This is a genomic window from Pseudomonas sp. E1BtOHC1 (assembly GCF_058744285.1).
This window is the reverse complement of sequence record NZ_CP196023.1, coordinates 6,356,191-6,411,940: the sequence shown is the minus strand read 5'-3', so window position 1 is coordinate 6,411,940 and position 55,750 is coordinate 6,356,191. Positions and strand designations below refer to the sequence as shown.

Below are 55,750 nucleotides of genomic sequence, written 5' to 3'. Positions count from 1 at the left end.
ACCGAAAAGGTCATGAAAGGCATGCTCACAGGACCGGTCACCATGCTCATGTGGTCCTTCCCGCGCGAAGACGTATCGCGCAAGGTTCAGGCCCAGCAACTGGCGCTGGCCCTGCGCGATGAAGTGCAGGACCTGGAACAGGCCGGGATCAAGATTGTGCAGATCGACGAAGCCGCGTTCCGCGAAGGCCTGCCTCTGCGCCGCGCGCAATGGCAGGAATACCTGGACTGGGCGGTGCAGGCCTTCCGCCTGAGCGCCTCCGGTGTGCGGGACGAAACCCAGATCCATACCCACATGTGCTACAGCGAGTTCAACGATGTGATCCAGTCCATCGCCGCCATGGATGCCGACGTGATCACCATCGAGACTTCCCGTTCGGACATGGAGTTGCTGCAAGCCTTCGAAGCCTTCGACTACCCCAATGACATCGGCCCGGGTGTGTATGACATCCACTCGCCTCGGGTGCCGGACACTACCGAGATGGTCAAGCTGATGAGCAAGGCGGTCAAACGCATTCCCGCCGAGCGACTGTGGATCAACCCCGACTGTGGCCTGAAGACCCGCGCCTGGCCGGAAACCGAAGCGGCCCTGGTGAACATGGTGGCCGCGGCCCGCCAACTGCGCAGCCAACTGGCCTGAGCCCCTGTAGTCGGCTTGCCGGCGAAGGCGATCATCAGCTCCTCTTCGTCGGCAAACGAAGCGCCGCCCGGCCGTCCCCCAACTGGTGACCGCTGGGCGGGCTTCATCAAACTGTCACGCAACTGTGGCAGCGCGAAACATCGAAGTTCATCAGACTCGCGCTCTACTGGGGTTCTGCGTTTCGGTGTTTTCCATGCGGGCAAGATTGTTTTCCACTGTCATCCTGCTGGCCGGGCTTTTGCTCGGCCAGTTGTCTTTTGCGGCCGCGCGCTGCGATGTCAACGTACCTACACAACGGGTCGACCTGGCGCAGGTGAGCCTGGCCTACCAAAGCATCGGTCGAAGTTCCGATCCGGCATTGCTGTTGATCATGGGCCTGGGTGGACAATTGATCCACTGGCCGGACGAAGTGGTGGAGGCCCTGTGTCAGCAAGGGTTTCGGGTGATCCGTTATGACAATCGCGACGTGGGCCTGTCCACCTGGCGTCAGGCCCCGGCCAGCGCCAACCTGACCTTCGAAGTGCTGCGTTACAAGCTCGGTCTACCCGTGGCCGCGCCTTATACCCTGAGCGACATGGCCGATGATGCCCTGGGGCTGATGGATGCCCTGCACATCGAGCAGTTCCATGTGCTGGGGGCGAGCATGGGCGGCATGATTGCCCAGCATCTGGCGGCCATGGCGCCACAGCGAATCGAGAGCCTGACACTGATCATGACCAGTTCCGGGGCCGAAGGCCTGCCGGCGCCGAACGAGGCTCTGGTGCAGTTGCTGTCCCGGCGCAATGCGCCGAACCGCGAGGCGGCCCTGGAGCAGCAGGCGGACTTGCTGGCGGCTCTGGGCAGCCCGAAGGTCGCGGATGACCGCCAGGTCCTGCTGCATCAGGCTGCGCTGTCCTATGACCGGGCGTTCAACCCGGAAGGCGTCAAGCGCCAGATCATGGCGATCCTCGCGGAGCCGAGTCGGGTGGCCTTGCTCAAGCAACTGCGGGTGCCGGCGCTGGTGGTGCACGGCACCGCCGATCCGCTGTTGCCGGTGATGCATGGGGTGCATCTGGCGGCGCAGATCCAGGGCAGCCAACTGAAACTGATTCCGGGATTGGCCCATCGTTTTCAGGAAGCCTTCAAGGCGCCGTTGCTGGCGGCGGTGCTGCCGTATCTGCAGACCCACCGTGCCGACACTTCCCATTGGGCGCAGATCGAGCCGGTGGATAGCGCAAATGTGCTGTAAGGCGATGGGCCTGTAGGAGCCGGCTTGCCGGCGAATGAGGCAACACCGTCTCAACGAACGATCTTGTCCACCTGAATGCCCAGCTTTTTCAGGCGGTACCAGAAGCTGCGTTCGGAAATACCGATCATCTGCGCCGCTGCCGCCTGGACGCCGTTGCTTTGGTGGAGGGCCGCGAGGATGTAGGCCCGCTCCACTTCGGCCAGGGCCGCGTCCAGGTCGCTGGGCACTTGCGGGCCGACGCTGAGGGCAACGCTGCCCTCGGCTCCGGTCGGCGGGGTGTCGAACAGATAGCCCGGCAGGTCACTCTCTTCGATGACCGGGGCGCGGGCGACGATGGTGGCCCGCTCCACGCAGTTCTGCAGTTCGCGGATGTTCCCTGGCCAGCTGTAGCAAGCCATGGCCTGCAGGGCTTGTGGGCTGAAGCCGGTGATGCGCTTGCCGGCGGTGGCCCCCAGGCTGTGGGCGAAGTGGCGGGCCAGTGGGGCGATGTCCTCGACCCGCTCGCGCAGCGCCGGCAAGGGAATGGGAAAGACGTTGAGGCGGTAGTACAGATCCTCGCGGAACTCCTTGTTGGCCACGGCTTCCAGCAGGTTCTTGTTGGTCGCGGCGATCACCCGCACATCGACCTTGCGCTCCCGGGGATCGCCCACCGGCTCGATCACGCGCTCCTGCAGGGCGCGGAGGATCTTGGCCTGCAAGGCCAGGGGCATGTCGCCCACTTCATCGAGAAACAGGGTGCCCTTGTCGGCCTGCTGGAAGCGTCCGACCCGGTCCGCCACGGCGCCGGTGAAGGCGCCCTTGCGGTGGCCGAACATCTCGCTTTCCAGCAAGCCTTCGGGAATGGCCGCGCAATTGACGGCGACAAAGGGTTTGTCCGCGCGATTGCCGTGCTTGTGGATGGCCCGGGCGACCATCTCCTTGCCAGTGCCGCTTTCTCCGGTCAGGAGAATGGTGGCGCTGCTCTCGCGTACCGAGTCCACCGCCTGCAGTACCTGGCGAAAGGCCGGGCTGTCGCCCACCAGGCTGTCGAACTGCTGGTGCTCGTCGAGTTCGGCGCGCATGCGCTGGTTGTCTTTGAGGATGTCGCGAAACTGCAGGGCCTTGCTGACGGTGATGTCTAGCTCGTCGATATCGAAGGGCTTGGCAATGTAGTCGTAAGCGCCGTTGCGCATGGACTGCACGGCGTTCTTCACCGTGCTGTAGGCGGTCATCACGATCACCGGCAGGTTCGGGTAGCGCTGCTTGATTTCCCCCAGCAGTTGGGGCCCGTCCATCCCCGGCATGCGCCAGTCGCTGATCACCAGGTCGATGTCTTCCTGCTCCAGCACCTTGAGGGCATGCAGGCCATTGCCCGCCGTGAACACCTGGATGCCGTTCTGGCTCAGGGCCGAGGACAGCAGGTCGCAGAGTTTGGGTTCGTCATCGACCACCAGCAGGTTATGCGTCATCAGTGTCCTCGTCGTCCTCTTCACCGTTGGCCGGAATGTACAGGCTGAAGGTGGCGCCGGCATCTTTTTCGCTGACGCACTCGATGTGGCCGTCATGGCTTTCCATGATCGAATAGACTTTCGCCAGGCCCAGGCCGGTGCCCGAGGCCTTGGTGGTGACGAATGGGGTGAAAATGCGCTCCAGCATGTCCGGCTCGATGCCCTGGCCGGTATCGCTGACGCTGATGATGGTTTCGTCTTCCTGCTGGGCGATGCCCAGGGTCAGGCGGCCGCCTTCGGGCATGGCGTCGATGGCGTTGAGGATCAGGTTCAGGCAGGCCTGCTTGAGCTGCCGGGCATCGGCGTGGATGGTCGCCCCCGGTGCCTGGTCGTCGATCCGCGCGTCGATATTGTGGGTCGCCAGTTCCGGGGTGCAAAAGCCCAGCAGATCCTCCACCAACGGGCGTACCAGCTGTGTGGCGCGGATCGGGGCGCTGGGCTTGGCGAAGTCGAGGAACTCGGTGATCAGGTCGTTGATCCGGCTGACTTCGCTGATCACGTATTCCAGGTGGCGCTTGTCGTTTTCCGGCAGGTTGGCCCGACGGTGCAGCAACTGCGTCGCGGTCTTGATGATGCCCAACGGATTGCGGATCTCGTGGGCCAGGCCCATGGCCACTTCACCCAGTGCGTGCAGGCGGTCGCGACGGCGCAACTGGCCCTCCAGGTGCTGCAGTTCCCCCAGGCGCTCGCTCATGTGGTTGAAGGTGCTGCTCAGCTCCGCCAGTTCGTCGCCACCGATCACCGGCACCCGTTGCCGGTAGTCGCCGGCGATTACCGCCTGGACACCCTTGGACAGGCCACGCAGCGGCCGCGTCAGGCGTTGCGAGACCAGCCAGCCGACGCACAGCGAGGCTGCCGAGCTGAGGAGGAAGATCAGGATGAACAGGTTGCTCTGGTTGACCAGGCCCACCAGGCTGCTGTGGCGCAGCAGACCGCTGAAAATCACCCCCACCAGGTCGCCGCTGTCGTTGAAGATCGGCCGGTACAGGCCACTGTAGCGGCTGGTGAACTGCTCGGTCGGCTGACGGGTGGCGCGCAGGATGTCTTCAATCTTGTGCGGCACTCGGGGCGGGTGGTCCTCGAAGCGCTGGGTGGCGAAGATCTCCGAGAAGTCATCGGCCTTGGCCAGGTACAGGCGCAGGTCCAGCGAATGCACATCGGCCACGCTGGTGAGGAAGCTGGCGTCCAGGTAGGTGGCGATCAACAGCTGATAGTCGACCCCGTCGAGCTGGGTCTGGAAGGTCGAGACCACCGCCCCGGTGGCCACGCCGCCGACCTGGATGGTCTGCAGCACGGCGTTGGAAGCGGTGCTGATCTGCCCCACCACGTCGTCGGCGGCGGTGGTGAACATCACCTTGTGGTCGCTCTTGCGGATCAGTGCCACCACGTCGATGCCCATGGAGTCGGCAATGTCGGCTGTGAGCTTGTCGTGCTTGGCCGCGTTGCGATCGGTGGGGGGACGGGTATAGCGCAGGAACAACTGGGCGATCCGCGCGTTGTCATGGAGGATCTCGGTGATCTCGTCCTCGACGATCTTGGTGGATTCCTGCAGCCAGATGCGCACGTTGCTGTCGAAGATTTCCGACAGGGTGGTGGCTGCCAGTTCCGCGGCAATCATGGTGGGAATCACACTGACCAGCCAGAACGCCAACACCAGCTTGCGCTGCAGGCTCCAGCGGGAGATGGCGAAGGGGCGGGGCGGGCGACGATCTTTTCTGGTCATGTACTTTCGCTTATTGCAGCAGCCATGGCGGGGTCGGAGCGATCCGGGCGGACAAAGCGTTTTATCACCTTGAGCAGGGCATTGAGCAAGGGATTGCGATGTCGGAAAAACAACATGTTACCGGTGAAACGACAACCCAGGCGCAACTTGCTGGCGTAACCGGCCTGACCACACTCGTACAAGGGAATGCGCTGCTGGATACAGTAGTCGACATTGGCCAGCCAACTGCGCGAGTAGAGGTTGTGTTCGCGACTGAGATTGAGGTCGTGGGCAAAGAACTTGTCGATCAGCCGATGCTGGTCGACGAGCACCAGGTTGAATGCCACCAGTTGGTCGTTGACCCAGTACAGGACGCAGGCGGCGCGATCTCCCAGTTGCTCGAGGGTGCCGGTGAAATAGTCCGCCGGCAGGCGTTCGAACTGCAGGTCGCTGCGATTCAGGGTCGCCTCGTACAGGCGCATGATGTCCGGCAGCACGTCGTCGATCCGCTGGCGCCATTCGATGCGCGGTCCTGGGGCGCGCAGCTTGCGCCGCAGGTCCTTGCGGGTGGATTTGCCCAGGGTGCCCAGATACGCATCGATCGAGGCGAAGGGCACCGGGAGTATTGCGCTGGGCAGGCTCGGCATGGCCTGCAGGCCGGCGGCCAGGCAACTGGCGGCCCATTGCGGGTCGTTGCTGGGCGCGTCCTTGACCGCCATCAGGCCGATGCCGAAGCTGTCGGCATCGCGCCGTGCCAGCTGCAGCAATTGTTCCAGCAGGGCCTGCCGGCGCTGGGGTGGAACATGGCTGGCGGTGCCGGCATGGCACTGTTCGGCCACCGGCGAGCCGATGGCGTAAAGGCGCAGTTGCAGGACCCCGGGCCACTGGCGTTCCAGGCGTTCGGTGAAGCGTTTGGCCAGGCCCGAAACCGTGGTGTCGAGCCGATACTGAGTGGTGAAGGCCGGGGCCACCGCGACCAGGGTCGAGCCTTCGTAAAGTGCCAGGTAGCGCCACTGAAAGTCGGCGATGGCGGCTTTTTCCACGGCCAGGTAGTAGTCCCAATCCTCCAGGGCCTCTGGGAAACAGTCATTCCAGGCGCTGCGTTCAATGGCCTGGATGGTGGAATAGGCTTGGGCGGTAATCACGTCTCTTCCTTAAGTCATGCCAGCTGTCGGTAGTCTTCGCGCACCGCAGGTGCAACCACTCGCTGCTGGATGAAGTCCGCGCTCAACTCGATCACCCGCTGGTATTGCAGGTCCACGGTGATCATGTGATAGCAGTTGTCGAGGAGAATCTTGGTCACCGGGCCGCCGAGCTTGCGCTCCACGTAGTCGGCGTTCCAGGGACTGGTGATGTCGTCCTCGCTGGAGTGCAGCACCAGGGCCGGGGTCATGATCGAAGGCATGCGTTTCTTGACCACGGCGTTCATCCGATGCAACTCGCGCACCGTCACGCCCTCCATGGTCAGGAGTCCGGCATTGCTGCTTTCGCCGGCCTTCATCTGTTTCTCGACAATGGCCCGCAGGCGTTCGTTCTTGATGCCGTAGGGCGGTTTTTCCTCGAAGCGGCAGATGTGCACGCCGAAGGGGATCTTCATCAGCAACGGGGTGAGGAACGCCAGCTTGTTGATGCTCCAACCGTCGTACTTGAGGGTTGTGGAATACATCAGCAGGCCGCTGATCTGCCCCGGATGTTCGGACGCCAGGTACATGGACATCACTGCGCCCATGGACAGGCCGCCGACGAACACTTGCTCGTGACGCTGCTGCACGCCGACAAAGGTCTTGCGCACGCCCTCGTACCAGTCCTGCCAGCCGGTGGCCTGCAGGTCGCTGTTGTCCCCGCAGTGCCCGGGCAGGGTCGGTACGTACACCGTGCACGTACCGTCCTTGACCAGGCCCTGGGCCACCCGACGGAGTTCCGTCGGGGTGCCGGTCAGGCCGTGGATCAACAAGACCCCGACCGGACCCGTGCCGAGAACGAAGCCGGCGTCGCCTTCGCCCAGATCGATCTCAGCGGCGCTCATCGCTTCATGGCCCGATCCAGCAGGCGGTCCAGCAGCGCGATGCCCAGGTCGATTTCCGCGTAGCTGATTTCCAGCGACGGGGCCAGGGTGATGACGTTCTTGTAGTAGCCGCCCACATCGAGGATCAGGCCCAGGCGCTGGCCGTCGATTTCGATGTCGCCCTTCATGCCTTCCTCGACCATGAAGTCCAGGGTCGCCTTGTCCGGAGTGAAGCCGTCAGTGGTGCAGATTTCGCAGCGCAGGGCCAGGCCCAGGCCGTCGACGTCGCCGATGATCGGGTAGCGCTTCTGCAGGTCTTGCAGGCCGGCCAGGAAGTATTTGCCCTTTTCCATGACCATCGCGCCGTAGTCGATCTCGCTGGTCATCTTGAACATTTCCAGGCCCACCGCAGTACCCAGCGGGTTGGAGGCGAAGGTGGAGTGAGTCGATCCCGGTGGGAACACGCCCGGGTTGATCAGCTCTTCACGGGCCCAGATACCGCCCAGCGGGTTGAGGCCGTTGGTCAGTGCCTTGCCGAACACGATCACGTCGGGTTTGACGTCGAAGTGCTCGATGGACCACAGCTTGCCGGTGCGGTAGAAGCCCATCTGGATTTCGTCCACCACCATCAGGATGCCGTGCTGGTCCAGCACATGCTTGAGCTCGCTGTAGAAGTTCATGGGCGGGATCACGTAGCCACCGGTGCCCTGGATCGGCTCGACGTAGAAGGCCGCGTATTCGCTTTGGCCGACTTTCGGGTCCCAGACGCCGTTGTATTCAGTCTCGAACAGGCGGGCGAACTGCTGCACGCAGTGGCTGCCGTATTCTTCCTTGGTCATGCCCTTGGGGCCGCGGAAGTGGTACGGGAACGGAATGAACTGCGCGCGCTCGCCGAAGTGGCCGTAGCGGCGACGGTAGCGGTAGCTGGAGGTGATCGACGAAGCGCCCAGGGTGCGACCGTGGTAGCCGCCTTCGAAGGCGAACATCAGGCTCTTGCCGTTGGTGGCGTTACGCACCACTTTCAGCGAGTCTTCCACCGACTGCGAACCGCCGACGTTGAAGTGCACGCGACCGTCGAGGCCGAACTTCTTCTTGGCGTCCACGGCAATCATTTCCGACAGTTCGATCTTGCCTTTGTGCAGGTACTGGCTGGCAATCTGCGGCAGGGTATCGATCTGTTGCTTGAGGGCATTGTTCAGGCGCGGGTTGGCGTAGCCGAAGTTCACCGCCGAGTACCACATCTGCAGGTCGAGGTAGGCCTGGTCGCTGGTGTCCCAGACGTAGGAACCTTCGCAGCGGCTGAAGATACGAGGGGGTTCGATGTAGTGAACGGTATCGCCGTAGGAGCAGTACTTGGCTTCTTTTTCCAGAAGGATCTGGTCTTCTGGGGTAGCGATGCGGATATCAGACATGGTGGAAGAGTTCCTGGGTTTCAAGGGAGAAATTGGTCGCGTTGGCCGCGTTGTTCGGCAGTTTTGCCAACAGCGCCGGCAGTTCGGCGAAGGAGTCGAACCGAGCGTGAGGAATCTTGTTGCGTTCGCAGTAGTCGGCCAGGCGATCCTTGGCGAAGACGAAGTCGGCGGTGGAGGCCACGCACATGTCCGACTGGCCATCACCGATCACCAGCACGCGTTTGCCCCGTGGGGTGGATTTGCACTTGCAGTTGCCGGAGGCGGCGCGGCAGGCGTCGCTGGCGTAGGGAAAGTCGATGCGCCAGCTGTTGTGGTCGACCTGGCGCAGGCGGTTGGCGAGGATCGGCAGCAGGGTCACGTAGTTGCGTGCCAGGATGCGGGCGATGCCTTGCTCGATGCCGTCACTGACCACTTCAATGGAAGCGCCCAGGCCGATCACGTGATCGACGAAGTCGGGGAAGTCCGGGTCGATTTCGACACTGTCGAAGTAGCCCAGCAGTTCGGCGGGCGAAGCCTTGACCAGGGCCAGTTGGCGGCTGAGGCATTCTCGGGAGCCGATGTGACCGTCCAGCCATTCCTGCTCTATGCCTTCCCAGCTCGGGTCGGCGAAGCGTTGGAGAACGTTATCGATCACGTCGGCGCGGGAGATGGTCCCGTCGAAGTCACATACGATATGCCAGTGCATCATCTGCTGTTACCTGTTGAATAAGAGCGCTGTTTGCGCTTGCGGCAGGGGTACAGCAGGGACTGTGCCAAGTTGCAAAAACCCAGCAGGGCTGGGGCTCTGGCGAGGGTGGCGGGAGATTTGTAGGGTTCTTGCTACAATTTTTGTAGGTTGCTACAAACAACATCAGTGCTTGCGCCCGAGGGGCGCTCTGATGATTGATGCGCGCATGTTCAGACAAGGAAACTCATTCATGCCCCGGCTTTCTTCCCCCGCTTTACTCGCCGGCTTGCTGTCGCTGACCGTTGCCTGTGGTGCCTTTGCCGATTCCGACATCACTGGCGAACTGGGCCTGGGCGTCGGCTATCAACCCCATGACCCCACGGGCAGCAGCTATGACACCGTGCCGTTGCCATACCTGGACCTGGACTGGGGCGACGTCAGCCTGAGTACCGACGACGGCCTGACCTGGGATGCGTTCAAGGGCAATGGTTTCAGCGCCGGCCCCTATATCAACTACCTGCAGGGACGTAACGCCGACGGCGACCTGCGCGGCTTGCGGGACGTGCGCGACATGGCCGATGTCGGGGCTTTCGTGCAATACGCCCCTGACGACTTCTGGCGGGTGTTCGCCGCCGTGGGCCAGGCCGTCGGCGGTGCCGGTGGCCAGGGCGGCATGCTGGGCAAGGTCGGAGGCGAGATCGGCTACCCCTTGGGCATGGGCATCATCGGCAGCAATAACCTGACCCTGCACTTTGCCGACGCCCGTCAGAGTCAGACCTTCTATGGCGTCAACGCCAAGGAAGCCCTGGCTTCGGGTATCGATCGCTACAGTGCCGGCGGCGGCCTGCAGAACTTCAGCCTGAGCCAGAACATCCAGGTGCCACTGGGCAACAACTGGTCGCTGGTGGCCAGCGCCAGTTGGATCCGCCTGGTCAACTCCGCGGCGGACAGCTCCATCGTTCGCCAGCGGGGCGAGGTCAACCAGGGCCAGGTGCAGACCGCCATCAGCTACAAGTTCTGAGGCACACTGCCGCAGGCCGCAACCCGGCCTGCGGCGCTTCCAGGGAAAACTGGTCTGGCCTTTGCAATGACGGCCATGTACTCAATTTCTCAGGAAGTTTTTCATGGCTCGACCTGCCTACCGTCTACTGGCCTATTCCCTTTGGGACCTGATTCCGATTGTCATGGCCGTGGCGCATTTCGCCTTCGTCCTGTGGCTGGTGCTGGATTTCCACGCCCTGTCCTGGTGGTTCATCGCCCCGGCAGCCCTGCTGTATTCAGTCAGCCTGTCGTGGAGCATCAACAGCATTTCCCACAACCAGATCCACAACGCCTATTTCACCCCCGGGTGGATGAACCGTGCCTTCGATCTGCTGCTGTCGGTGACCATAGGTTTCTCCCAGACCCTGTACCGCGACATTCACAACCGTCATCACCGGGGCAACTCCGATCTGCCAGACGCCCACGGCAAGACCGTGGACCCGCTATCGATCTACCTGCATGGCAAGAATGGCCAGCCGGACAATCCCTGGGCCTACACTTTTTTGAGCTTTTTTCGCGACGATCCCAAGGAGATCTATCAGGAAATGCAGCGCAAACGGCCTGACGATGCACGTTGGGTAAAAGTGGAGATCGGCGTCACAGTGGCGTTCTACCTGGCCCTGGCCCTGTATGACTGGCATGCGGTGCTGGTACTGCTGCCGTTCTGGTACCTGGGGCAGTCGCTGTCGTCGCTCAATGGCTACTACGAGCATCTGGGGGGCAATCCGGACCTGCCGATTGCCTGGGGCGTGAGTTCCTATAGCCCGCTGTACAACCTGATCTGGATGAACAACGGTTATCACGCCGAGCACCATTACCGGCCGAAAATGCATTGGACCAAGGTCAAGGCCTTCCACCGCGAGATCCGCGAACAGCAGCGGGCGGCGGGGGTGAAAGTGATATCCGTATCCCACGGCCTGGGATTCCTGGTTGCCCACCGCAAGGCCTAAACCCCGTGGCTGTAGGAGCTGGCTTGCCAGCGAAGGGGCCGGCAAGATCGCCTTCGCCGGCTAGCTGGCTCCTACACAACATCCCTTCGCTTTAGCAAAGAGGCCCTCAGGCCTCTTCTCCCTCCGCCAAGAGGGCAATCCCGCCAATGATCACCAAGACCCCGACCCAGTGCAGCAGGCTGATCTGTTCGCCCAGGCCCAGCCAGGAGCCCAGCAGCACCACGACAAAGACCAGGGAACTCAAGGGGAAGGCCAGGGACAGGCTGCTACGACGCAATATCAGCATCCACACGAAAAATGCGCCGATATAGCAGGCAATTGCCAGCAAAACGCCAGGATTGACCGCTACCGCCGCCAGCCATTGCAGGTTGAAATCCATCTGCCCCAATTGGTCGCCGCCGACCTTGGTGGCGATCTGGCCGGCGCTCTCGAAGCCGATCAGCAGGGCCCAGAGCACGATGGTGCCCAGACGCTCGTGCAGCCAGCCGTGGGAGGTGTTCGAACTCATGAAACGTTTCCTTCTATTCGTTGAATAAGGCTCAGGTACTGGCCACGCAAACCAGCATCACCCCGGCGGTGATCACCAGCGTACCCATCCAGCGCCGCCGGCTGACGGTCTCGCCCAGCACCACCTTGCCCGCCAGTACCACGCCGCAATAGGCCAGGGCCGCAGCCGGAAACAGCAGGCTCAGAGGGGCCCGGGACAGGGCTTCGAGCCAGACGAAAAACTCGATCACATAGGCCCCGATACCGCACCACAGCAGAGGGGCATTGAACACCTGGCCCCAGAAGGCATTCAGGCGAAAGCCGCCTTCCAGCTCCGGCAGGCGGTCCAGACCGAGCTTGAAACAAAGCTGGCCGATGACGTCCAGGACAATGGAAAAGGCGACTAACAGAACAACGGTCAAGGTCACGGGAACAGCTCCTCGAACAGCGAGATCAGGGCTTCATTGGTTACTGAGTTGCGCAGCAGGTCGTCCTGGCTCCAGCGTTCGGCCGGAGGTTGATCGGACTTGGCTTCCCAGCGCTTGAAGGCATTGCTGAAGGCCGGCTTGGCGAACTCGCCGCAGACATCGATGCCCAGGACCCGCTTGCGCGCCGCCAGCTCGCGCAGCGCCTGCAGCAAGTGGGTCAGGCGCATGCCGCCCTGGTCCCAGTTGGTGGCGGCGTCCTCGCTGGCCAGCACGTCCTTGTCGATGGTGATCCATATCGCCTCGGTGGGCAGGCTATCAATCATCTGGGTCAGGAAGGCTTGCCAGTCCAGGTCCGCCAGGTTGCGCCAGTGCAGGTGGTTTTCCTGTTGCTGGTGCCCGGCACCGTCACCGACCCGGCCCCAGACCTTGGACGGCGCATGTTGCCAGGGAAACAGCTGCAGCTTGCCGTGCTTCAGGGCGCCGAGGTTGCCGCCCCGCAGTTGCGGGTTGTGCAGGTCTTCACTGCAGGGGCCCAGGGTGACGATGCGCTGGATATTCGGCAGCTTCAGTGCCCGGTTGACCCAGGAACCGCAGTGTCGGCGGGGGGCGAAGCGTACCCAGTCCGGGTGATTGTCGAAGTGGATCAGGCTGACCGGCTCGGGCAGATCGCTGAGAAAGGCCGGGGTCAGGTGGTGATAGTCGCCGGAGCCGACAAAGAAGATTTCCGGTTGCGGGCCGCTGTGCCGGGGGCGTTGGCCCAGGCGCTCGCGGAAATGACGGTAGGTGCGTTCGGTGGACCAGAGTCGCAGCTTGGGGCCCAGGTCCAGCAGGTCCAGGCGTCGCGCCTGGCCGCTTTTCAGGCGCCGCACTATGGGCTCCTGGGCGGTCAGGCTGTGGTCGAGATCTAAGATGTTCAAGGTGTTCTTTACCCATGGCAGCGCCCTCCATAAAACTGCGTGATCAGGCTGAAACGCAGGCTGGGCGGGCTTTACAGGGTAAATGCAAGGGTCGGGCCAGCCCCGCTCCCGCAGGCGCCGGCTTGCCGGCGAAGAAGACGTCGGCCGGTTCGCGAGCAAGCTCGCTCCTACGGGAGTGGAGGGGACTCAGGCGTGGAGGCGCACCCAGACGCTGACCAGGATCGTCGCGGCTATCAGCCAAGCCACGGCAGCCACTGCCAGGGACGCTTCCAGGCGCAGGCGGTCGACCATCACATAGAGTGTCGCCAGGTAGACGAAGTAGGGAATGATCGACCACATGCCGAACAGGATGGTGGTCTTCAGGTCATCGAGGGAACGGCCCTTGCCGACGATGTAGTGGGCAATCAGGGCAAAGGTCGGGAACAGCGGCACCAGGCCGGCGATGTAGTAGTTCCGGGTCTTGGCCAGGGCCGCCAGAATCACCACCACCGCCGCGCCCAGGGCGGCCTTCAACAATAGATCCATAACGGGTGCGCCTCGGGTCAGTGGCTCAGGCCGTACTTCTTGACCTTGTCGAACAGCGTGGTCTTGGCCATGCCCAGTTCCTGGCTGGCCTGGGTCAGGTTGCCGCCGCTGCGCTGCAAGGCATCGTTCAACAGGTTGCGTTCAAAGGCTTCCACCGCTTCGGCGAAACCCAGGCCCTGGGCACTGCTGCTGCCGGACTTCTTGAACGCCGGCAGGCCGAGGGCAAAGCGTTCGGCGACGTTGCGCAGCTCGCGCACGTTGCCCGGCCAGTCGTGGCTCATGAGGGTCGACAGGGTCTGGTTGTCCAGCTCTGGTACGGCGCGGTCGAAACGCAGGGACGACTGCTGCAGGAAGTGCTCGAACAGTTGCAGGATGTCCTCGCGGCGCTCGCGCAGGGGCGGGAGTTCCAGGGTCACTACGTTGAGGCGGTAATACAGGTCGCTGCGAAATTCCTTGGCCCGGCTCAGTTCGTCCAGGTCCGATTTGGTGGCCGCGATCACCCGGCAATCCACGGCCACGCTCTGGTTCGAACCGAGGCGCTCCAGGGTCCGCTCCTGCAGTACTCGCAGCAGTTTGATCTGCAGATTGATCGGCATGCTTTCTACTTCATCGAGGAACAGCGTGCCCTGGTGGGCGTGCTCGATCTTGCCGATACGACGTTTGCCGGCCCCGGTGAAGGCGTTGGCCTCATGGCCGAAGATTTCGCTTTCGAACAGATTTTCCGGCAGGCCGCCGCAGTTCAGGGCGACGAACTGTTGCTGGTGGCGGCGGCTGAAGTCGTGCAGGCAACGGGCAACCAGTTCCTTGCCGGTACCGGTTTCGCCCTCGATCAGCACGTTGGCCGAAGTGTCGGCGACATTGGCGATCAACTCCCGCAGATTTTGCATGGCCGGCGAGCGGCCGATGATCCGCCCTTCCAGGGAGCTGCGTTCGGCCAACTGGCGGCGCAGGGAAGTCACTTCCCGGGCCAGTCCCCGTTGTTCCAGGGCGCGGCGGGCCACGTCCACCAGACGTTCGGGAGAGAAGGGTTTCTCCATGAAGTCGTAGGCGCCTTTCTGCATCGCCCCCACGGCCATGGAAATATCACCGTGACCGGTGATCAGCACCACCGGCAGGCTGCGATCCCGGGCCTTGAGTTGGGTCAGCAGTTCCAGGCCATCGATGCCCGGCAGGCGGATATCACTGACCACGATGCCGGGAAAGTTCTCCCCGACCTGGGCCAGGGCTTCTTCGGCGCTGCCCACGCCAATGCAGGGAATGTCTTCCAGGGCCAGGGCCTGTTGGCAACCCAGCAGGACATGGGGGTCGTCTTCGACGATCAGCACGGTCAGCTCGTTGTTCATATCGGCTCGGCTTGATTGGGGCTTGCCAGGGGCAAGCTGAGGACAAAGGCGGTGCCGCCGCTTGCCGGATGTTCCACCCCCAGGTTGCCGCCGGTGGCGGCGGCGAGGCTGGCGGACAGGGTCAGGCCCAGGCCCAGGCCCTGTTCGCCGGGTTTGGTGGTGAAGAAGGGTTCGAACAGATGCTTGCGCGCTTCGGCATCAATGCCGTGGCCGTTGTCGCGTACCCGCAGACGATACTTGCCGTCGCCGGGCTCGCCTTCCAGCCACAGTTCCGGCGCCGGTTGTGCCTGCATGGCGTCCAGGGCGTTGCCGATCAGGTTGACCAGAATCTGTTCCAGGCGGGTCTGGTCGATCTGCAGGGTCTGCTCGGTGAAGGCCCGGTGCAATAGCAGGGGCAAGGGTTCGATGCGTGCGTTGAGGAGTTGCAGGGCGGCGTCCACGGCCTTGTCGAGGCTGGCCTGGCCCTGGTCGTCGCCGCGGCGGGCGAAAGAGCGCAGGCTGGCGGTGATGCGGCCCATGCGATCAATCAATTCGTTGATGGTCTTGAGGTTGGCGCTGGCAGTGTCCAGGGCGCCGCGCTCAAGGAAACGCACGGTGTTGCCGGAGAGGGTACGCAACGCTGCCAGGGGCTGGTTGAGTTCGTGGGCGATGCTGGTGGACATCTGGCCGATGGCCGCCAGCTTGCCGGCCTGGACCAGTTCGTCCTGGGCTCGGCGCAGGGTTTCTTCGGCCTGGCGGCGTTCGCGGATCTGCCCCTTGAGACGCTCGTTGCTGGCCCGCAGGTCGGCGGTGCGTTCGGTGATCCGTCGTTCCAGCTGGCTGTTGGCTTCCTGCAGGGCTTCTCGGGCGGCCAGGCGGGTGGCGATGACCTTGCGCCGTTCATTCCAGGCGATCAGCAGGAAGGCCACCAAGGCAAAGGCCACGGCCACCAGGATGCCTTGGTTGATGGCTTCCCGGCGCAGGTCCTGCAGGGGCGTAAGCAGGGTGAAGTTCCACGGGGTGTCGCTCAGCGGCCGGGTCTGGGACAGGTAGCTGATGGCCTTGTCGTCGGACACCAGTTCGGTGTTGGCGGGAAAAGTCAGCTTCTCCACACCTTCGGCCAGGCGTTCTCGGGCCAGGGGTTCCAGTTCGTTGAGGGGGAACCAGTAGTACTGCAGGCTGCGGGCCAGGCGTTCCTTGGTGTCGTCGCTCAGGGGACGAACCGACTTCAGGCGCCGCGCCGGGTCGCTGGAGAGGATGATGATGCCGTTCTCGTCACTGACGAAGGCTTCCAGGCGGGCCCGCTGCCAGCGTTCCTCCAGGGCCTCCAGGCGCACTTTGACGACCGCCACGCCGATGATCTTGCCTTGTTCTTCCAGGCCGTGGGCCAGGTAGTAGCCGGGCTCGCCGTTGGTGCTGCCGATGCCGTAGAAACGTCCGGGCTGGCCACGTACGGCGTTCTGGTAGTAGGCGCGGAAGGACAGGTCTTCACCCAGGTAGCTGTCGACATCGCGCCAGTTGCTGGTGGCCAGTACCCGGCCGGTGGTGTCCATGACATAGATGGCCCGGCTGCGGCTGCGGCGATTAAGGCCTTCGAGGTATTGGTTGACGGTTTGCCGGTGCTCCGGCGAGGGATCGGCCAGCAGTCTGGAGACACTGGATTCCAGCTCCAAGAGGCTGGGCAGATAGGTGTATTTGCTGATCTCGCTTTCTACGGCGCGGGCGTGCAGTTCCAGCTGGCGTTCGCCATTTTCACTGAGGCTGCGAATGCCGTTGTGCTCGCTGATCCAGAAGCCGACGTAGCCCAGGCCGATCATCAGCAAGATGACCAGGGGCGGTAGAAACAGGTGACGGATCAGACGGGGTTTCACGGCGAGTGATGGCGGCGCGGCGCGATAGAGAGTGGGGTCGCATTTCATCACAGATGCCTTGGGTCAACCACTGCGCAGTGTCTGTAGGAGCCGGCTTGCCGGCGATAAGGGCGGCGCTGACGATAGGGGAGTCAGATGCCGTCCCATCGCAGGCACGCCGGCGCCTACAGGAACGCGGGTTTTAGTGCTGCAGGATCTTCTCGAGGAAGTGCTGGGCACGTTCGGAGCGGGCGCTGATATCGCCGAAGAACTCTTCTTTCTGGCAGTCTTCGATGATCTGGCCCTTGTCCATGAAGATCACCCGGTTCGCCACTTTGCGGGCAAAGCCCATTTCGTGGGTCACGCACATCATGGTCATGCCTTCCTGGGCCAGTTGCACCATCACGTCCAGCACCTCGTTGACCATTTCCGGGTCCAGGGCCGAAGTGGGTTCGTCAAACAGCATGACGATCGGGTCCATGGCCAGGGCGCGGGCAATGGCCACACGCTGTTGCTGGCCGCCGGAAAGCTGGCCCGGGTGCTTGTGGGCATGGGCGGCGAGGCCGACGCGATCCAGCAGTTGCAGGCCTTTCTTGGTGGCCTCTTCCTTGCTGCGGCCCAGGACCTTGATCTGCGCGATGGTCAGGTTTTCGGTGATGGTCAGGTGCGGGAACAGCTCGAAATGCTGGAACACCATGCCCACGCGAGAACGCAGTTTCGGCAGGTTGGTCTTCGGGTCGGCGATGGAGGTGCCATCGACCACGATGTCGCCTTTCTGGAAGGGTTCCAGGGCGTTGACGCATTTGATCAGGGTGGACTTGCCCGAGCCGGACGGCCCGCAGACCACCACCACTTCACCTTTCTTGACCTCGGTGCTGCAATCAGTCAGCACCTGGAAGTCCCCATACCACTTGTTGATGTTCTTGATAGAGATCATACGGCGAACCTTTTTTGCAGACGCTTGACCAGCAGCGAGGCGGCAAAGCTGATTGTGAAATACACCAGACCGGCAACGATCAGGAATTCATTGGAGCGGCCGATGATGTCGCCGCTGGAGCGCGAGGCGTTGAGGAAGTCCACCAGGCCCACGGTGTACACCAGGGAGGTGTCCTGGAACAGGATGATGCTCTGCTGCAGCAGCAGCGGGGTCATCTTGCGGAACGCCTGGGGCAGGATGATCAGGCGCATGGTCTGGCCGTAGCTCATGCCCAGTGCCTGGGCAGCGCCCATCTGGCCCTTGGGAATGGACTGCACGCCGGCACGGACGATTTCGCAGAAGTACGCCGCTTCGAACATCATGAAGGCCACGATGCAGGAGGTGAACGCACCGATCGGGGTGTCTTCGCCGGTGATCCAGCGCAGCACGAACGGCACCGCCAGGTAGAACCAGGTGATCACCAGCAGCAGCGGAATCGAGCGGAAGTAGTTGACGTAGGCACCGGCCAGGTTCGACAGCAGCTTGTTGTGGGACAAGCGCATCAGTGCCAGCAAGGTACCGAGGACGATCCCGCCGACCACGCCCATGACCATCAGCTTGAGGGTCATCAGCATGCCGTTCCACAGGCCGGGAATGGCCGGGATGATGCCCGAGAAGTCGAATTCCATTATTTACCTCCCACGGAGATCAGGCCGGGGACCGATACTTTTTTCTCTACCAGGCGCATCAGCAGCATCAGGCTCATGTTCAAGGTGAAGTAGATCAGGGTAGCCAGGGTGAAGGCTTCGAACAGGTTGGCCGAGAACTCGGCGGTCTGTTTGGTCTGGGCCAGCAGTTCCATCAAGCCGATCAGGGACGCCACGGAGGAGTTCTTGAAGACGTTGAGAAACTCTGAGGTGAGCGGCGGAATGATGATCCGGTAGGCCTGGGGCAGCAGCACGTTCCAGTAGATCTGCGGCAGCGAGAAGCCCATGGCACGAGCGGCGGATTCCTGGCCGCGTGGCAGCGCCTGGATGCCGGTACGAACCTGTTCGCAAACCCGCGCGGCGGTGAACAGGCCCAGGCACACGACAACGCTCAGGTAGGCCGAGGTGGTCGGGTTGAGGTCTTGCTTGTACCACTCCTGGAGGTTGGCCGGCAGCAGGTCCGGTACCAGGAAGTACCAGATGAACAGCTGCACCAGCAGCGGCACGTTACGGAAGATCTCCACGTAGACCGTGGCGATGCCCGACACCAGACGGTTCGGCACGGTGCGCATGACACCCAGGATCGAACCCAGCAGCAGCGCGATGATCCAGGCCACCACGGCGATGGCGATGGTCCAGCCCAAACCGGTGATGAACCAGTCGAGATAGGTCTCGCTGCCCACGCCGGTGGACTTGAAGAACACGCCCCAGTCCCAGTTGTAATTCATTAGGGTTACCCCTCAGATCGTTCGATGTACAAGCACCCGCCTGGGGACGTCCGTTCCCGCCTGATCATGACGATCAGGCACACACGATCGGCTCGACAACCACCGGTTCGAGTGTTTCCAAAAAAATGCCAGCAGGTAGTGACAGACTCCTGAAAGGGCAGGGCCCCTTCAGGAGATAAGGTTAGTCAGGAATCAGGACTTTTTGTCGTCAGCCGCTTTGTCGGTCGGGTTGGCGATCAGGGCCTTGAGCTCGTCGCTCATCGGGAACATCAGGTTCAGGCCTTTTGGTGGGATCGGCGATTGGAACCACTTGTCGTAGATCTTGTTGATTTCGCCCGATTTGTAGGTGGCGACGATGGCGTCATCCACGGCTTTCTTGAACGGGGCATCGCCCTTGCGCACCATGCAGCCATAGATTTCGTAGGACTGAGGAGTACCGGTCACGGCCCAGTCGGCAGGTTTCTTGGCCTTGGCCATTTCACCGGCCAGTAGCGCGTCGTCCATCATGAACGCAACGGCGCGGCCCGATTCCAGCATCTGGAACGACTCACCGTGGTCCTTGGCGGAAATCACGTTCATGCCCATCTGCTTGTCGGCGTTCATCGCCTTGAGGATGCGCTCGGAAGTGGTGCCGGCGGTGGTCACTACGTTCTTGCCTTTGAGGTCAGCGAAATCCTTGTAGGTCGAGTCCTTTTTGGACAGCAGACGGGTACCGATTTCGAAGATGCCGACGGAGAAGTCGACCTGTTGCTGACGTTCGACGTTGTTGGTGGTGGAACCACACTCGACGTCTACGGTGCCGTTCTGCACCAGTGGGATACGGGTCTGGGAGGTGACCAGGTTGTACTTGACCTTGAGGTCAGGCATGTCGAGGTCTTTCTTGATCGCTTCGACGATTTTCAGCTGGATGTCGTGGGAGTAGCCCACTGGCACGCCGGAAGCGTCAGCGATGTAGGAAAACGGGATGGAAGCGTCGCGATGTCCGAGGGTGATGGTGCCGGACTCTTTGATTTTCTTCAGTGTGCCGGTGAGCTCGGCAGCGAAAACTGGAGTGCTAATCAGAGCGGCAGCGATAGCTGCGCCCAACAGATGGGGAACGATGCGCATCAATATTTCCTCGACATTTGTTTTTTTTATGAAGCCAGTTCGACGGCTCTTTTATACAGCGAATGCCTTGACGGCTCCTGTTGTGTTGGCACGACAGGCATTCGTCGCACAGTGTAGAGCATGAGTCGTGCCAGACCCATTGATCATGGTCAAGGCCTTGATTTCAAAGGGTATTAAATATTTATTGCGAAGTTTTTTGCAGCAGATTATCCGGTTATCCGAATCCTCTTCGGGGTTGCGTTCGGAAAACCGAATGCGCGTCCGACACCTGTAGGAGCCGGCTTGCCGGCGAAACGTTCAATGCGTCGCCCATAAAAAAGCCCCTGAACCTTAGGGTGCAGGGGCTTTGTCTATCCGAGCTACTCAGGCTGCCTTGATCTTGCCGCGGTTGTGCTCGACCTTCTGTAAGTAGTCTTCCAGCTGTTGCTGTTGCGCCGCCGTGGTGAACAGGCCGAGCTTGCTCCGGCGCCAGAGGATGTCCTGGGCCTTCAGTGCCCATTCCTCTGCACACAGGTAATCCACTTCACGGGTATAGAGTCCGCCACCCAGGTGTTCGCCCAGGTCGCTGAGGCTGTGTACGCCCTCCAGCAGGCGCCAGGTGCGGCTGCCGTAGGTGGTGGCCCAGCGGCGCGCGATCTGGCTGGGCACCCAGTCGAACTTCTTGCGGATGGCTTCTGCCAGGGCCTGTGGCGTGCTCATGTTCTCGCCGCCGGGCAGGGTGGCTGTGGCGGTCCAGCTGGGCTTGGCCTGTCTGAAGTAGGGCGCCAGTTGCGCCATGGCTGATTCCGCCAGCTTGCGATAGGTGGTCAGCTTGCCGCCGAACACGGACAGCAGCGGAGCCTCGTCACCCGTGGCGGACAGGGCCAGGGTGTAGTCGCGAGTCACCGCCGAAGGGTTATCGGATTCGTCGTTGCACAGCGGGCGAACCCCGGAATAGCTGTGCTGGATGTCGCTGCGGCTCAGTTGCTTCTTGAAGTGCGCATTGACCACTTGCAGCAGGTAATCGGTTTCTGCTTCGGTAATCGCCACCTTGGCCGGATCGCCGGTGTATTCCCGGTCGGTAGTGCCGATCAGAGTGAACTGGTCGAGGTAGGGGATGGTGAAGACGATGCGCTGGTCTTCGTTCTGCAGAATGTGCGCGTGTTCGCCTTCGTACAGCTTGGGCACTATCAGATGGCTGCCCTGGATCAGGCGGATGCCGTAAGGCGATTCCAGCTTCAGATCATCCTTGATGAATTTGGCGACCCAGGGTCCTGCAGCGTTTACCAGGGCTTTGGCGGTGATGGAGAACAGGCTGCCGTCGGCACGCTCCAGATCCAGTTGCCACAGGCCCTTGCTGCGCCGGGCGCTGACGCAACGGGTCTGGGTATGTACGTGGGCGCCGTGCTCGCGGGCGGCCATGGCATTGAGTACCACCAGGCGCGCATCGTCGACCCAGCAATCGGAGTATTCGAAGCCTTTGGTGATCTCGGCCTTCAGGGCGCTGTCAGCGCCGAACTTCAGGCTGCGAGAGCCTGCGAGCTTTTCCCGCTTGCCCAGGTGGTCATACAGGAACAGGCCGGCGCGAATCATCCAGGCCGGGCGCAGGTGCGGCCGATGTGGCAGGACAAAACGCATGGGCTTGACGATGTGCGGGGCCTTGGCGAGCAGCACTTCACGTTCGGCCAGGGCTTCGCGCACCAGACGGAACTCGTAATGTTCGAGGTAGCGCAGGCCGCCGTGGATCAGCTTGCTGCTGGCCGAGGAGGTATGGCTGGCCAGATCGTCTTTTTCGCAAAGGAACACGGACAAGCCGCGACCTGCCGCATCCGCGGCAATTCCAACACCATTGATCCCACCGCCGATGACGGCGATATCGTAAACCTCGGAAAGAGGGCGCGCGGGCAAGGTAGAAGTGGGCATCGACAGGCCTCGTGTTGCTTGGATATTTGAATTCGAACATTAATGTTCATTTTCGAAAATACTAGCGCATAAAGATGAACGCATCCAGCGCGCCTCGATTGAAAAAACTGATCGAAGCAGGGCTAAAGGAAAGTTTTCGAACATTATCGAGGATTAACTGTAGCCGCTGATGTTGCTTTGGGCTGTAGGGTGGGGATCGGCCGCGGCGATTTCGAAAGCGATGAGGCGTCGAGGCTCGTCGTTCGAGTGCGGCCGGATCCGCAGGGTAGGGGGGGGTCAGACCACTTCGAGACGGATCTTGTGTTGGTTGAGCAGTTGGCTCAGGGCCGGTACCGGTTGCTGGTCGGTGACCAGGCAGTCGATCAGGCTGATGGGGCCGAGGCGGATCATGGCGTTGCGCCCGAACTTGCTGGAGTCGGCGGCGAGGATCACTTGTCGGGCGTTGGCGATGATCGCCTGGGATACCCGCACTTCCTGATAGTCGAAGTCCAGCAGGCTGCCGTCCTCGTCGATGCCACTGATGCCCACCAGGGCGAAATCCACCTTGAACTGGTTGATGAAGTCGACACTGGCCTGGCCGACCACGCCGCCGTCACGGCGGACATTGCCACCAGTGAGCAGCACATCGAAATCATCCTTGGCGCTGAGCATTGAGGCCACGTGCAGGTTATTGGTGATGATCTTCAGATGGTTGTGGTTGAGCAGGGCGCGGGCGATGGATTCGGTGGTGGTACCGATGTTGATGAACAGCGAGGCGTGATCGGGGATCTGCGCGGCAACGGCTTCGCCGATGCGTTGCTTTTCGTCGCGCATCTGGTCGGCGCGCATGGCGTAGGCGGTGTTTTCTACGCTGGAATCATAGGCCGCGCCGCCGTGATAGCGGCGCAGCAAATTGGCTTCCGCCAGCTGATTGATATCGCGGCGGATGGTTTGCGGAGTAACAACGAACAGCTGGGCCAATTCCTCGATGCTGACGTAACCGCGTTCGCGGACCAGATCGAGGATTTGTTGCTGACGGGGAGGCAGATTCATGGGGCTTCCTTTGGGCTGCCGTGCAAAATTTGCCCATGATGCCGCAGGAATCCCCTCCCGACCAGTTACAAGCAGTTACCAATCCACGGCTTGGCTTATTTGACCTCGTCGTGGGGTTCCCAGTCGCGGGTGCGGCTTACCGCTTTCTTCCAGCCTGCGTACAAGCCTTCTTTTTCCGCTTCCGCCAGCTGTGGTTCGAACTCGCGCTCGATCACGGCCTTGCCCCGCAGTTCCTCCAGGCTGCCCCAGAAACCGCAGGCCAGGCCTGCCAGGTAGGCCGCGCCCAGGGCTGTGGTTTCGCGCATTTGCGGGCGTTCAACCTGAGTACCGAGAATGTCCGCCTGGAATTGCATGAGGAAGTTGTTGGCTACCGCGCCGCCGTCCACCCGCAGGGCTTTCAGGCGTTCGCCGGAATCCTGCTGCATGGCGTCGAGCACGTCGCGGGTCTGATAGGCAATGGATTCCAGGGCGGCACGGATGATGTGGTCCACGCGTACGCCGCGGGTCAGGCCAAACAGTGCGCCACGGGCATAGGGGTCCCAGTAGGGAGCGCCCAGGCCGGTGAAGGCTGGTACCAGGTACACACCGTTGCTGTCCTTGACCTTGCCGGCGAAGTATTCGGTGTCATGGGCGTCGTTGATGATTTTCAGTTCATCACGCAACCACTGCACAGTGGAGCCGCCGTTGAATACTGCGCCTTCCAGGGCATAGGCCACTTCGCCGCGGGGGCCGCAGGCGATGGTGGTGAGCATGCCGTGCTGGGATTTCACCGCCTTGTCGCCGGTGTTCATCAGCAGGAAGCAACCCGTGCCGTAGGTGTTCTTGGCTTGGCCCGGCTCGACGCACATCTGGCCAAACAGCGCGGCTTGTTGGTCGCCGGCAATACCGCCGATGGCGATGCCACTCTTGGTGCGGCCATAGATTTCCGACGAAGACTTCACTTCCGGGAGCATTTCCCGCGGGATGTCCAGCACCTCCAGCATCTTCGCGTCCCACTCCAGGGTGTGGATGTTGAAGAGCATGGTGCGCGAGGCGTTGGTGTAGTCGGTGACGTGGGTCTTGCCGCCGGTGAATTTCCAGATCAGCCAGCTGTCGATGGTGCCGAACAGCAGTTCGCCGCTACGGGCGCGCTCGCGGCTGCCTTCGACGTTGTCGAGGATCCACTTGAGCTTGGTGCCGGAGAAGTAGGGGTCGGTAACCAGGCCGGTGGTGTCGCGGATGTAGTCTTCCAGGCCGTCGCGCTTGAGCTGCTGGCAGATCTCGGTGCTGCGGCGGCACTGCCAGACAATGGCGTTGTAGATCGGGCGGCCGGTGGTCTTGTCCCAGACCACGGTGGTTTCACGCTGGTTGGTGATGCCGATAGCGGCCACTTGGTCGTGATGCAGGCCGGCCTGCGCCAGGGCTTCCACCATCACCGCACTCTGGGTGGCGAAGATTTCCATTGGGTCATGTTCGACCCAGCCGGCCTGTGGGTAATGCTGGGCGAATTCACGCTGGGCAGTGCAGACCACGTTGGCATCGCGGTCGAAAATGATCGCCCGGGAGCTGGTCGTACCCTGATCAAGGGCAATGATGTAGTTCTTATTCTGAATGTCGGTCATGTCGATTGCCTTGGACGAAATAAGGGGTTGGAAACAGGCGCGTGATCGATTTGGGCAGGATCACGCGCCGCGAGATTCAAGAAACTTTGACTTTGCCCTCTACGGCCGGTTCGGCCTCGGAGGCGGCGACAGCGCTGGGCAGATGCCGGGCAATCAGCCCGCGATAGGCCGCAGCACCGAGGCAGGCACCGAGGATCGGGGCAAAGATCGGTACCAGGAAATACGGAATGTCACGGCCACCGGTGAAGGAGATTTCACCCCAGCCAGTCACGAACGTCATCAGTTTAGGACCGAAGTCCCGTGCCGGGTTCATGGCGAAGCCGGTCAGCGGGCCCATTGCGCTGCCGATCACGGCAATCAGCAGGCCGATCAGCAGTGGCGCCATCGGGCCGCGAGGCAAGCCGTTGTTGTCATCGGTCAGGGACATGATCACCCCCATGAGAATCGCGGTGATCACCACTTCCACCAGGAACGCCTGGGCAGTGGACAGCGCCGGGTTGGGGAAGGTGGAGAACACCGAAGCCAGTTCCAGGCTGGCCTGGGAGCCACGGATCATTTGGTGGGATTGTTCGAAATCGAAGAATAGATTGCTGTACAGCGTGTAAACCAACAGCGCCGCGCAGAAGGCGCCGGCAACCTGGGCCAGGATATAGAACGGCAGTTTGCGTTTTTCAAAGTCGGCGAACAGGCACAGAGCGATGCTCACGGCTGGATTCAGGTGCGCGCCGGAGACCCCGGCGGTCAGGTAGATCGCCATGCTCACGCCGATCCCCCAGATGATGCTGATTTCCCACAGACCGAAGCTGGCGCCCGCGACCTTGAGCGCGGCGACACAACCGGTGCCGAAGAAGATCAATAGTGCAGTACCCAGGAACTCGGCCATGCATTGGCCCGATAGCGACGGTTGTTGCAGAGCAGTTGTCATTGTGAACCTCGATTTTTGTTGTTGTCTGGCGCTGCTGCAAAAGGCATGGAGCGCGACTTCCAACGAAGACGGAATCCCCATTCCGGCCTCGTCTTGCTACTGGGTGCAACCTTGGATCTACCGCAGGATATTCAGAAACGAAAAAATATAGACAAGAAACACCGCTGTCAAAGGTCGAAAGTGAACGAGCGGTCATTTTATAGATATCAATCAAATGAATGATCCTGGGTCGCAGTCTCGGGAGTGACAGAAGTCGCAGTGCTGGCAGCTACGAGGGGCGGTTATCAAGGCTTGTAATAGAGCCTTTTGCTGATGAATGGCCTAAAATTCGCCCGCTCGGTTTTGCCTTTTTGTCCCCACTTGGAGCTGCCATGACCCCTGCACTGGACCTGCTGAAAAAAGTTCGCGCCGAACATCGCATCCACAGTTACGAACATGACCCCAAGGCTGCGTCCTACGGCCTGGAGGCGGCGGAGAAGCTCAATCTCGATCCGGCGCAAGTGTTCAAGACCCTGCTGGCCAGCAGTGAAAAGGGCGAATTGCTGGTGGCGGTGGTGCCGGTCGTCGGAAGTCTTGACCTGAAGGCCCTGGCCCAGGCAGCCGGGGTCAAGAAAGCCGAAATGGCCGACCCGGCCGCTGCCCAGCGTGCCACCGGTTATCTGCTGGGGGGCATCAGTCCGCTGGGGCAGAAGAAGCGACTGCGGACCTTTATCGACACCAGTGCCCAGCCTTTCGCCAGTATTTTCGTCAGTGCCGGTCGTCGTGGCCTGGAGGTGGAGCTGGCCGCGGCCGTGCTGGCCGAGCATACCCAGGCGAAGTTCGCCGACATCGGTCGCCCTTGAGCCCGGGCGTCGGCAGCGGCCCGGGCTGCTGCTGTATGCCGGAAAATCTTCCCTTCTGTGTCTGTCGGGTTCCTTGTTCCGAAGCTCATGCTGGCGGCCGACTATCCAAGGAGAACGGTTATGCCGCTTGAGTTCCAGCAGATCGATGCCTTCAGTGACCGCCCCTTCACCGGCAATCCGGCCATGGTTTACCGGCTTGATGCATGGCTTGACGATGCGCTGATGCAGCAGATCGCCGCCGAGCACAACCTGGCGGAAACCGCTTTTGTGGTGCGTGAGGCGCAAGGCTGGCGAATCCGCTGGTTTACTCCGACCACTGAAGTGCCACTGTGCGGGCACGCCACCCTGGCCAGTGCTTATGTGTTGTTCGAGGTCTACGGCGAGCCGACGCAGCGCATCGATTTTCAGAGCCGTTCCGGGCCCTTGAGCGTCACCTCTGAAGACGGGCTGCTATGGCTTGATTTTCCTTTGCGCAGCCCCCGCAGCCAGGCAGGGCTGGAGAAGGTGGCGCGGATTCTGGGCGCCCCAGTCGTCGAGTTGCAGGGCGCCAATGAGCTGTTGGCGGTGCTGGAGTCGGAGCAGGCGGTGCGTGATTGTCGGCCGGATATGGCGGCGCTGGCGAAGCTGCCCTGGCCCGGAGTGATTGTTACTGCGCGTGGAGACCGGCATGACTTTGTCTCGCGGTATTTTGCTCCGGCCATTGGCATCGACGAGGACCCGGTGACCGGTTCGACCCATTGCTGCCTGACGCCTTATTGGGCAGGGCAATTGGCTAAGCAGCAGTTGAGCGCTTATCAGTGTTCGGCGCGAGGTGGAGCGTTGTTCTGTCGGTTGGAGGGGGAGCGGGTGAAGATCGGTGGCCATGCGCGGTTGATTGCCAGTGGGCAGTTGTATCTGGAATGACGGCGGTGGGTTTTTTTGCCGGCAAGCCGGCTCCTACAGTGCGCTGTTGTAGGGGCTGGCTTGCCGGCGAAGGCGGCTCAATGTGCGCTGCTGTAGCGGCGCACTCCTGAATCGCTGTGCGGAATCTGCGCCGCGGTGCTGCCCGAAGCCTGAAACAGCACCAGATGTTCTGCGGCGACCCGAATGCCCACATCCGCTCCAACCTGATGATCGGCATGGCTGGGGAAGATCGATTCCAGCTGGCTGCCGGTCGGCAGTTGCAGGCGATACAGGGTCGAGGCGCCGAGGAAGGTCTTGCCGACGATCCGCGCTTTCAGGGCGCTGTCCGGTGCATAGACGATATCGTCGGGGCGCAGCAGTACGTCCACCGCCCCACCTGCCGGCCAGGTGTAGGCTCGGTTGCCCTGCAGCACACCCAGTTCGGTCTGCACCGATTCCGGGCTGCTCAACTGGCCACGAATGAAGTAGCCCTGGCCAATGAAGCTGGCGACAAAGGGCGTCTGCGGTTCGTGATAGAGGTTGTAGGGCGTATCCCACTGTTCCAGGCGACCTTCCTTGAACACCCCGACCTGATCACTCACGGCAAAGGCTTCTTCCTGGTCGTGGGTGACCAGGATCGCACTGGTACCCCGAGCCTTGAGGATGTCGCGCACTTCATGGCTGAGCTTGCGGCGCAGTTCACCGTCGAGATTGGAGAACGGCTCGTCCAGCAACAGCAATTGTGGTTCCGGCGCCAGGGCGCGGGCCAGGGCTACTCGCTGCTGTTGGCCGCCAGACAGTTCGTGGGGGAAGCGCTGGCCAAGGTTCTTCAGGTTGACCAGTTCCAGCAATTCAGCGACCACCCGGTCTTTCTGCGGGTGCTTGCGGATGCCGAAGGCAATGTTGTCCGCCACACACAGATGTGGGAACAGGGCGTAATCCTGGAACACCATGCCGATCCGACGTTTCTCCGGCGCCAGGGTGAAGCCGGCGCTGGAGATGGTTTCGCCGGCCAACTGGATCTCGCCCTCGTGTACGGGCTCGAATCCGGCGATGGCCCGCAGGGTGGTGGTCTTGCCGCAGCCGGATGAGCCCAGCAGGCAGCCGATGTCACCGGCATTGAGGTGCAGATTGAGGTTTTGCACCACCCGTTGGTCCTGATAGCCGCATGCCAGATTGCGCAGGTTCAGCAGTAATGGCTGGCTCATGCGTGGTGGTACGCCGGCTCGACGAGAAACTCGAGCAGGGCCTTTTGTGCATGGAGACGGTTTTCCGCCTGGTCCCAAGCTACCGAGCGTGGGTCGTCCAGCAGGTCGAGGCTGATTTCCTCGCCACGGTGGGCGGGCAGGCAATGCATGAACAATACGTCCGGCGCTGCCAGGTCGAGCAGGGCGCGGTTCACCTGGAATGGTGCGAACAGCTTGAGGCGCTTGGCGGTTTCCTCTTCCTGACCCATGGAGGTCCAGACGTCGGTGCTCACCAGGTGGGCGCCCGTCACCGCTTCGCGAGGATCGCGGACGATGGTCACGCGATCGCCGGCCAGGGCGACAAATTCCGGGTTCGGCTCGTAGCCCTCAGGGCAAGCGATGCGCAGTTGGAAATCGAACTGCATGGCCGCTTCTATATAGCTGTTGCACATGTTGTTGCCATCGCCGATCCAGGCCACGGTCTTGCCCTGGATCGAGCCGCGATGTTCGAGGAAGGTCTGCATGTCCGCCAGCAGCTGGCAAGGGTGCAGGTCATCGGACAGGCCGTTGATCACCGGTACCCGGGAATTGGCCGCAAATTCGGTCAGGGTGCTGTGGGCAAAGGTTCGGATCATCACCGCATCGAGCATGCGCGACATGACGATGGCGCAGTCGCCGATGGGCTCGCCGCGTCCCAGTTGGGTATCCCGTGGCGAAAGGAAGATGGCCTGGCCGCCCAGTTGGATCATGCCGGCTTCGAAAGACAGTCGGGTACGGGTCGACGACTTCTCGAAAATCATGCCGAGCACACGATTTTTCAAGGGCTCGAAGAGTACGCCGCGGTTACGCAGGTCCTTCAGCTCGATGCCACGACGAATCACACTGACCAGCTCTTCGGGCGTGCAATCCATCAGGGAGAGAAAGTGCCTTGCGCTCATCATTAACTACCTTTTTGCAACGGACCGCAGATTCTCAAAGCCTTGTTTAATCGAACAACGGGCTGGACCTGCGGCGAAAGCCGCACGGGGCGACGAAATAGGGGAAGGCGCGATCTTATAATTAAATGTCGCGTCTTACCAATAGTGCTACGGCGATTACGGGCATGAGAGGTCAGGACGCGATTGCGCTGACGCTTTTGAGACCAGTTTCCAGACAGCAGCCGGGCATTTGTACACTGCCCCGACGCGCCTTGGCAATGCAGCGGGGCGCCGGCTGTACGCTTGCAGTCGTTTTCTGACCTGTGGGCCGAGATCGCTATCCTGGGCATTTTGAGGGGCGCCAACCTGAAACATTTCCTAATGCAAAGTGCTGAGGTTATAAAGGCGAATCTGCGGCAGGGATAGGTGTGCGATGGAGTCCAAGGAGCAACAACTGATGACGCTGTTGGGGCTCACGGCCCGGGCGCTCACTGACATGACTGCCTCAATGACTGCGTTTTCTTTCGAATTGCTGCGTAGCGAGGATCCAGTGACCCGTGCTGCCGCGCGCAAGATGGTCGATCGGATGATGACCCTCAGCACCGGGCTGGATGAGCATTGGCGATTGCTGGCTGAGCTGTCGGGAGTCTATGCCGAGCAGGGGCCCATAGATTCTACGGCGCAAGTCTCAATGGATGGCCCGCCGCGCTTGCCATCGAACTGACTGCACTGATCATGGCCGGGGCTGATGGCCCTGAATTCATGGGGCGAACGTCGCTGGCGTCGGCAACGGTCAGCCGCCATAGTTTTTGCTTCCAGCGGCCCCTACGGGTCGCCTTCAAACAATAGAGACTGGCCATGACCAAGACTCTGCATCACCGTGCCTGCCACCTGTGCGAAGCGATCTGCGGCCTGACCCTGGAAATCACTGAGGAAGAGGGCCGTGGCCCGCGCATCACCTCGATCAAGGGGGATGCTCACGACAGCTTCAGCCGCGGCCATATCTGCCCCAAGGCCGTGGCCTTGCAGGATATTCAGAGTGACCCCGATCGCCTGCGTCAGCCGGTGCGGCGCGTGGGCAATGAATGGCAGCCGATCGAGTGGGACGAGGCCTTCGCCCTGGTAGCCGAAAGGTTGGCGAGCATTCAGCAGCGCCATGGCAATAATGCGGTGGCGACCTATCAGGGCAACCCCAGCGTTCACAACTACGGGCTGATGACCCACAGCAATTACTTCCTTGGCCAGCTCAAGACCCGTAACCGCTTCTCGGCGACGTCGGTCGACCAGTTGCCCCAGCACCTGACCAGCTACCTGATGTATGGCCACGGTCTGCTGCTGCCGATTCCGGACATCGATCACACCGACTTCATGCTGATCCTCGGCGGCAACCCCTTGGCGTCCAACGGCAGCATCATGACGGTGCCGGACGTGGAAAAGCGCTTGAAGGCAATCCAGGCTCGTGGTGGCAAGGTGGTGGTGGTCGATCCTCGGCGCAGTGAAACGGCGGCTATAGCCGATCAGCACCTGTTCGTTCGTCCTGGAGGCGATGTGGCCTTGCTGTTTGGCCTGCTGAACACGATTTTTGAGGAAGGGCCGATTCGCGGCAGTCATCTGCAGGTCGATGGATTGGCAGAGGTGCGCCAGGCGATTTCCCGCTTCACCGCGGAAACCATGAGCCCGCTGTGTGCGATTCCGGCACCGCAGATTCGGCAGTTGGCCCGGGAGTTCGCCTCGGCGGATCGAGCGGTCTGCTATGGGCGCATGGGGGTTTCGACCCAAGCCTTCGGTACGTTGTGCCATTGGTTGCTGCAACTGATCAACCTGGTCACCGGCAACCTTGACCGGGTAGGCGGGGCCCTGTGTACGGAGCCGGCGGTGGATCTGGTGGCGGCAACTTCGGGGGGGCATTTCAACGTCTGGCAGAGTCGGGTTTCCGGGCTTCCGGAGTATGGCGGCGAGCTGCCTGTGTCTGCCTTGGCCGAAGAGATGCTCACTGAGGGCGAGGGGCAGGTTCGGGCATTGATCACCGTGGCCGGCAACCCGGTGCTGTCCACGCCCAATGGCCGGCAGTTGGAGCAGGCCCTCGATGGGTTGGAGTTCATGCTCAGCATCGACTTGTACATCAATGAAACGACCCGATATGCCGACCTGATCCTGCCGTCCACCTCAGCTTTGGAGAACGATCACTACGACACCACCTTCAATCTGTTTGCGGTGCGCAATGTCAGTCGCTTCAACCGCGCGATCCTGCCCAAGCCTGCGGGCGCGCTGCACGACTGGGAGATCTTTGTCGGCCTGGCCAAGGCGTTTGCCGCGAAAACCGAACAGCCGCTGAATCCGACCATTTCCCCTGCGCAAATGATCGACATGGGGTTGCGAGCCGGTGCCTACGGCGACGCCTCGCCGCTCAAACTGTCGTTGGCAACGCTGGACCAGTATCCCCACGGTATTGATCTGGGGGCGCTGCAGCCGAATCTGGCGGCACGCTTGAAAACCGAGAATCGGAAGATCCAGGCGGCGCCAGCAGCGATCCTGGCGGATCTGGCGCGGTTTGCCGCCTTGAGCGTGCCGCCGCTGGATGAATTGCTGCTGATTGGTCGTCGCCATGTGCGCAGCAACAACTCGTGGATGCATAACTATCATCGCCTGGTGAAGGGCAAGCCCCGTCACCAATTGCTGATGCACCCGGACGACCTCGCCAGCCGCGGGCTGAATGACGGCCAACGAGTGCGAATCAGTTCTCGGGTCGGTGCGGTGGAGGTAGAGGTGCTGGCCAGCAGTGAAATGATGCCGGGGGTGGTGAGCTTGCCCCATGGCTGGGGGCATGGGCGCCCAGGGGTGCAGATGAACATTGCCATGGAGCAGCCGGGTTGCAGCGCCAATGACCTGACCGATGAGCGTCAGCTCGATGCGTTGTCTGGGAATGCAGCGTTGAACGGGGTGCCGGTCAAGGTGGAAGCCGCCTGAGATGTCTGTCGGAGAGGCCGAGCAGGGCGCTCAGGATTCCGTTACAATGCGCCACCGTGCCGACAACAGCGTCGGAAAGTTCAGCCGAGGTGTTCCATGGATATCATCGAAACTATTAAAGAGCAGATTGCCAACAACACCATTCTGCTTTACATGAAAGGCTCGCCGAATGCCCCACAGTGTGGCTTCTCCGCGAAAGCCGCTCAGGCCGTAATGGGCTGTGGTGAGAAGTTCGCTTATGTGGACATCCTGCAGAACCCGGAAATTCGCGCCAACCTGCCCAAGTACGCCAACTGGCCAACCTTCCCACAGCTGTGGGTGGCGGGTGAGCTGGTCGGCGGTAGCGACATCATGGCTGAGATGTTTGCCAACGGTGAATTGCAGACTCTGATCAAGGACGCAGCCGAAAAAGCCGCAGCCAAGACTGAAGCCTGACGCGAATATATCCGCGTAATAAAAAGCCCCGCCTCTCTTTCGAGGGCGGGGCTTTTTATTGTTTGAGTATTACGAGTTAAGTTACTCGTCACCCATTTGCGATTGCAGATAGTTCTCGATACCGACTTTATCGATCAGGCCCAATTGGGTTTCCAGCCAGTCGATATGTTCTTCTTCGGATTCAAGAATATCTTCCAGCAGTTCACGGCTGCCGAAGTCGCTCACCGATTCACAATGGGCGATGGCTGCCTTGAGGTCCGCATGACCGGTGCGCTCGATACGCAGGTCGCACTCGAGCATTTCCTTGGTGTGTTCGCCAATGTGCAGCTTGCCCAGGTCCTGAACGTTCGGCAGGCCTTCGAGGAAGAGGATGCGCTTGATCAGCTTGTCCGCATGCTTCATCTCATCGATGGACTCGTGGTACTCGTGCTTGCCCAGCTTGTTCAGGCCCCAATCTTCATACATGCGTGCATGCAGGAAGTACTGATTGATCGCGACCAGTTCATTGGCAAGGATTTTATTGAGATGCTGGATGACTGTAATGTCGCCTTTCATGATGGGGTCCTGCCCTTTAATTAGTGGAATAAGGGCAGAGTCTGAGCCGCGCAAACATTACTGTCAAACCTAAGTTATTGAATAATATATGAAAATTAATCGGAATAAGAATGTTTGTGTTCCGCGTTTTGACCCTAAGCGATTGAATTACAGGCATAAAAAAACCGGACGCTAGGTCCGGTTGTTTAAAACAGTGCGATTTATTCGAAAATTCAAGCGACATTAAATTCCACTGGATAGGGAATTGCCGCCTGGCTGCTCTGCAGTTCGGTCAGTGTCTCGCGGACCACTTGCTTGGCCAGGCATGCGCATTTACCGCACTGGCTGGCGACGCCGGTTGCCTGACGCACTTCGCGGTAGCTGCAGCAACCTTCATAGATGGCTTCGCGAATTTGTCCGTCGGTGACACCGGTGCAGAGGCAGACATACATAGGATGAGAACCGTCGCTGGTTAGGGCTCAATTGCGATGGATCTTAATGTTAACGAGAATGATTGTCAAAGTGGTTTCGGTCGCCTTTGTTGCAGTTTCCTACCTGGGTGACGAACGGTTTTGTTCACGATAGAGACAGATGATTCGCATTTTCCGCTTTGTGAGCCAGGGCGACGAAAAACCGTTAAGGACAGCTCAAAGACGCGGTGTATGATGGTCGGTCCTTGCGAAGCGGGGTCAGGTCACGGAGCTGTCGCATCCGCGTGGCAGACTCAAGGCCAATCCCCTTCTTCATTACTACGTCCACACCAGGAGATATCCAATGAGCGTACTCGTAGGCAAACAAGCCCCTGACTTCACCGTACCGGCCGTTCTCGGCAATGGCGAAATCGTCGACAGTTTCACCCTGTCCTCGGCCATCAAAGGCAAATACGGCCTGGTGTTCTTCTATCCACTGGACTTCACCTTCGTTTGCCCGTCCGAGCTGATCGCCCTGGACCACCGCATGGCTGACTTCAAGGCTCGTAACGTGGAAGTGATCGCTGTTTCGATCGATTCGCACTTCACTCACAACGCCTGGCGCAACACCCCGATCAATGCCGGCGGCATTGGTCAGGTTCAATACATCATGGCGGCTGACATGAAGCACGACATCGCCAAGGCCTACGACGTTGAGTCCGAAGGCGGCGTGGCTTTCCGTGGCGCGTTCCTGATCGACGATAAAGGCGTTGTTCGTTCGCAGATCGTCAACGACCTGCCACTGGGCCGTAACATGGAAGAGCTGATCCGTCTGGTCGATGCTCTGCAATTCCACGAAGAGCACGGCGAAGTCTGCCCTGCCAACTGGAAAAAAGGCGACAAAGGCATGACCGCTTCGCCAGAAGGCGTTGCCGCTTACCTGAGCGAGAACGCTGGCAAGCTGTAAGCCTGGCGTCACGCATAAAAAAACCGGCCTCAGGGCCGGTTTTTTTATGGGAGCAATTCACCCGACGAAGAATTAATCAGTCGTCGAAATCCTGCCAGCCGCCCATTTGTTTCCAGCGGTTGACGATGCCACAGAACAACTCGGCAGTCTTCTCTGTGTCGTAGCGAGCCGAGTGGGCCTCACGACCGTCGAAGTCGATGTCCGCGCTCTGGCAGGCCTTTGCCAGTACGGTCTGGCCGTACGCCAGGCCAGCCAGGGTGGCGGTGTCGAAGCTGGAGAACGGATGGAACGGATTGCGCTTCATATCCAGGCGAGCTACGGCGGCATTCAGGAAGCCCAGATCGAAGCTGCTGTTGTGGCCTACCAGAATGGCGCGTTTGCAGCCATTGGCCTTCAGTGCCTTGCGCACCCCACGGAAAATATCGGTCAGGGCAGTTTCTTCGCTGACGGCCATGCGCAGCGGGTGGTCGAGCTTGATCCCGGTGAACTCCAGGGCAGCGGCTTCGATGTTCGCGCCTTCAAAAGGCTCAACCCGGAAGAAATAGGTGTGTTCCGGGAACACGAAGCCTTTTTCATCCATGCCGATAGTGGTGGCGGCAATCTCTAGCAGGGCGTCGGTGGCCGAGTTGAAACCGCCGGTTTCAACGTCGACGACTACTGGCAGGTAACCACGAAAGCGCGCCGCCATCGGGTGCCGAGGGCCGCCGCCGTTACCTTCTTGTTCGTCGTCGAAATGGTCGTCACTCACGAGTGATCCTCCAGCAGGCGCCAGCGCAGTTTTTCACCGGCGCGCAGCGGAATGACAGTCAGCTCACCAAACGGCAGGCTGGCGGGGGCGGTCCATTCTTCACGAACCAGGGTGATGCGATCGGTGTTGGCCGGCAGGCCGTAGAAGCGCGGGCCGTTGAGGCTGGCAAAGGCTTCCAGTTTATCCAGGGCATTGCGCTGTTCGAACGCCTCGGCATACAGCTCAATCGCGGCATAGGCGCTGTAGCAACCGGCGCAACCGCAAGCGGCTTCCTTGGCGTGCTGGGCATGAGGCGCCGAGTCGGTGCCGAGGAAGAACTTCTCGCTGCCGCTGGTGGCCGCATCCAGCAGGGCTTCCTGGTGGGTGTTGCGCTTGAGAATCGGCAGGCAATAGAAGTGCGGGCGAATACCGCCCACCAGCATGTGGTTGCGGTTGTACAGCAGGTGGTGCGCGGTGATGGTTGCGCCAACGTTGGCCGAAGCCTCCTTGACGAACTGCACGGCTTCACCGGTGGTGATGTGTTCGAACACCACTTTCAGGCTGGGGAAGCGCTCGACCACGCGACGCATATGCTCGTCGATGAAGATTTTTTCCCGGTCGAAGACGTCGACGTCGCCACGGGTCACTTCACCGTGGATCAGCAGAGGCAGGCCAACTTCGGCCATCGCTTCGAGCACCGGGAAGATCTTGTCGATGCTGGTCACGCCCGAGTCCGAGTTGGTGGTCGCGCCGGCCGGGTACAGCTTGGCGGCGTGCACGAAACCGCAGGCCTTGGCTGCGCGGATTTCGTCCGGCTGGGTGCGGTCGGTCAGGTAGAGCACCATCAGCGGCTCGAAGCGGCTGCCGGCCGGGCGCGCAGCTAGAATACGCTGGCGATAGGCGTCGGCTTCCGCGGCGTTGCGCACCGGAGGTACCAGGTTGGGCATGATGATGGCGCGGCCAAAGGTGCGCGCGACATCTGCGACTGTATTGGGCAACACGGCACCATCGCGAAGATGAATATGCCAGTCGTCGGGACGCAGCAGGGTCAGGCGGTCGGACATTGGAGGTTCCAGGCGGGTAAAACTCGGGGGAATGCTACCGGAAAAGACTCTTCCAGGCACTCGCTATCAAGTTTTGCGACGAGCAACCGATATCCCGAAGGTATGGCGTATTAACGCCTGTCGATTTTTCTGTTGTACACGTCAGTGGAGCCTCCCGTGCGCCAGCGTTATCTAGCCTTGCTCAGTGTGTTTGCCAGCCTGCCCGCGATGGCTCTCACTTTCCAGACCCGTCTGGAGAGCATTGAGTGGACGGTCGAAGGCGACAAATTCGAGTGCCGCTTGATCCAGCCCGTCACCGATTTCGGTTCCGGCGAATTCGTTCGCCGCGCCGGCGAGCAGGCGATCTTTCGCCTCAAGAGTTTCAACCCGATGCAGGCGGGTGGCTCGGCGACTCTGCTTGCAGCCGCTGCGCCCTGGCAGCCGGGGCGTGGCGACATCAACCTCGGAGCGGTCAAGGCCGGTACGGATGGGGTGCTGTACAACAGCAACCAGATGCAGGCCGGTCGCCTGATCATCGGCTTGCTGGAGGGACGCAGTCCGGTGGTCCGGCATTTTTCCCGCGAGGGCGGGGTTTCCGAGGTGCGCTTGCTACCGGTGAAATTCAGCAAGGCCTACAGCGACTATCAAAGCTGCATGACCAAACTGCTGCCGATGAACTACGAACAGGTGAAACAGGGCGAGATCGGTTTCCCGGGTGGCGGTATCGAACTCGATGCTCGCGCCAAGGCGAAGTTGCAGGTGATGGTGGACTTCATCAAGGCCGATCCGACGGTCAATCACGTCGAACTGGACGGCCACTCTGATAACAGCGGTAACCGCTTGACCAACCGCGACCTGTCCCGACGCCGCGCCCTGGCAGTGATGGAGTTCTTCAAGGCCAACGGTTTGGCGGAAAACCAGATTGTTGTGCGCTTCCATGGCGAGCGTTATCCCCTGGCTCCCAACACTAATGCAGCCAATCGAGCGAAGAACCGCCGGGTCAATGTGCATCTGGAGCGGGTTGCCCCCACCGAAAAACCGGCTCCGGCGCCTCAGGCCGCCTCTGGTTCGAGCGCAGCAGCGACTTCCTGATACGGCTGTCGTCGTCGCGCGCTCGACATAATCTGTCGCTTGGTCGTCATAAGCTGTCGCGCCTCTGTAAATTATCCTCGTGGATCGGTAGACTCGACGGCTTTCCGTACAACCCCGTGGAGTGATGGCATGGCGGACGTAAACAAGGTCGTTCTGGCGTATTCGGGCGGCCTGGACACTTCGGTGATCCTCAAGTGGCTGCAGGATACTTACAACTGTGAAGTAGTGACTTTCACTGCTGACCTGGGCCAAGGCGAAGAGGTCGAGCCGGCCCGCGCCAAGGCGCAAGCCATGGGCGTCAAAGAGATCTACATCGACGATCTGCGCGAAGAGTTCGTGCGTGATTTCGTTTTCCCGATGTTCCGCGCCAACACCGTCTACGAAGGCGAGTACCTGCTGGGTACTTCCATCGCTCGTCCGTTGATCGCCAAGCGTTTGATCGAAATCGCCAATGAGACTGGCGCCGATGCCATTTCCCATGGCGCCACCGGCAAGGGCAACGATCAGGTGCGTTTCGAGCTGGGCGCCTATGCTCTCAAGCCTGGGGTCAAAGTGATCGCCCCTTGGCGCGAGTGGGACCTGCTGTCCCGCGAGAAGCTGATGGACTACGCCGAGAAGCACGGTATTCCGATCGAGCGTCACGGCAAGAAGAAGTCGCCGTACTCGATGGACGCCAACCTGCTGCATATCTCCTATGAAGGCGGCGTTCTGGAAGACACCTGGACCGAGCACGAAGAAGACATGTGGCGCTGGACCGTCTCCCCGGAGAAGGCTCCTGACACCCCGCAATACCTGGAGCTGACCTACCGCAACGGCGACATCGTCGCCATCGACGGCGTGGAAATGACTCCGGCTACCGTGCTGGCGACCCTGAACCGCATCGGTGGTGAACACGGCATCGGTCGTCTGGACATCGTCGAGAACCGTTACGTGGGCATGAAGTCCCGTGGCTGCTACGAGACGCCTGGTGGCACCATCATGCTGCGCGCTCACCGCGCCATCGAGTCCATCACCCTGGACCGTGAAGTGGCCCACCTCAAAGACGAGCTGATGCCCAAGTACGCCAGCCTGATCTACACCGGCTACTGGTGGAGCCCGGAGCGTCTGATGCTGCAACAGATGATCGACGCCTCCCAAGCCCACGTGAACGGTGTAGTGCGCCTGAAACTGTACAAGGGCAACGTGATCGTTACCGGTCGCAAGTCCGATGAGTCGCTGTTTGACGCCAACATCGCCACCTTCGAAGAAGACGGCGGTGCTTACAACCAGGCGGACGCAGCAGGCTTCATCAAGCTCAACGCCCTGCGCATGCGCATCGCTGCAAACAAGGGACGGACCCTGGTCTGATACCTTGAGTTGTTAAAAGAGCCCCGCGATAAGCGGGGCTTTTTTTTGCCCCTGATTAATAGTGCTTTCGGCCAGAAGCTGAACAGGCCAGTTGATTGAATGGGGCGGCTTTCTTGATTGCAGTTTGTTAATCACTACCGCTGAAAGTGATGCCTGATGATGTGGTTTTTAGTACGAAAAGTAGCTGGTCTAGCGATTAATCCTAAGCGCTTTTCCAGTTAAGTGACCTTTATCTAAATTATTTTGTAAGGCAAATCGGTATTGTTTGTAAGGATCGTCCTCGTAGGGTCGTAGCCCCAGGTAGCACGGTGTCAGAGTCAATTCTCTGGGGTATTGTGCGGGCTCTAAAAAACTCTCAGGACTTGGATGGACCTATGAAAAGAGTATTGATCGTGGATGATCATCCTGTTATCCGCTTGGCTGTGCGCATGTTGATGGAACGCCATGGTTTTGAAGTAGTAGCAGAAGCAGATAATGGCACGGACGCTTTGAAGTTGGCTCTTGAATATGTTCCCGATATTTTGATTCTGGATATTGGTATCCCACAACTTGATGGACTTGAAGTTATAACCCGCCTGATGTCCAGAGGTATGCCGATCAAGATACTAGTGTTGACTCTGCAAGTTCCTGGACCCTTTTCCATGCGTTGCATGCAGGCCGGTGCTGCCGGCTATGTGTGCAAGCAGCAGGACATTACCGAACTGATCAGTGCGGTGCGGGCGGTGCTGGCGGGTTACAGCTACTTTCCCAACGAGGCGTTGCACACCTTTCGTTCCAGTCAGGGCGTCAGCAGCGAGGAAGAAATGATCGAACTTCTTTCAGGGCGTGAGTTGATCGTATTGAAGCAGCTCACCAATGGCATGAGTAACAAGGAAATCGCTGAGGGCTTGTGCCTGAGCAACAAGACCGTCAGCACTTACAAGCGGCGGTTGTTGGCCAAGCTCAATGCTCGTTCATTGGTTGACCTGATCGAGTTTGCCCAGCGCCATCAGTTGGTATGAGTGTTGGTTACTGAAGCGACAACCTTGAGTGGAGCAACCGGCTAGTTCGGAACGGGCCGGTCATGCCGAGGGGCTGACCGGTCGAGTTTCGGAGCGAGAGAGGCACAAAAAAACCTCCATCTGGAGGCTCTTTTGTGACTAGAGGTCAAAGTCGTAATCGGCCAGTTGTTTCTGCAGGCGTCGTTCTTCCAGAAGATTGTCGATGGTTCTGCGTTTGCTCAGATTGGTTTTCGCCACCTCGACCACCGGTTCAGCATCGTCTGTCTCTGCCGCGATGAAGTCTTCTTCTACGTCCAGTTGTTCTTTGCCAGTGCTCATAAGGTCAACTCCAGGCTAAGACTGCCATTGGCGCTCCTTATATCGATATTCTCCTGGCGGGTAAAAAAGATTTTTTCAATCGACTCATCAGCAAAATCAATGCTTCCTCAATCGTCAGAAGTCTTTTGCTTGTATTCGCACAGGTCTTCGATTCGACAGCTCCCGCAACGTGGCTTGCGTGCCAGGCAGACGTAGCGACCGTGAAGGATCAGCCAGTGATGGGAGTCCAGCAGAAACTCCCTGGGCACAAACTTCATCAGTTTCTTTTCCACTTCCACCACATTCTTGCCCGGGGCCAGCCCGGTGCGGTTGCTGACCCGGAAGATGTGGGTGTCCACGGCCATGGTCAATTGCCGGAAGGCGGTGTTGAGGACTACGTTGGCGGTCTTGCGGCCGACGCCGGGCAAGGCTTCCAGCTCTTCCCGGGTTTGTGGCACTTCGCTGTTGTGGCGTTCCACCAGCAGGCGGCAGGTCTCGATGACGTTCTTGGCCTTGCTGTTGTACAGGCCGATGGTCTTGATGTATTCGGACAGTCCCTCGACCCCCAGGGCATGGATAGCCGCTGGTGTATTGGCCACGGGAAAGAGTTTGGCGGTCGCCTTGTTGACCCCGACGTCGGTCGATTGCGCCGAAAGAATGACCGCGATCAGCAACTCGAATGGCGAGGAGTAGGCCAGTTCGGTTTTCGGTTCGGGATTGTCTTCGTGAAGTCGGCGAAATATTTCCAGGCGTTTGGCGGCATTCATGGGTGGTTCATTTCCTCGAAGGCGGTCGATTGAAGGACGAAGAGGCGGTCCAGGCCTGCTTTGCCGCCAGCAGCAGGCCAAGCAGGATAAAACCCCCAGGGGCCAGAGTCAGCAGGCGCAATCCGCCTTGGGGCAGCAACACCCAGGCAGCGCCATCACCGGGCAGGCCGGCCAACCAGCCCAGATGGCTGCCCAGGGCGCCGGTGCCCAGCAATTCGCGCAGTGCGCCCACCAGCACCAGCGCGCCACAGAAACCGGCAGCCAGGCGCAGCCGGTCGCGGTGCTGGAAGAAGCCCGCCTGCTCCAATATCACGCATTGCAGGGGCAGCAGGCCCAGGTACAGGCTCAACTGCTGGTGCAGCTCATAACTCCAGGCTTGCACCGCCAGCCATAGCCAACTGCCGAGAGTGGCGGCGAGCAACAGGCTGGCCAGCCACTGCTGACGGCTTTGCAAGTGTGGCCGCAGCAGGCCCATACCGGCCCCAAAGGCCCCGATCAGCAGAGTGGATGCCAGCGCCAGGCCCAGCGCTTTGACCCAGGCATCCGTGGCCCCGATCAACGGCGTCAGCATCAGCAGGCCCGGCAATGACAGTGGCTTACTCATGAGCGGCTCCCGGAAGCAGTTGCTGGCGATGCTCATCGAAGTAGCGCAGGGCATCGTGCAGGGCGCTGATCACCGCACGGGAGGTGATGGTGGCGCCCGCGATCTGATCGAACTGGCCATTGTCCTTTTTCAGGGCCCAGGCAGCATCGTCCGGGGACGTGCGGGATTTGCCGGAAAACCCCTGCAGCCAGGCGTTGGGCTGCTCGGCGATGCGGCCTCCCAGGCCTGGGGTCTCATCCTGCCTGAGCGTCTTGCTCCCCAGCAGGCGGCCATGGCTGTCGATGGCGATCAGCAGCTCGATGGGGCCGGCGTAACCGTTCACTCGACTGCGCAACAGCACAGCGCTGGGCAGACCCTCGCGGGTGGCCAGGTAACCATTCAGCAAGCGGCTGTTGTCCAGTTGCACATCACTCAAGGGCAGTGGCCGGTCCAGTGGCTGGTTGTCGTAGCTTGTCGTGGGCAGCAGGTCGAGTAACTTGCGGGCCTGCAATGCCCGTTGCTCGGCGGCGATGCGCGGTGCGCCAGCGTATTGCAGCCACAGGGTGGCGCCCACGCCGAGAACGCCGAGCAGTACCAGCAGGAGCAGACCGCGAGTTCTCGTCATGCTCAAGTCTTCTCCTGTTCCGAGGAGCACAGGCGCTCCAGCCCCGGCACCGCCAGATTCATCAGTAGTACGGCGAAGGCAACGCCGTCGGGGTAGCCGCCCCAGGTGCGGATCAGGTAGGTCAGCAGACCGACGCCGGCGCCGAACAGCAGCCTGGCTTTTGCTGCCTTGGGGCCGGACACCGGTTCAGTGACGATAAAGAATGCGCCCAGCATGCTGGCGCCGCTGAGCAGGTGAAACAGCGGCGAACCATGGGAGTCGGAGCCCGAGCCGTTCCAGCACAGCAGGCTGATGACAAAGAGGCTGCCCAGCATGCCCACGGGCGCCTGCCAACTGATGACCCGCTGCTGCAGCAGAAACAGTCCTCCGGCGAGAAATCCCAGGCTGATCCATTCGGCACCACGGCCGCCGAAGTGACCGAAGGCGGGGTTGCTGGCAAAGAGTTCGTCGAGGGTCAGGCTTTTGTTGATCCGCAGGCTGTCCAGCGCGGTAGCTTGGACCCAGGCATCCGGATGCAGGCCGTCCGCGACACCGAATACCTGTTGCAGGCCACCGAGCAGGTCCATGGCGTGGTGCGCCGGCCAATGGGTCATCGACTGGGGAAAACACAGCAAGGCCAGGGCGTAGCCGAGCATGGCCGGATTGAACGGATTTTGGCCGACACCACCGTAAACCTGCTTGCCCAGGAGAATGGCCGCGGCAGCTGCGCTCAGCGGCAGCCACCAAGGGCAATAAGGTGGCAAGGCCAGGGCCAGCAGCGTGGCGCTGACCAAGGCGCTGCCGTCACCGAGGTTGGGCGGCAGCGGGCGTCGTCTGACGTACAGGACCAGGGCTTCCGCGACCAGGGCGCCGCTGACGGTCAGCAGCAGATTGAGCAGCACGCCCCATCCGTACAGCCACAGCAGCACCAACAGTCCCGGCAACGTGGCCAGCAGCACTCGCTGCATGGCCTGGCGCAGGCGCTGGTCGACGCCGTCAGCAATCAGCATGGGCCTTCACCTGGCGCTCGGCCTCGTGCAAGCGTGCCTGAGCCTGGGCCAGCTGTTCTGCGCGGGTGTCGGGCTGGCGCTGTAGTTTGTTCAGGTCGGCGCGGGCGTAGGCCAGCTCGGTTTTCAGTTGCCGCAGTTGTGGATCGATCGGGCGTTTTTCGATACGAGTCAGTGTCGGCGCCGGTTTCGCACAGGCGTCCTCGGCGGCATGCAGGGCCTGTTCGGCCGCCGCCAGGGCTGCGTTCAGGGTTTCCAGTTCAGCACTGGACGCTTCAGCCGCCTGAGCTTTCTTCAGTTCGGCGCGGCGCGTCGCCAACTGGATCTTCGCTCGCTTGAGCTCAGCATCCTTGGCCACCGGCGTCGGAGCAGGTGGCGCTTGGGACTCCAGCTGGGCCAAGGCCTGCTCGGCGGTTTCGAACTGACGCTGCAGGACGATCAATTGCATTTGCTGCTCAAAGGTCGGTGGATGGCCGAAAGCCTTGAGGGACTTGTGCAGCTGGGCCCGGCTCATGGCCAGCTCGATCTTGGCTTTTTTCAGCGCTGCATCGGCCGCAGCGGCCTTCTGTGCACGGACCCGCTCGATGGCGGCCTGCACCGGGTTCTGGTTGTCGTCAGTGGTTTGCGCGGCTCGTTGTGCGCGGGCCTGGCGTTCGGCCAGGCGCCGGGCCTCTTCCCGTTGCAAGCGTTCGTTGCGTTGTTCGAAGCGTCTTCGCGCCTGTTCGCGCTTGCTGCTGCGGGCTTGTAGCTGCTCGGGGCTGGTGGCCAGGCCGCCGACGATCGGCACCACCTTGGCCTCAGGCAGCGGCAGCATATCAATGCAGTCCACCGGACAGGGCGCTACGCACAGGTCGCAGCCGGTGCATTCGTCCACAAGCACGGTGTGCATCAATTTGGCCGCGCCGACGATGGCGTCCACGGGACAGGCCTGGATGCATTTGGTGCAGCCGATGCATTCGGCTTCGCGAATATAGGCGATCTGGGCCGGAGCCTCGCCGCGGCTGCGATCGAGCTCCAGCACCGGTAGCTGCAGCAGTTGCGCCAGGCCGGCAATGGTTTCCTCACCGCCGGGTGGGCACTTGTTGATGGCCTCGCCGTTGGCGATGCCCTGGGCGTAGGGTTTGCATCCGGGATGGCCGCATTTGCCGCACTGGGTCTGGGGCAGGAGGGCGTCGATGCGTTGAATCAGACTCATGTTTTGATCAGTCCGTTGAAGCCGAAAAACGCCACTGCCAGCAGGCCGGCGCTGATCAGGTCGATCGGCAGGCCGCGCCAGGGCAGGGGAATATCGTTGTTGGAGATACGCTGGCGCAGATCGTTGAACAGGCTCAGTACCAGCCAGAAGCCCAGTCCGGCTCCCAGGCTCATGGCGCTGAGCGTCGCGAGCCCGAGGTTTTCCCCTGTGGCGATCAGCAGCAGGCCGAGCGCGCCGGCATTGCCCAGCAGCAACGGCCAAAGGCCGTCGAACGAAACTCTGGGCAAGGCCCGGGACAGCAGCTGCAACACTGGCTTGATCAGCAGCACGCTCAGAGGCAGCCAGAGAAACAACTGCAAGGACTCCAGTCCCAAAGGCAGCAGCGCGCCACGATAAAGGACGTGGCCGAGCACGCAGCTGATCAGCATCAAGACCGTGGTTGCCAGGCCCAGCGCGTGGATCCGCTGCCGGGTGCTATCGGCTGGGGCGTGCAGCAGCGGATCGACGCCCAGCGGCCACTGCAACACGAAGTTGTTGATCAGGGCGGTGCTGACAAGGGCGAACAGGAAGTGGGTCATGGTTGGGCCGGTACGGGCAGGCTGTCCCTCAAGAGTAGGCAAACTCCGGCGCGGGCGCAGGGCCCGCCAGATATGCAAATCCCCCCGTTGCGCGGGGCGCAAGGGGGGGACGGGGTCCAGCCTGCAGCCTTACTTGATCCGCTGGCCGGGCTTGGCGCCGCTGTCCGGGCTCAGCAGGTAGATCTCTTCACCGCCAGGGCCGGCGGCCATCACCATGCCCTCGGAGATGCCGAACTTCATTTTCCGCGGCTTGAGGTTGGCGATCATCATGGTCAGGCGACCATCGAGCTTGGACGGGTCCGGGTAGGCGCTCTTGATCCCGGAGAACACGTTGCGCTGCTCGTCACCGATATCCAGGGTCAGGCGCAGTAGCTTGTCGGCACCTTCCACGGCTTCGGCCTTGACGATCAAGGCGACGCGCAGGTCGATGGCGGCGAAGGCGTCGAAGTCGATTTCCGGTGACAGTGGGTCCTTGACCAGTTCGCCGTTGCCCGCTGGCGTGGCTGTGCCGGTGTCGGTCTGGCTGGCGGCCAGGTCTTCTTTCGAGGCGTCGGTCATGGCTTGGACTTTTACCGGGTCGATCCGCGTCATCAGCGGCTTGAATTCGTTGAGTTGATGATTGGCCAGCAGGTGCTGGTGATCGTTCCAGGTCAGTGCCGGAACGTTCAGGAAGGCCTCGGCATCGGCGGCCAGCAGCGGCAGCACCGGTTTGAGGAAAATCACCAGTTGGCGGAACAGGTTGATACCGGTGGCGCAGATGGCCTGGACTTCAGCCTGCTTGCCTTCCTGCTTGTTCAGCGACCATGGGGCCTTGTCGGCGATCCAGGCGTTGGCGCGGTCCGCCAGCCCCATGATCTCGCGCATGGCGCGGGCAAAATCACGGGCTTCATAGGCGTCGGCGATGCTTGGCGCCGCGGCCAGGAAGGCCTCGGTCAGCTCGGGGGCGGCATTGCTGTCGACCATCAGCCCGGCGTTGCCTTTGTGGATGAAGCCGGCGCAACGGCTGGCGATGTTCACCACCTTGCCCACCAGGTCGGAGTTGACCTTCTGCACGAAGTCTTCGAGGTTCAGGTCCAGGTCGTCGACGCCGCGGCCCAGCTTGGAGGCGTAGTAGTAGCGCAGGTATTCCGGCGACAGGTGCTCCAGATAGGTGCGAGCCTTGATGAAGGTGCCACGGGACTTGGACATTTTCTGGCCGTTGACGGTCAGGTAGCCGTGGACGTTGATGCCGGTCGGTTTGCGGTAGCCGGCGCCTTCGAGCATGGCGGGCCAGAACAGCGCGTGGAAGTTGACGATGTCCTTGCCGATGAAGTGGTACAGCTCGGCGGTGGAGTCCTTGCCCCAGAACGCGTCGAAGTCCAGTTCCGGACGACGGGCGCAGAGGTTCTTGAAACTGGCCATGTAGCCGATTGGCGCGTCCAGCCAGACATAGAAGTACTTGCCCGGCTCGTCCGGGATCTCGAAGCCGAAGTACGGCGCATCGCGGGAGATGTCCCACTGCTGCAGGCCGGCATCCAGCCACTCGGCGATCTTGTTGGCGACGGCGTCCTGCAGGGTGCCGCTGCGGGTCCAGGTCTGCAGCATCTGCTGGAAGTCCGGCAGCTTGAAGAAGAAATGCTGGGAATCCTTGAGCACCGGGGTGGCGCCGGAGATCGCCGATTTTGGATCTTTCAGATCGGTCGGGGCATAGGTGGCGCCGCATTTTTCGCAGTTGTCGCCGTACTGGTCCTCAGTGCCGCACTTCGGGCAGGTGCCCTTGATGAAGCGGTCGGCCAGGAACATTTTCTTTTCCGGGTCGAAATACTGAGTGATGGAACGCGTGGCGATGTGCCCGGCGTCTCGCAGCTTGAGGTAGATCTGGCTCGACAGCTCACGGTTTTCTTCGGCGTGGGTCGAGTGGAAGTTGTCGAAGTCCACCAGGAACTCGGCAAAGTCGGCGCTGTGTTCAGCCTGGACATTGGCGATCAGTTGTTCCGGGGTGATGCCTTCCTTCTCCGCACGCAACATGATGGCCGAGCCGTGTGCGTCGTCGGCGCAGACATAGATGCATTGGTTGCCGCGATGCTTCTGGAAGCGCACCCACATGTCGGTCTGGATGTACTCAAGCATGTGGCCAAGGTGGATGGAACCATTGGCATAGGGCAGGGCGCTGGTGACGAGGATCTTGCGTGGCTCGGACATGGGGCTCGGCTACTTGATGAAACGGAGGTCGGCCACTATAAAGCGCCAGCGCGGATTTTTCACCCTTCCGGGCACATTGTGCACAGCAAGCTTTCTCGCCACGAAGGAGTCGGCGGCGTAGGATAGCCGGCTGATTTTCCTGTCTTGTTATCGGAGTTGCCCATGAGCGCCGTCAATCGCGCAGCGGTGGAAGCCGTTCTTCGCCAATACACCGACCCTTACCTGAACCAGGACCCGGTCAGCGCCGGCTGCGTGCGGGCCATTGATGTCCAGGGCGATAAGGTCCTGGTCCAGATGGAACTGGGTTATGCCGCCGGTCTGTTCAAGAGTGGCTGGGCGCAGATGCTGCAACTGGCCATCGAAGGCCTGGACGGTGTCGCTTCGGCCAAGGTCGAGATCACCAGCGTGATCGCCGCGCACAAGGCCCAGGCGCAGATCCCGGGCCTGGCCAACGTCAAGAACGTGGTGGCGGTGGCGTCCGGCAAGGGCGGCGTGGGCAAGTCCACCACCGCGGCCAACCTGGCCCTGGCCCTGGCTCGTGAAGGCGCCAAGGTGGGGATTCTCGACGCCGATATCTATGGTCCGAGCCAGGGCATCATGTTCGGCATTGCCGAAGGCACCCGGCCGAAGATCAAGGACCAGAAGTGGTTCGTACCCATCGAGTCCCACGGGGTCGAGGTCATGTCCATGGCCTTCCTCACCGACGACAACACGCCGATGGTCTGGCGTGGCCCGATGGTCTCCGGCGCCTTGCTGCAACTGGTGACCCAGACCGACTGGGGCAACCTCGACTATCTGGTGATCGACATGCCGCCGGGCACTGGCGATATCCAACTGACCCTGGCGCAGAAAGTCCCGGTGGCCGGCGCAGTGATCGTGACCACACCGCAAGACCTGGCGCTGCTGGATGCGCGCAAGGGCGTGGAGATGTTCCGCAAGGTCAACATCCCGGTGCTGGGCGTGGTGGAAAACATGGCGGTGCACATCTGCTCCAACTGCGGCCATGCCGAGCATTTGTTCGGCGAAGGCGGCGGCGAGAAGCTGGCCAGCCAATACGACGTCGAGTTGCTGGCTTCGCTGCCGCTGTCGATGCTGATCCGCGAGCAGGCCGACGGCGGCAAGCCGACGGTGATCGCCGAGCCTGAAAGCCAGATCGCCATGGTCTATCAGGAACTGGCCCGGCATGTCGGAGCACGCATCGTATTGCAGGAAGCCGCCGCTCCGGCGATGCCCAACATCACCATCAGCGACGACTGAAGTCCGAAACAGGCCCAGCCGGCGAACGCGATCTCATGGACGCCTTCGCCGGCAAGCCGGCTTCTACAGTTGCGATTACAGGCTCAGATGCGCAGGCCGCCGTCCATCTCCAGGATGCGTCCGGTGTAATAGTCGTTCTCGAAGATATAGGCCGCCGAGTGGGCGATCTCTTCCGGCTTGCCCATGCGCTTGAGCGGAATGCCTGAGGTCATCTTCTCCAGGGCTTCGGGTTTTATGCCCAGGGTCATTTCTGTCTCGATAAAGCCGGGGGCAATCCCGGCCACGCGAATTCCGTAGCGCGCCAGTTCCTTGGCCCAGGTCACGGTGGCTGCCGCCACGCCGGCCTTGGCTGCCGAGTAGTTGGTCTGGCCGACATTGCCGGCGCGAGAGATCGAGGAAATGTTGATGATCGCGCCGCTGTTGTTCAACTCCACCATTTTCGCCGCCACTTCCCGAGTGCAGAGGAACACCCCGGTCAGGTTGACGTCGATCACCGCCTGCCATTGGGCCAGGCTCATCTTGGTCATCTCGCCGTCCTTGACCTTGAGCAGCAGGCCGTCGCGCAGGATTCCGGCGTTGTTGATCAGACCGTGGATGGCGCCGAAGTCTTCGGCGACCTGGGCCACCATATGGCTCACTTGTTCTTCATTGGCCACATTGCACAGATAGGCGCGGGCCTCGACGCCGAGGGCCTTGCAGGCCGCCACGGCCTGGTCGAGTTTTTCCTGGTTCAGATCCACCAGGGCCAGTCGTGCGCCCTTGGCGGCGAAATACTCGGCCATGGAGCGGCCCAGACCTTGGCAACCGCCAGTGATAATGATTACTTTGTCAGTGAGTTGCATTCGCATGTCCCGCTAGCAGGTCTTGAGGGGTGGTCCTTTTCGGGGAACCTCGGCCGGCTGCCGGACCTGGCCTGGCTGCAGATGAGAATTGCCCCGTTGGCGTAGCTGGAACAATGCTCCAGGCGCCCGTCCGTTTTCGACGGATTCTATAGAAGGAGTCATAAAGTGAGCGTTGAAGCTGCCAAGAATGCACGAGAATTGCTGCTCAAGGAATACCGCGGCGTGTTGTCGACGCACTCCAAGGCCATGCCGGGTTTTCCCTTTGGTTCCGTGGTGCCTTATTGCCTGGATGCCGAGGGGCGCCCCCTGATTCTCATCAGCCGCATCGCCCAGCACACCCACAATCTGCAGAAGGATTCCAAGTGCTCGCTGCTGGTAGGCGAGCGCGATGCCGATGACGTGCAAGCGGTGGGGCGCCTGACCTACCTGGCCGAAGCCGAGAAGCTTGAGGACCAGGACGCTATCGAGGCCGCCGCCGAGCGCTACTACCGCTACTTCCCGGAATCCCAGAACTACCACAAGGCCCATGACTTCGACTTCTGGGTACTCAAGCCGGTGCGTCATCGCTACATCGGCGGTTTCGGCGCTATTCACTGGGTGGATCAAGTGGCCCTGGCCAACCCGTTCGCCGGCAAGGCCGAGTTGAGCATGGTTGAACATATGAACAGCGACCACGCCAAAGCCATTGCCCACTACGTGGCGCTGACGGGACTGCCACACAGCGTGCCGGCGCAACTGGCCGGGATCGACAGCGAAGGCATGCACCTGCGCATTGGCCAGGCCCTTTACTGGCTGCCATTTCCAAGCCTTTGCAACACGCCGACACAAGTGCGCGAAGCCCTGGTTTTTCTGGCCCACGCCGATCAATGGCCGAAAAATCCGGCACCGGGTGCTTGAATTCACGAATTGGCGACGTCATTTACGGTCTACTGGAAGGCATTCTTCCGCAGAGGAAACCATTTGATGCGCCCTTTTCTGTTGCTCTTTTTACTGTTCCCGGTGCTGGAGCTGTTCGTCTTCGTCAAGGTCAGCGCGGCCATCGGGTTTTTCCCGGCACTGCTGCTGATCATTCTCGGTTCGATGCTCGGTGTGCTGGTGTTGCGCGTGGCCGGATTGGCCACGGCACTGCGTGCCCGTGAAAGCCTCAATCGCGGTGAGTTGCCGGCCCAGCAGATGCTCGAGGGGCTGATGCTGGCCCTGGGTGGCGGCCTGCTGATCCTGCCGGGTTTCATCAGCGATGTATTCGGCCTGCTGATGCTGCTGCCCATCAGCCGTCGCCTGCTGGCCAATAAAATGCGCCAGCGTGCCGAGGAGCAGGCCTTGCGCCAACGCGCCTTTGCCGATGACATGCGTGCGGCCCGTGGCGGCCCTGCGCCGCAACAGCCGTTGGGCCGTGAGCCCAATGTCATTGAAGGTGAGTTCGAGCACCGAGATTCTTGATAACTGGCCTCAAACACACGGCACCTTCGGGTGCCGTGTTCGTTTTAACCCGGGTGATGTAAAAAATTTCATCAACCTGCCCTTGTAATAACCTTATGCGCCCTTATGTAACGGTCACCGCAAGGTTTCTGGTGCTGACACCAGACAGACTTCCGCGTCTCGCTTGTCGAGCCGCAACCGGCCACGCCGGATTTGTTAACCCGCCGGTATCGACACCGGCCGTTGAAAACCACAATTAGGAGAGATCGACAATGAAGCTTCGTCCTCTGCATGACCGCGTCGTCATCCGTCGCAGCGAAGAAGAATCGAAAACTGCCGGCGGTATCGTTCTGCCTGGTTCGGCTGCTGAAAAACCTAACCGTGGCGAAATCGTCGCTGTAGGTACCGGCCGCGTGCTGGACAACGGTGAAGTACGTGCGCTGGCCGTGAAAGTGGGTGACAAAGTGGTGTTTGGCCCGTACTCCGGCAGCAACACCGTGAAAGTCGATGGCGAAGATCTGCTGGTAATGGCTGAGAACGAAATTCTCGCCGTTATCGAAGGCTGATTTCCCACGTATTTTCCCGCTACTACACAGTATTTAAGGAATATCGATCATGGCTGCTAAAGAAGTTAAATTCGGCGATTCCGCCCGCAAGAAAATGCTCACCGGTGTCAACGTCCTGGCTGACGCAGTAAAAGCGACCCTGGGCCCGAAAGGCCGTAACGTGATCATCGAGAAGAGCTTCGGCGCTCCGACCATCACCAAGGACGGCGTTTCCGTAGCCAAAGAAATCGAGCTGAAAGATCGCTTCGAAAACATGGGCGCGCAGCTGGTCAAAGACGTTGCCTCCCGTGCTAACGATGACGCTGGCGACGGCACCACCACCGCTACCGTTCTGGCCCAGTCGATCGTCAACGAAGGCCTGAAAGCCGTCGCTGCCGGCATGAACCCGATGGACCTGAAACGCGGCATCGACAAGGCGACCATCGCCATCGTCAAAGAGCTGAAAGGTCTGTCCAAGCCATGCGCTGACTCCAAAGCCATCGCTCAGGTCGGCACCATCTCCGCCAACTCCGACAACTCCATCGGCGACATCATTGCCGAGGCCATGGAAAAAGTCGGTAAAGAAGGCGTGATCACCGTTGAAGAAGGCTCGGGCCTGGAAAACGAACTGTCGGTTGTAGAAGGCATGCAGTTCGACCGTGGCTACCTGTCCCCTTACTTCATCAACAAGCCGGACACCATGGTCGCCGAACTCGACGGCCCGCTGATCCTGCTGGTGGACAAGAAGATCTCCAACATCCGCGAAATGCTGCCAGTGCTGGAAGCCGTTGCCAAAGCCGGCCGCCCACTGCTGATCGTGGCTGAAGACGTTGAAGGCGAAGCCCTGGCGACTCTGGTTGTGAACAACATGCGCGGTATCGTCAAAGTCGCTGCCGTCAAGGCACCAGGCTTCGGCGACCGTCGCAAGGCCATGCTGCAGGACATCGCCGTCCTGACCGGCGGTACCGTTATCTCCGAAGAGATCGGCCTGAGCCTGGAAAGCACCACCCTGGAGCACCTGGGTAACGCCAAACGCGTGATCCTGTCCAAAGAAAACACCACCATCATCGACGGTGCTGGCGTTGAAGCGGACATCCAGGCTCGTGTGACTCAGATCCGTCAACAAGTCGCCGACACTTCGTCCGACTACGACCGTGAAAAACTGCAAGAGCGTCTGGCCAAGCTGTCCGGCGGCGTTGCAGTGATCAAGGTTGGCGCTGGTTCCGAAGTTGAAATGAAAGAGAAGAAAGCCCGCGTTGAAGACGCCCTGCACGCTACCCGTGCAGCCGTTGAAGAAGGCGTGGTACCTGGCGGTGGCGTAGCCCTGATCCGTGCTCTGCAAGGCATCAACGACCTGAAGGGCGACAACGCCGACCAGGACGTGGGTATCGCTGTTCTGCGTCGCGCTATCGAAGCTCCACTGCGTCAGATCGTTGCCAACTCCGGTGACGAACCAAGCGTGGTTGTGGACAAGGTCAAGCAGGGTTCCGGTAACTTCGGTTACAACGCTGCCACCAGCGAATACGGCGACATGATCGAAATGGGCATCCTGGACCCAACCAAGGTAACCCGTTCCGCGCTGCAAGCAGCTTCGTCCATCGGCGGTCTGATCCTGACCACCGAAGCCGCTGTTGCTGAAATCGTGGAAGACAAGCCTGCAGCTGGCGGCATGCCAGACATGGGCGGCATGGGTGGCATGGGCGGCATGATGTAAGCCAGCCTTACCCCTGTACTGAAAAAGCCCCGCCGGTGAAAACCGGCGGGGCTTTTTTATGCCTGGGATAGGAGGGGGCGCCTGGATCTTCGCGGGCAAGCCCGCTCCTACAACGATGCACCTCTGTAGGAGCGGGCTTGCCCGCGAATGACTTCAGCGCTGACTCAACTCGGCCGCCGAGGTTTTGGGCGCCTTCCAGCTCAACAGTTGCTGCTTGAAGCCATAACTGGCGCTCTGGTAGTAACTGATACCGCGCTGGATCAGCGGGTCGCTGTCCTGCACCCGGGATTCCTGGCTGGCACCCAGGGCCTGGTCATGGCGGCGCAGCCCTTGGCGCGGGCTGAGAATCGCCAGGTCCTTGCCGTCGAACAGCCCCAGGTGTTGGTAATTGCCCACCAGGACACGCGGGGGCAGTGGGTTGTCCTGCAACAGGTTGCGACCGAAGAAGGTCGATTCGTAGTCCAGGTTCAACAACCCCAGCAGCGTTGGCGCCAGGTCGATCTGACTGGCCAGCTGGGCACTTTCCCGCGTTGGGACCAGCTTGGGGGCGTAGACGAACAGCGGGATCTGATAGTTGCTGATGGGCAGGTCTTCCTTGCCCGCGCTGCCTGCGGTGTGGTCGGCGACGAACACGAAGATCGTGTTGTCGAACCAGGGTTTTTGCCGCGCCGCCTTGAGGAACTCGCCAATGGCGTAGTCGGTGTATTTGACCGCGCCGTCACGGCCATTGCCGGACTTGATGTCGATGCGGCCGTCGGGGTAGGTGTACGGACGATGGTTGGAGGTGGTCATCAGTTGCAGCAGGAAGGGGCGTTGTTGCGCGTAGTCGGCGTCCGCCAGCTTCAGGGTCTGGTTATACAAGTCTTCGTCGGCCATGCCCCAGGCGTTCTTGAAATGGATCTCGGACTCTTCGACGCTGCTCTGGTCCACCACTCGGTAGCCGTTGCCGCTGAAAAAGGCGTTCATGTTGTCGAAGTAACCGCGTCCGCCATAGACGAACACACTGTCGTAACCCACGGCGCGAAGTTGCTGGCCCAGGCTGGCAAAGCCGCTTTCACGACCGATGCGCTTGACGATGGAGCGTCCGGGCGTCGGTGGGATCGCCAGGGTGATGGCTTCCAGGCCGCGGTCGGTGCGGGTGCCGGTGGCATAGAAATTGTTGAAGTACAGGCTCTGTTGGCGCAAGGCGTCGAGGTTGGGGGTCAGATTGCGTTCGTCGCCATTGCTGCCCATGTACTTGGCGCTGAAGCTTTCCAGGGTGACCAGGACGATATTCGGTGTGCGCGGGGTGCCCGGGTTGTCAATGGCGCGACGGATGTCCAGGGGGTCCTTGCCGATGAAGCGGGCATTGGGCTCGTTGAGTTCGGCGCGCATCTGGCGGGCCACCACATCGGCAGGCAGGCTGCGATAGAACTGTGGGTAATCCAGCTCATTGTTTCGAAAGGCAGCAAAGAACTGATACGGACCGTTGCTCGCCAGCTCATTCTGGTAGGCATTGCCGCCCTGGGCCCGCGGACTGTCCTGGCTGAGCAGTTGCAGGCTGGCGCTGGCCACCAGCAGCAGTCCCAGGGTGCTGAGCAGGCGATCACGCAGAGACGGCAAGGGCGCATCCAGAGCCGCCTTCAGCGGCTTGCGCAGCGCCAGGCTCAGGGCGATTGCCGCCAGGGCCAGCAGCGCCATGTACAGGCCGATCGGGTAGGACTCGAGAATGTTGTTGAGGACTTCGTCGGAATACACCAGGTAGTCGACGGCGATGAAATTGAAACGCACGCCGAACTCGTCCCAGAACAGCCATTCCGCAACAGCGGTGAAAAGCATGGCGAAGAGGCTCAGGCTGAACAGGCCCTGTAACAGCCAGCGCGTTCCACGCCGCTGCCACAGGCTGGGCGGGCAGAGCAACAGGCACAGGCCCAGGGGCAGGGCGGCGTAGGCCAGGAAGCCCAGGTCGTAAAGCAGGCCGACGCCGAACACTGGCAGCCAGCCGCTACCGGCTTCGTTGAGGTGAGTCAGCAGGAGAGCGCTGCGGGTCAGCAGGAAAATCGCCAGCCAGGTGCTGGTCAATAACAGCACTAAGCGCGCTGGGGCGGTCTTGAGAAGATCCATCAGAGGGGTGTTCCTTGTGGGCAAACGGCCGGCAGTCTGAGCTTGCCCCTGTAGGCAGGTTGTGAACCTGTGGTGAAAAACTCGTTAAGCCATTGAAGGAGTGAAAAGTGCCCGGGGAGCGGTCAGACAAGGCTGGCGGCGAGTCGGACTTGGCCTTAAGCTGCGCGAGCCAAGACGGCCGTAACTGTGTACGGAGAGAGTGCCGATGCGAATTCTACTGGTTGAAGACAACCGCGATATTCTCGCCAACCTGGCGGATTACCTGGGACTCAAGGGCTACACCGTGGACTGCGCCCAGGATGGTCTGTCGGGATTGCACCTGGCTGCCACTGAGCATTACGACCTGATCGTGCTCGACATCATGCTGCCAGGGATCGACGGCTACACCCTGTGCAAGCGCCTGCGCGAAGATGCCCGGCGCGATACCCCAGTGATCATGCTCACGGCCCGTGACCAGTTGGATGACCGGCTTCAGGGCTTCAAGTCCGGTGCCGACGACTACCTGCTCAAGCCATTTGCCCTTTCGGAACTGGCCGCGCGGATTGAGGCGGTGATGCGCCGTACCCAGGGCGGTGGTCGCAGAGCGTTGCAGGTCGGTGACCTCAGCTATGACCTCGATACCCTGGAAGTCACCCGTGAAGGGCGCCTGCTCAAGCTCAACCCGGTGGGCCTCAAGCTGCTGGCGGTGTTGATGCAGAAGAGCCCCCATGTGTTGCGCCGGGAAATCCTC

At 61.0% G+C, this 55,750-nt stretch carries 55 protein-coding genes (2 of these 55 running past the window's edge); 19 read left to right on the top strand and 36 right to left on the bottom strand.

From position 1 onward, the window contains the following. Together metE and ACSSVC_RS28945 are read left to right on the top strand one after the other, a co-directional pair. Positions 1–639 carry the 3' portion of a 5-methyltetrahydropteroyltriglutamate--homocysteine S-methyltransferase gene (gene metE, locus ACSSVC_RS28950; protein ID WP_492611768.1) on the top strand. 1,671 nt of this gene lie to the left of the window's left edge, so 639 of the gene's 2,310 nt are visible here — the last part of the coding sequence; its start codon lies off the left edge, out of view; its stop codon occupies positions 637–639. 193 nt (positions 640–832) lie between these two features. Further along, entirely contained in the window at positions 833–1,867 is a 1,035-nt protein-coding gene (locus tag ACSSVC_RS28945; RefSeq protein ID WP_492611767.1) for an alpha/beta fold hydrolase, read from the top strand. Between the two features lie 50 nt (positions 1,868–1,917). Here ACSSVC_RS28945 and ACSSVC_RS28940 read toward each other — a convergent pair whose 3' ends face one another. From ACSSVC_RS28940 to ACSSVC_RS28915, 6 genes are read right to left on the bottom strand one after another with little or no spacing between them, the layout of a single operon-like run. Next, positions 1,918–3,315, bottom strand: coding sequence for a sigma-54-dependent transcriptional regulator (locus ACSSVC_RS28940; RefSeq protein ID WP_404937567.1), 1,398 nt, complete (start codon positions 3,313–3,315; stop codon positions 1,918–1,920). Next, the gene (locus tag ACSSVC_RS28935; RefSeq protein WP_446439171.1) at positions 3,305–5,077 is read right to left on the bottom strand and encodes a sensor histidine kinase; all 1,773 of its coding nucleotides are present in this window, start codon (positions 5,075–5,077) and stop codon (positions 3,305–3,307) included. The genes ACSSVC_RS28940 and ACSSVC_RS28935 overlap by 11 nt, the downstream gene beginning before the upstream one ends. Beyond that, entirely contained in the window at positions 5,074–6,201 is a 1,128-nt protein-coding gene (locus ACSSVC_RS28930) for a GNAT family N-acetyltransferase (RefSeq protein WP_346632529.1), read from the bottom strand. Before ACSSVC_RS28930 ends, ACSSVC_RS28935 begins: the two co-directional genes overlap by 4 nt. A 14-nt stretch (positions 6,202–6,215) precedes the next feature. Continuing rightward, positions 6,216–7,082, bottom strand: a complete 867-nt coding sequence (locus ACSSVC_RS28925) for an alpha/beta hydrolase (RefSeq protein WP_346632528.1) — start codon at positions 7,080–7,082, stop codon at positions 6,216–6,218. Then, positions 7,079–8,473 (bottom strand): aspartate aminotransferase family protein, encoded by a 1,395-nt coding sequence (locus ACSSVC_RS28920; RefSeq protein ID WP_346632527.1) that lies wholly within the window; start codon positions 8,471–8,473, stop codon positions 7,079–7,081. Before ACSSVC_RS28920 ends, ACSSVC_RS28925 begins: the two co-directional genes overlap by 4 nt. Further along, a complete protein-coding gene (locus ACSSVC_RS28915; RefSeq protein WP_011063137.1) occupies positions 8,466–9,161 on the bottom strand; it encodes an HAD-IB family phosphatase in 696 nt (231 codons plus the stop codon). The genes ACSSVC_RS28920 and ACSSVC_RS28915 overlap by 8 nt, the downstream gene beginning before the upstream one ends. Positions 9,162–9,390: 229 nt before the next feature. Here ACSSVC_RS28915 and ACSSVC_RS28910 point away from each other — a divergent pair, with 229 nt between their 5' ends. Together ACSSVC_RS28910 and ACSSVC_RS28905 are read left to right on the top strand one after the other, a co-directional pair. Next, positions 9,391–10,161, top strand: coding sequence for a MipA/OmpV family protein (locus ACSSVC_RS28910; RefSeq protein WP_346632526.1), 771 nt, complete (start codon positions 9,391–9,393; stop codon positions 10,159–10,161). A 103-nt stretch (positions 10,162–10,264) separates the two neighbouring features. Next, on the top strand, positions 10,265–11,131 hold the full coding sequence (locus ACSSVC_RS28905) for a fatty acid desaturase family protein (protein WP_346632525.1): 867 nt from the start codon (positions 10,265–10,267) through the stop codon (positions 11,129–11,131). Between the two features lie 106 nt (positions 11,132–11,237). Here the strand turns inward: ACSSVC_RS28905 and ACSSVC_RS28900 are convergent, their stop codons facing one another. The 14 genes from ACSSVC_RS28900 to ACSSVC_RS28835 form a co-directional block, all read right to left on the bottom strand. Beyond that, positions 11,238–11,639, bottom strand: a complete 402-nt coding sequence (locus tag ACSSVC_RS28900) for a DMT family transporter (RefSeq protein WP_025129629.1) — start codon at positions 11,637–11,639, stop codon at positions 11,238–11,240. A 31-nt stretch (positions 11,640–11,670) separates the two neighbouring features. Further along, complete coding sequence (locus tag ACSSVC_RS28895; RefSeq protein WP_115580793.1) at positions 11,671–12,045, bottom strand: DMT family transporter; 375 nt, start codon at positions 12,043–12,045, stop codon at positions 11,671–11,673. Continuing rightward, on the bottom strand, positions 12,042–12,962 hold the full coding sequence (locus ACSSVC_RS28890; RefSeq protein ID WP_346632524.1) for an arginase family protein: 921 nt from the start codon (positions 12,960–12,962) through the stop codon (positions 12,042–12,044). Before ACSSVC_RS28890 ends, ACSSVC_RS28895 begins: the two co-directional genes overlap by 4 nt. A gap of 186 nt (positions 12,963–13,148) precedes the next feature. Continuing rightward, a complete protein-coding gene (locus ACSSVC_RS28885) occupies positions 13,149–13,478 on the bottom strand; it encodes a GlpM family protein (RefSeq protein WP_169892259.1) in 330 nt (109 codons plus the stop codon). Positions 13,479–13,504: 26 nt separating this feature from the next. After that, positions 13,505–14,830: a two-component response regulator AauR gene (aauR, locus tag ACSSVC_RS28880; RefSeq protein ID WP_346632523.1), complete on the bottom strand. Its 1,326-nt coding sequence runs from the start codon at positions 14,828–14,830 to the stop codon at positions 13,505–13,507. After that, positions 14,827–16,728 carry a two-component sensor histidine kinase AauS gene (gene aauS / locus ACSSVC_RS28875; RefSeq protein WP_346632522.1) on the bottom strand — a complete coding sequence of 634 codons (1,902 nt, stop codon included), beginning with the start codon at positions 16,726–16,728 and terminating at the stop codon, positions 14,827–14,829. The genes aauR and aauS overlap by 4 nt, the downstream gene beginning before the upstream one ends. Positions 16,729–16,861: 133 nt before the next feature. Next, a complete protein-coding gene (locus tag ACSSVC_RS28870; RefSeq protein ID WP_016964662.1) occupies positions 16,862–17,596 on the bottom strand; it encodes an amino acid ABC transporter ATP-binding protein in 735 nt (244 codons plus the stop codon). Beyond that, positions 17,593–18,264 (bottom strand): amino acid ABC transporter permease, encoded by a 672-nt coding sequence (locus ACSSVC_RS28865; RefSeq protein WP_346632521.1) that lies wholly within the window; start codon positions 18,262–18,264, stop codon positions 17,593–17,595. The genes ACSSVC_RS28870 and ACSSVC_RS28865 overlap by 4 nt, the downstream gene beginning before the upstream one ends. Then, positions 18,264–19,010 carry an amino acid ABC transporter permease gene (locus ACSSVC_RS28860; RefSeq protein ID WP_123726042.1) on the bottom strand — a complete coding sequence of 249 codons (747 nt, stop codon included), beginning with the start codon at positions 19,008–19,010 and terminating at the stop codon, positions 18,264–18,266. Before ACSSVC_RS28860 ends, ACSSVC_RS28865 begins: the two co-directional genes overlap by 1 nt. 192 nt (positions 19,011–19,202) lie before the next feature. Further along, positions 19,203–20,117, bottom strand: coding sequence for a glutamate/aspartate ABC transporter substrate-binding protein (locus ACSSVC_RS28855; protein WP_102860472.1), 915 nt, complete (start codon positions 20,115–20,117; stop codon positions 19,203–19,205). Between the two features lie 363 nt (positions 20,118–20,480). Beyond that, positions 20,481–22,019, bottom strand: coding sequence for a glycerol-3-phosphate dehydrogenase (glpD, locus tag ACSSVC_RS28850; protein ID WP_346632520.1), 1,539 nt, complete (start codon positions 22,017–22,019; stop codon positions 20,481–20,483). Positions 22,020–22,295: 276 nt separating this feature from the next. After that, positions 22,296–23,051, bottom strand: coding sequence for a DeoR/GlpR family transcriptional regulator (locus ACSSVC_RS28845; RefSeq protein ID WP_346632519.1), 756 nt, complete (start codon positions 23,049–23,051; stop codon positions 22,296–22,298). Between the two features lie 95 nt (positions 23,052–23,146). After that, a complete protein-coding gene (gene glpK / locus ACSSVC_RS28840) occupies positions 23,147–24,652 on the bottom strand; it encodes a glycerol kinase GlpK (protein WP_346632518.1) in 1,506 nt (501 codons plus the stop codon). 76 nt (positions 24,653–24,728) lie between these two features. Then, the gene (locus ACSSVC_RS28835) at positions 24,729–25,577 is read right to left on the bottom strand and encodes an MIP/aquaporin family protein (protein ID WP_346632517.1); all 849 of its coding nucleotides are present in this window, start codon (positions 25,575–25,577) and stop codon (positions 24,729–24,731) included. Between the two features lie 371 nt (positions 25,578–25,948). On the opposite strand from ACSSVC_RS28835, the gene ybaK reads away from it, so the two are divergent. Together ybaK and ACSSVC_RS28825 are read left to right on the top strand one after the other, a co-directional pair. Next, positions 25,949–26,419, top strand: a complete 471-nt coding sequence (gene ybaK / locus ACSSVC_RS28830; protein WP_346632516.1) for a Cys-tRNA(Pro) deacylase — start codon at positions 25,949–25,951, stop codon at positions 26,417–26,419. A 120-nt stretch (positions 26,420–26,539) separates the two neighbouring features. Next, complete coding sequence (locus tag ACSSVC_RS28825) at positions 26,540–27,322, top strand: PhzF family phenazine biosynthesis protein (protein WP_446439174.1); 783 nt, start codon at positions 26,540–26,542, stop codon at positions 27,320–27,322. Positions 27,323–27,399: 77 nt separating this feature from the next. On the opposite strand, the gene ACSSVC_RS28820 is transcribed toward ACSSVC_RS28825, so the two are convergent. After that, positions 27,400–28,509, bottom strand: a complete 1,110-nt coding sequence (locus ACSSVC_RS28820; RefSeq protein ID WP_123726047.1) for an ABC transporter ATP-binding protein — start codon at positions 28,507–28,509, stop codon at positions 27,400–27,402. After that, a complete protein-coding gene (argF, locus tag ACSSVC_RS28815; RefSeq protein ID WP_123394062.1) occupies positions 28,506–29,426 on the bottom strand; it encodes an ornithine carbamoyltransferase in 921 nt (306 codons plus the stop codon). The genes ACSSVC_RS28820 and argF overlap by 4 nt, the downstream gene beginning before the upstream one ends. A gap of 412 nt (positions 29,427–29,838) precedes the next feature. Between argF and plzR the strand changes: the two genes are divergently transcribed. From plzR to grxD, 3 genes are all read left to right on the top strand, one after another. Then, on the top strand, positions 29,839–30,129 hold the full coding sequence (plzR, locus tag ACSSVC_RS28810) for a PlzR type 4 pili assembly inhibitor (RefSeq protein ID WP_404937563.1): 291 nt from the start codon (positions 29,839–29,841) through the stop codon (positions 30,127–30,129). Between the two features lie 134 nt (positions 30,130–30,263). Continuing rightward, positions 30,264–32,372, top strand: a complete 2,109-nt coding sequence (locus tag ACSSVC_RS28805; protein WP_492611766.1) for a molybdopterin oxidoreductase family protein — start codon at positions 30,264–30,266, stop codon at positions 32,370–32,372. 96 nt (positions 32,373–32,468) lie between these two features. After that, on the top strand, positions 32,469–32,807 hold the full coding sequence (grxD, locus tag ACSSVC_RS28800) for a Grx4 family monothiol glutaredoxin (protein WP_075121425.1): 339 nt from the start codon (positions 32,469–32,471) through the stop codon (positions 32,805–32,807). 81 nt (positions 32,808–32,888) lie between these two features. On the opposite strand, the gene bfr is transcribed toward grxD, so the two are convergent. Both bfr and ACSSVC_RS28790 read right to left on the bottom strand, forming a co-directional pair. Then, entirely contained in the window at positions 32,889–33,362 is a 474-nt protein-coding gene (bfr, locus tag ACSSVC_RS28795; RefSeq protein ID WP_025129649.1) for a bacterioferritin, read from the bottom strand. Positions 33,363–33,574: 212 nt separating this feature from the next. Beyond that, positions 33,575–33,793, bottom strand: coding sequence for a bacterioferritin-associated ferredoxin (locus ACSSVC_RS28790; RefSeq protein ID WP_011063112.1), 219 nt, complete (start codon positions 33,791–33,793; stop codon positions 33,575–33,577). Between the two features lie 322 nt (positions 33,794–34,115). On the opposite strand from ACSSVC_RS28790, the gene ACSSVC_RS28785 reads away from it, so the two are divergent. Then, entirely contained in the window at positions 34,116–34,718 is a 603-nt protein-coding gene (locus tag ACSSVC_RS28785) for a peroxiredoxin (protein ID WP_007922432.1), read from the top strand. Between the two features lie 76 nt (positions 34,719–34,794). Here ACSSVC_RS28785 and rnt read toward each other — a convergent pair whose 3' ends face one another. Together rnt and pyrC are read right to left on the bottom strand one after the other, a co-directional pair. Then, positions 34,795–35,466: a ribonuclease T gene (rnt, locus tag ACSSVC_RS28780; protein WP_102860482.1), complete on the bottom strand. Its 672-nt coding sequence runs from the start codon at positions 35,464–35,466 to the stop codon at positions 34,795–34,797. Further along, positions 35,463–36,509 carry a dihydroorotase gene (pyrC, locus tag ACSSVC_RS28775; protein ID WP_346632512.1) on the bottom strand — a complete coding sequence of 349 codons (1,047 nt, stop codon included), beginning with the start codon at positions 36,507–36,509 and terminating at the stop codon, positions 35,463–35,465. Before pyrC ends, rnt begins: the two co-directional genes overlap by 4 nt. Positions 36,510–36,665: 156 nt before the next feature. On the opposite strand from pyrC, the gene ACSSVC_RS28770 reads away from it, so the two are divergent. The 3 genes from ACSSVC_RS28770 to ACSSVC_RS28760 all read left to right on the top strand — a co-directional run bounded on the left by ACSSVC_RS28770 (position 36,666) and on the right by ACSSVC_RS28760 (position 39,928). Then, the gene (locus ACSSVC_RS28770) at positions 36,666–37,580 is read left to right on the top strand and encodes a flagellar protein MotY (protein WP_346632511.1); all 915 of its coding nucleotides are present in this window, start codon (positions 36,666–36,668) and stop codon (positions 37,578–37,580) included. Positions 37,581–37,709: 129 nt separating this feature from the next. Next, complete coding sequence (locus tag ACSSVC_RS28765) at positions 37,710–38,927, top strand: argininosuccinate synthase (RefSeq protein WP_102880745.1); 1,218 nt, start codon at positions 37,710–37,712, stop codon at positions 38,925–38,927. Between the two features lie 374 nt (positions 38,928–39,301). Further along, a complete protein-coding gene (locus tag ACSSVC_RS28760; protein ID WP_346632510.1) occupies positions 39,302–39,928 on the top strand; it encodes a response regulator in 627 nt (208 codons plus the stop codon). 138 nt (positions 39,929–40,066) lie between these two features. Here ACSSVC_RS28760 and ACSSVC_RS28755 read toward each other — a convergent pair whose 3' ends face one another. The 8 genes from ACSSVC_RS28755 to metG all read right to left on the bottom strand — a co-directional run bounded on the left by ACSSVC_RS28755 (position 40,067) and on the right by metG (position 47,140). Then, the gene (locus tag ACSSVC_RS28755) at positions 40,067–40,246 is read right to left on the bottom strand and encodes a PA3496 family putative envelope integrity protein (protein WP_346632509.1); all 180 of its coding nucleotides are present in this window, start codon (positions 40,244–40,246) and stop codon (positions 40,067–40,069) included. Positions 40,247–40,353: 107 nt separating this feature from the next. Continuing rightward, positions 40,354–40,992, bottom strand: coding sequence for an endonuclease III (gene nth, locus ACSSVC_RS28750; RefSeq protein ID WP_346632508.1), 639 nt, complete (start codon positions 40,990–40,992; stop codon positions 40,354–40,356). Between the two features lie 7 nt (positions 40,993–40,999). Beyond that, positions 41,000–41,596 (bottom strand): Rnf-Nqr domain containing protein, encoded by a 597-nt coding sequence (locus ACSSVC_RS28745; protein WP_492611765.1) that lies wholly within the window; start codon positions 41,594–41,596, stop codon positions 41,000–41,002. After that, entirely contained in the window at positions 41,589–42,200 is a 612-nt protein-coding gene (locus ACSSVC_RS28740) for an RnfABCDGE type electron transport complex subunit G (protein ID WP_492611764.1), read from the bottom strand. Before ACSSVC_RS28740 ends, ACSSVC_RS28745 begins: the two co-directional genes overlap by 8 nt. A 2-nt stretch (positions 42,201–42,202) precedes the next feature. After that, complete coding sequence (locus ACSSVC_RS28735) at positions 42,203–43,189, bottom strand: RnfABCDGE type electron transport complex subunit D (protein ID WP_346632505.1); 987 nt, start codon at positions 43,187–43,189, stop codon at positions 42,203–42,205. Continuing rightward, entirely contained in the window at positions 43,176–44,381 is a 1,206-nt protein-coding gene (gene rsxB / locus ACSSVC_RS28730) for an electron transport complex subunit RsxB (RefSeq protein WP_492611763.1), read from the bottom strand. The genes ACSSVC_RS28735 and rsxB overlap by 14 nt, the downstream gene beginning before the upstream one ends. Further along, positions 44,378–44,959 (bottom strand): Rnf-Nqr domain containing protein, encoded by a 582-nt coding sequence (locus tag ACSSVC_RS28725; RefSeq protein ID WP_404937559.1) that lies wholly within the window; start codon positions 44,957–44,959, stop codon positions 44,378–44,380. Before ACSSVC_RS28725 ends, rsxB begins: the two co-directional genes overlap by 4 nt. A gap of 129 nt (positions 44,960–45,088) precedes the next feature. Then, a complete protein-coding gene (gene metG / locus ACSSVC_RS28720; protein WP_492611762.1) occupies positions 45,089–47,140 on the bottom strand; it encodes a methionine--tRNA ligase in 2,052 nt (683 codons plus the stop codon). A 162-nt stretch (positions 47,141–47,302) separates the two neighbouring features. Between metG and apbC the strand changes: the two genes are divergently transcribed. Continuing rightward, positions 47,303–48,397 (top strand): iron-sulfur cluster carrier protein ApbC, encoded by a 1,095-nt coding sequence (apbC, locus tag ACSSVC_RS28715; protein ID WP_346632501.1) that lies wholly within the window; start codon positions 47,303–47,305, stop codon positions 48,395–48,397. An 83-nt stretch (positions 48,398–48,480) separates the two neighbouring features. On the opposite strand, the gene ACSSVC_RS28710 is transcribed toward apbC, so the two are convergent. Next, complete coding sequence (locus ACSSVC_RS28710) at positions 48,481–49,239, bottom strand: SDR family oxidoreductase (protein WP_492611761.1); 759 nt, start codon at positions 49,237–49,239, stop codon at positions 48,481–48,483. Between the two features lie 165 nt (positions 49,240–49,404). On the opposite strand from ACSSVC_RS28710, the gene ACSSVC_RS28705 reads away from it, so the two are divergent. The 4 genes from ACSSVC_RS28705 to groL all read left to right on the top strand — a co-directional run bounded on the left by ACSSVC_RS28705 (position 49,405) and on the right by groL (position 52,917). Continuing rightward, entirely contained in the window at positions 49,405–50,136 is a 732-nt protein-coding gene (locus ACSSVC_RS28705; RefSeq protein ID WP_346632499.1) for a HugZ family pyridoxamine 5'-phosphate oxidase, read from the top strand. Between the two features lie 66 nt (positions 50,137–50,202). Further along, complete coding sequence (locus tag ACSSVC_RS28700) at positions 50,203–50,679, top strand: FxsA family protein (protein WP_011063094.1); 477 nt, start codon at positions 50,203–50,205, stop codon at positions 50,677–50,679. A gap of 251 nt (positions 50,680–50,930) precedes the next feature. Continuing rightward, positions 50,931–51,224 (top strand): co-chaperone GroES, encoded by a 294-nt coding sequence (locus tag ACSSVC_RS28695; protein ID WP_011063093.1) that lies wholly within the window; start codon positions 50,931–50,933, stop codon positions 51,222–51,224. Positions 51,225–51,273: 49 nt separating this feature from the next. Beyond that, on the top strand, positions 51,274–52,917 hold the full coding sequence (groL, locus tag ACSSVC_RS28690; RefSeq protein WP_025129665.1) for a chaperonin GroEL: 1,644 nt from the start codon (positions 51,274–51,276) through the stop codon (positions 52,915–52,917). A gap of 153 nt (positions 52,918–53,070) precedes the next feature. Here groL and ACSSVC_RS28685 read toward each other — a convergent pair whose 3' ends face one another. Beyond that, positions 53,071–55,020 carry an LTA synthase family protein gene (locus ACSSVC_RS28685; protein ID WP_446439177.1) on the bottom strand — a complete coding sequence of 650 codons (1,950 nt, stop codon included), beginning with the start codon at positions 55,018–55,020 and terminating at the stop codon, positions 53,071–53,073. A gap of 205 nt (positions 55,021–55,225) precedes the next feature. Here ACSSVC_RS28685 and colR point away from each other — a divergent pair, with 205 nt between their 5' ends. Beyond that, positions 55,226–55,750: the 5' portion of a two-component system response regulator ColR gene (gene colR, locus ACSSVC_RS28680; RefSeq protein ID WP_047305857.1), read on the top strand. The gene runs 159 nt beyond the window's last position; the window shows 525 of its 684 coding nt (coding positions 1–525); the start codon lies at positions 55,226–55,228; its stop codon lies beyond the right edge, outside the window.

Bases quoted from the DNA above. Each gene is read 5' to 3' on its own strand.
- ACSSVC_RS28945 (WP_492611767.1), top strand. From the start codon at position 833: ATGCGGGCAAGATTGTTTTCCACTGTCATCCTGCTGGCCGGGCTTTTG.
- ACSSVC_RS28940 (WP_404937567.1), bottom strand. From the start codon at position 3,315: ATGACGCATAACCTGCTGGTGGTCGATGACGAACCCAAACTCTGCGAC.
- ACSSVC_RS28935 (WP_446439171.1), bottom strand. From the start codon at position 5,077: ATGACCAGAAAAGATCGTCGCCCGCCCCGCCCCTTCGCCATCTCCCGC.
- ACSSVC_RS28925 (WP_346632528.1), bottom strand. From the start codon at position 7,082: ATGAGCGCCGCTGAGATCGATCTGGGCGAAGGCGACGCCGGCTTCGTT.
- ACSSVC_RS28920 (WP_346632527.1), bottom strand. From the start codon at position 8,473: ATGTCTGATATCCGCATCGCTACCCCAGAAGACCAGATCCTTCTGGAA.
- ACSSVC_RS28915 (WP_011063137.1), bottom strand. From the start codon at position 9,161: ATGATGCACTGGCATATCGTATGTGACTTCGACGGGACCATCTCCCGC.
- ACSSVC_RS28910 (WP_346632526.1), top strand. From the start codon at position 9,391: ATGCCCCGGCTTTCTTCCCCCGCTTTACTCGCCGGCTTGCTGTCGCTG.
- ACSSVC_RS28905 (WP_346632525.1), top strand. From the start codon at position 10,265: ATGGCTCGACCTGCCTACCGTCTACTGGCCTATTCCCTTTGGGACCTG.
- ACSSVC_RS28900 (WP_025129629.1), bottom strand. From the start codon at position 11,639: ATGAGTTCGAACACCTCCCACGGCTGGCTGCACGAGCGTCTGGGCACC.
- aauR (WP_346632523.1), bottom strand. From the start codon at position 14,830: ATGAACAACGAGCTGACCGTGCTGATCGTCGAAGACGACCCCCATGTC.
- aauS (WP_346632522.1), bottom strand. From the start codon at position 16,728: ATGAAATGCGACCCCACTCTCTATCGCGCCGCGCCGCCATCACTCGCC.
- ACSSVC_RS28870 (WP_016964662.1), bottom strand. From the start codon at position 17,596: ATGATCTCTATCAAGAACATCAACAAGTGGTATGGGGACTTCCAGGTG.
- ACSSVC_RS28865 (WP_346632521.1), bottom strand. From the start codon at position 18,264: ATGGAATTCGACTTCTCGGGCATCATCCCGGCCATTCCCGGCCTGTGG.
- ACSSVC_RS28860 (WP_123726042.1), bottom strand. From the start codon at position 19,010: ATGAATTACAACTGGGACTGGGGCGTGTTCTTCAAGTCCACCGGCGTG.
- ACSSVC_RS28855 (WP_102860472.1), bottom strand. From the start codon at position 20,117: ATGCGCATCGTTCCCCATCTGTTGGGCGCAGCTATCGCTGCCGCTCTG.
- glpD (WP_346632520.1), bottom strand. From the start codon at position 22,019: ATGCCCACTTCTACCTTGCCCGCGCGCCCTCTTTCCGAGGTTTACGAT.
- ACSSVC_RS28845 (WP_346632519.1), bottom strand. From the start codon at position 23,051: ATGAATCTGCCTCCCCGTCAGCAACAAATCCTCGATCTGGTCCGCGAA.
- glpK (WP_346632518.1), bottom strand. From the start codon at position 24,652: ATGACCGACATTCAGAATAAGAACTACATCATTGCCCTTGATCAGGGT.
- ACSSVC_RS28835 (WP_346632517.1), bottom strand. From the start codon at position 25,577: ATGACAACTGCTCTGCAACAACCGTCGCTATCGGGCCAATGCATGGCC.
- ybaK (WP_346632516.1), top strand. From the start codon at position 25,949: ATGACCCCTGCACTGGACCTGCTGAAAAAAGTTCGCGCCGAACATCGC.
- ACSSVC_RS28825 (WP_446439174.1), top strand. From the start codon at position 26,540: ATGCCGCTTGAGTTCCAGCAGATCGATGCCTTCAGTGACCGCCCCTTC.
- ACSSVC_RS28820 (WP_123726047.1), bottom strand. From the start codon at position 28,509: ATGAGCCAGCCATTACTGCTGAACCTGCGCAATCTGGCATGCGGCTAT.
- argF (WP_123394062.1), bottom strand. From the start codon at position 29,426: ATGAGCGCAAGGCACTTTCTCTCCCTGATGGATTGCACGCCCGAAGAG.
- plzR (WP_404937563.1), top strand. From the start codon at position 29,839: ATGGAGTCCAAGGAGCAACAACTGATGACGCTGTTGGGGCTCACGGCC.
- ACSSVC_RS28805 (WP_492611766.1), top strand. From the start codon at position 30,264: ATGACCAAGACTCTGCATCACCGTGCCTGCCACCTGTGCGAAGCGATC.
- grxD (WP_075121425.1), top strand. From the start codon at position 32,469: ATGGATATCATCGAAACTATTAAAGAGCAGATTGCCAACAACACCATT.
- bfr (WP_025129649.1), bottom strand. From the start codon at position 33,362: ATGAAAGGCGACATTACAGTCATCCAGCATCTCAATAAAATCCTTGCC.
- ACSSVC_RS28790 (WP_011063112.1), bottom strand. From the start codon at position 33,793: ATGTATGTCTGCCTCTGCACCGGTGTCACCGACGGACAAATTCGCGAA.
- ACSSVC_RS28785 (WP_007922432.1), top strand. From the start codon at position 34,116: ATGAGCGTACTCGTAGGCAAACAAGCCCCTGACTTCACCGTACCGGCC.
- pyrC (WP_346632512.1), bottom strand. From the start codon at position 36,509: ATGTCCGACCGCCTGACCCTGCTGCGTCCCGACGACTGGCATATTCAT.
- ACSSVC_RS28765 (WP_102880745.1), top strand. From the start codon at position 37,710: ATGGCGGACGTAAACAAGGTCGTTCTGGCGTATTCGGGCGGCCTGGAC.
- ACSSVC_RS28760 (WP_346632510.1), top strand. From the start codon at position 39,302: ATGAAAAGAGTATTGATCGTGGATGATCATCCTGTTATCCGCTTGGCT.
- ACSSVC_RS28755 (WP_346632509.1), bottom strand. From the start codon at position 40,246: ATGAGCACTGGCAAAGAACAACTGGACGTAGAAGAAGACTTCATCGCG.
- nth (WP_346632508.1), bottom strand. From the start codon at position 40,992: ATGAATGCCGCCAAACGCCTGGAAATATTTCGCCGACTTCACGAAGAC.
- ACSSVC_RS28745 (WP_492611765.1), bottom strand. From the start codon at position 41,596: ATGAGTAAGCCACTGTCATTGCCGGGCCTGCTGATGCTGACGCCGTTG.
- ACSSVC_RS28740 (WP_492611764.1), bottom strand. From the start codon at position 42,200: ATGACGAGAACTCGCGGTCTGCTCCTGCTGGTACTGCTCGGCGTTCTC.
- ACSSVC_RS28735 (WP_346632505.1), bottom strand. From the start codon at position 43,189: ATGCTGATTGCTGACGGCGTCGACCAGCGCCTGCGCCAGGCCATGCAG.
- rsxB (WP_492611763.1), bottom strand. From the start codon at position 44,381: ATGAGTCTGATTCAACGCATCGACGCCCTCCTGCCCCAGACCCAGTGC.
- ACSSVC_RS28725 (WP_404937559.1), bottom strand. From the start codon at position 44,959: ATGACCCACTTCCTGTTCGCCCTTGTCAGCACCGCCCTGATCAACAAC.
- metG (WP_492611762.1), bottom strand. From the start codon at position 47,140: ATGTCCGAGCCACGCAAGATCCTCGTCACCAGCGCCCTGCCCTATGCC.
- apbC (WP_346632501.1), top strand. From the start codon at position 47,303: ATGAGCGCCGTCAATCGCGCAGCGGTGGAAGCCGTTCTTCGCCAATAC.
- ACSSVC_RS28710 (WP_492611761.1), bottom strand. From the start codon at position 49,239: ATGCAACTCACTGACAAAGTAATCATTATCACTGGCGGTTGCCAAGGT.
- ACSSVC_RS28700 (WP_011063094.1), top strand. From the start codon at position 50,203: ATGCGCCCTTTTCTGTTGCTCTTTTTACTGTTCCCGGTGCTGGAGCTG.
- ACSSVC_RS28695 (WP_011063093.1), top strand. From the start codon at position 50,931: ATGAAGCTTCGTCCTCTGCATGACCGCGTCGTCATCCGTCGCAGCGAA.
- groL (WP_025129665.1), top strand. From the start codon at position 51,274: ATGGCTGCTAAAGAAGTTAAATTCGGCGATTCCGCCCGCAAGAAAATG.
- ACSSVC_RS28685 (WP_446439177.1), bottom strand. From the start codon at position 55,020: ATGGATCTTCTCAAGACCGCCCCAGCGCGCTTAGTGCTGTTATTGACC.